The sequence below is a fragment of the Mycobacterium kansasii ATCC 12478 genome (genome assembly GCF_000157895.3).
Taxonomy (GTDB): domain Bacteria; phylum Actinomycetota; class Actinomycetes; order Mycobacteriales; family Mycobacteriaceae; genus Mycobacterium; species Mycobacterium kansasii.
In genome coordinates this window covers 3,223,297-3,280,967 of sequence record NC_022663.1, presented here as the reverse complement: position 1 = coordinate 3,280,967, position 57,671 = coordinate 3,223,297, and the positions used below count along the sequence as shown (strand labels likewise).

The 57,671-nt window shown below is 65.2% G+C and carries 53 protein-coding genes, 3 tRNA genes and 1 pseudogene (2 of these 57 only partly in view); 27 read left to right on the top strand and 30 right to left on the bottom strand.

Annotated elements, in window-relative coordinates; genetic code table 11:
• The 3 genes in view from MKAN_RS14325 to MKAN_RS14315 are tightly spaced (at most 45 nt apart) and all read right to left on the bottom strand, a layout consistent with a single transcriptional unit that may run on beyond the window.
• On the bottom strand, positions 1–256 hold the 5' portion of the coding sequence (locus MKAN_RS14325; RefSeq protein ID WP_023369093.1) for a DUF4226 domain-containing protein. The gene continues 107 nt to the left of window position 1, outside the view; only the first 256 of its 363 coding nucleotides appear in the window; it begins with the start codon at positions 254–256; its stop codon lies beyond the left edge, outside the window.
• A gap of 45 nt (positions 257–301) precedes the next feature.
• On the bottom strand, positions 302–1,123 hold the full coding sequence (locus MKAN_RS14320) for a C40 family peptidase (RefSeq protein ID WP_023369091.1): 822 nt from the start codon (positions 1,121–1,123) through the stop codon (positions 302–304).
• Positions 1,120–1,926 (bottom strand): helix-turn-helix domain-containing protein, encoded by an 807-nt coding sequence (locus MKAN_RS14315; protein ID WP_023369089.1) that lies wholly within the window; start codon positions 1,924–1,926, stop codon positions 1,120–1,122. Before MKAN_RS14315 ends, MKAN_RS14320 begins: the two co-directional genes overlap by 4 nt.
• Positions 1,927–2,070: 144 nt before the next feature.
• Between MKAN_RS14315 and MKAN_RS14310 the strand changes: the two genes are divergently transcribed.
• The 4 genes from MKAN_RS14310 to MKAN_RS14295 all read left to right on the top strand — a co-directional run bounded on the left by MKAN_RS14310 (position 2,071) and on the right by MKAN_RS14295 (position 5,288).
• Positions 2,071–2,487 (top strand): WhiB family transcriptional regulator, encoded by a 417-nt coding sequence (locus MKAN_RS14310; RefSeq protein WP_023369087.1) that lies wholly within the window; start codon positions 2,071–2,073, stop codon positions 2,485–2,487.
• A gap of 83 nt (positions 2,488–2,570) precedes the next feature.
• Positions 2,571–3,953 carry an acyl-CoA dehydrogenase family protein gene (locus MKAN_RS14305; RefSeq protein WP_023369085.1) on the top strand — a complete coding sequence of 461 codons (1,383 nt, stop codon included), beginning with the start codon at positions 2,571–2,573 and terminating at the stop codon, positions 3,951–3,953.
• 52 nt (positions 3,954–4,005) lie between these two features.
• On the top strand, positions 4,006–4,992 hold the full coding sequence (locus tag MKAN_RS14300) for a pirin family protein (RefSeq protein WP_023369083.1): 987 nt from the start codon (positions 4,006–4,008) through the stop codon (positions 4,990–4,992).
• Positions 4,989–5,288: a GNAT family N-acetyltransferase gene (locus MKAN_RS14295; RefSeq protein WP_023369080.1), complete on the top strand. Its 300-nt coding sequence runs from the start codon at positions 4,989–4,991 to the stop codon at positions 5,286–5,288. Before MKAN_RS14300 ends, MKAN_RS14295 begins: the two co-directional genes overlap by 4 nt.
• Here MKAN_RS14295 and MKAN_RS14290 read toward each other — a convergent pair.
• The 4 genes from MKAN_RS14290 to MKAN_RS14275 form a co-directional block, all read right to left on the bottom strand.
• On the bottom strand, positions 5,285–6,826 hold the full coding sequence (locus MKAN_RS14290; RefSeq protein ID WP_023369078.1) for a PPE family protein: 1,542 nt from the start codon (positions 6,824–6,826) through the stop codon (positions 5,285–5,287). The genes MKAN_RS14295 and MKAN_RS14290 overlap by 4 nt on opposite strands.
• Positions 6,827–7,066: 240 nt before the next feature.
• Positions 7,067–8,308, bottom strand: a complete 1,242-nt coding sequence (locus MKAN_RS14285) for an ammonium transporter (protein ID WP_371685994.1) — start codon at positions 8,306–8,308, stop codon at positions 7,067–7,069.
• A 336-nt stretch (positions 8,309–8,644) separates the two neighbouring features.
• On the bottom strand, positions 8,645–8,911 hold the full coding sequence (locus MKAN_RS14280) for a YdeI/OmpD-associated family protein (protein WP_036394950.1): 267 nt from the start codon (positions 8,909–8,911) through the stop codon (positions 8,645–8,647).
• Positions 8,912–9,014: 103 nt separating this feature from the next.
• Positions 9,015–9,097: transfer RNA gene (locus tag MKAN_RS14275), tRNA-Leu, on the bottom strand.
• 270 nt (positions 9,098–9,367) lie between these two features.
• Here MKAN_RS14275 and MKAN_RS14270 point away from each other — a divergent pair.
• From MKAN_RS14270 to pknB, 7 genes are all read left to right on the top strand, one after another.
• Positions 9,368–11,011, top strand: coding sequence for a DUF3662 and FHA domain-containing protein (locus MKAN_RS14270; protein ID WP_023369072.1), 1,644 nt, complete (start codon positions 9,368–9,370; stop codon positions 11,009–11,011).
• A gap of 136 nt (positions 11,012–11,147) precedes the next feature.
• Complete coding sequence (locus tag MKAN_RS14265; protein ID WP_023369070.1) at positions 11,148–11,615, top strand: FHA domain-containing protein FhaB/FipA; 468 nt, start codon at positions 11,148–11,150, stop codon at positions 11,613–11,615.
• A 121-nt stretch (positions 11,616–11,736) separates the two neighbouring features.
• Positions 11,737–13,278 carry a PP2C family protein-serine/threonine phosphatase gene (locus MKAN_RS14260; RefSeq protein WP_023369067.1) on the top strand — a complete coding sequence of 514 codons (1,542 nt, stop codon included), beginning with the start codon at positions 11,737–11,739 and terminating at the stop codon, positions 13,276–13,278.
• Entirely contained in the window at positions 13,275–14,684 is a 1,410-nt protein-coding gene (locus tag MKAN_RS14255) for an FtsW/RodA/SpoVE family cell cycle protein (protein WP_023369065.1), read from the top strand. The genes MKAN_RS14260 and MKAN_RS14255 overlap by 4 nt, the downstream gene beginning before the upstream one ends.
• A complete protein-coding gene (pbpA, locus tag MKAN_RS14250) occupies positions 14,681–16,156 on the top strand; it encodes a D,D-transpeptidase PbpA (RefSeq protein ID WP_023369063.1) in 1,476 nt (491 codons plus the stop codon). Before MKAN_RS14255 ends, pbpA begins: the two co-directional genes overlap by 4 nt.
• Entirely contained in the window at positions 16,153–17,499 is a 1,347-nt protein-coding gene (locus MKAN_RS14245) for a serine/threonine-protein kinase (RefSeq protein WP_080674083.1), read from the top strand. Before pbpA ends, MKAN_RS14245 begins: the two co-directional genes overlap by 4 nt.
• Positions 17,496–19,376 (top strand): Stk1 family PASTA domain-containing Ser/Thr kinase, encoded by a 1,881-nt coding sequence (gene pknB / locus MKAN_RS14240; RefSeq protein ID WP_023369061.1) that lies wholly within the window; start codon positions 17,496–17,498, stop codon positions 19,374–19,376. The genes MKAN_RS14245 and pknB overlap by 4 nt, the downstream gene beginning before the upstream one ends.
• Here the strand turns inward: pknB and MKAN_RS14235 are convergent.
• The gene (locus tag MKAN_RS14235) at positions 19,354–20,052 is read right to left on the bottom strand and encodes an aminodeoxychorismate/anthranilate synthase component II (RefSeq protein WP_023369059.1); all 699 of its coding nucleotides are present in this window, start codon (positions 20,050–20,052) and stop codon (positions 19,354–19,356) included. The genes pknB and MKAN_RS14235 overlap by 23 nt on opposite strands.
• Before the next feature lie 22 nt (positions 20,053–20,074).
• Positions 20,075–20,818 carry a DUF881 domain-containing protein gene (locus tag MKAN_RS14230; RefSeq protein ID WP_023369057.1) on the bottom strand — a complete coding sequence of 248 codons (744 nt, stop codon included), beginning with the start codon at positions 20,816–20,818 and terminating at the stop codon, positions 20,075–20,077.
• Between the two features lie 132 nt (positions 20,819–20,950).
• Between MKAN_RS14230 and crgA the strand changes: the two genes are divergently transcribed.
• Positions 20,951–21,232, top strand: a complete 282-nt coding sequence (gene crgA / locus MKAN_RS14225) for a cell division protein CrgA (RefSeq protein WP_023369055.1) — start codon at positions 20,951–20,953, stop codon at positions 21,230–21,232.
• 155 nt (positions 21,233–21,387) lie between these two features.
• Complete coding sequence (locus MKAN_RS14220) at positions 21,388–21,813, top strand: PH domain-containing protein (RefSeq protein WP_023369054.1); 426 nt, start codon at positions 21,388–21,390, stop codon at positions 21,811–21,813.
• Positions 21,814–21,822: 9 nt separating this feature from the next.
• Here the strand turns inward: MKAN_RS14220 and MKAN_RS14215 are convergent, their stop codons facing one another.
• Entirely contained in the window at positions 21,823–22,371 is a 549-nt protein-coding gene (locus MKAN_RS14215; RefSeq protein ID WP_023369051.1) for a peptidylprolyl isomerase, read from the bottom strand.
• 155 nt (positions 22,372–22,526) lie between these two features.
• On the opposite strand from MKAN_RS14215, the gene cwsA reads away from it, so the two are divergent.
• The 3 genes and pseudogenes from cwsA (at position 22,527) to MKAN_RS29710 (ending at position 25,284) form a co-directional block, all read left to right on the top strand.
• Positions 22,527–22,961, top strand: coding sequence for a cell wall synthesis protein CwsA (cwsA, locus tag MKAN_RS14210; protein WP_023369049.1), 435 nt, complete (start codon positions 22,527–22,529; stop codon positions 22,959–22,961).
• A 28-nt stretch (positions 22,962–22,989) separates the two neighbouring features.
• Positions 22,990–23,973 (top strand): amidohydrolase family protein, encoded by a 984-nt coding sequence (locus MKAN_RS14205; RefSeq protein WP_023369047.1) that lies wholly within the window; start codon positions 22,990–22,992, stop codon positions 23,971–23,973.
• Between the two features lie 146 nt (positions 23,974–24,119).
• Positions 24,120–25,284: pseudogene (locus MKAN_RS29710) on the top strand (IS481 family transposase).
• A gap of 47 nt (positions 25,285–25,331) precedes the next feature.
• Here MKAN_RS29710 and MKAN_RS14185 read toward each other — a convergent pair.
• The 3 genes from MKAN_RS14185 to MKAN_RS14175 all read right to left on the bottom strand — a co-directional run bounded on the left by MKAN_RS14185 (position 25,332) and on the right by MKAN_RS14175 (position 26,588).
• Positions 25,332–25,404: transfer RNA gene (locus tag MKAN_RS14185), tRNA-Ala, on the bottom strand.
• Between the two features lie 163 nt (positions 25,405–25,567).
• Positions 25,568–25,641: transfer RNA gene (locus MKAN_RS14180), tRNA-Ile, on the bottom strand.
• A 59-nt stretch (positions 25,642–25,700) separates the two neighbouring features.
• Positions 25,701–26,588, bottom strand: a complete 888-nt coding sequence (locus MKAN_RS14175; RefSeq protein ID WP_023369036.1) for a DUF3566 domain-containing protein — start codon at positions 26,586–26,588, stop codon at positions 25,701–25,703.
• A gap of 320 nt (positions 26,589–26,908) precedes the next feature.
• On the opposite strand from MKAN_RS14175, the gene MKAN_RS14170 reads away from it, so the two are divergent.
• Both MKAN_RS14170 and MKAN_RS14165 read left to right on the top strand, forming a co-directional pair.
• A complete protein-coding gene (locus MKAN_RS14170) occupies positions 26,909–28,780 on the top strand; it encodes a potassium transporter Kup (protein WP_023369032.1) in 1,872 nt (623 codons plus the stop codon).
• A 193-nt stretch (positions 28,781–28,973) separates the two neighbouring features.
• Positions 28,974–29,216 carry a DUF1918 domain-containing protein gene (locus tag MKAN_RS14165; RefSeq protein WP_023369030.1) on the top strand — a complete coding sequence of 81 codons (243 nt, stop codon included), beginning with the start codon at positions 28,974–28,976 and terminating at the stop codon, positions 29,214–29,216.
• Positions 29,217–29,251: 35 nt separating this feature from the next.
• Here the strand turns inward: MKAN_RS14165 and gyrA are convergent, their stop codons facing one another.
• The 7 genes from gyrA to dnaA form a co-directional block, all read right to left on the bottom strand.
• Positions 29,252–33,025, bottom strand: coding sequence for an intein-containing DNA gyrase subunit A (gene gyrA / locus MKAN_RS14160; protein ID WP_023369027.1), 3,774 nt, complete (start codon positions 33,023–33,025; stop codon positions 29,252–29,254).
• Positions 33,026–33,043: 18 nt separating this feature from the next.
• On the bottom strand, positions 33,044–33,958 hold the full coding sequence (locus tag MKAN_RS14155; protein WP_160937681.1) for a TolB family protein: 915 nt from the start codon (positions 33,956–33,958) through the stop codon (positions 33,044–33,046).
• Positions 33,959–34,064: 106 nt separating this feature from the next.
• Positions 34,065–36,092 (bottom strand): DNA topoisomerase (ATP-hydrolyzing) subunit B, encoded by a 2,028-nt coding sequence (gene gyrB / locus MKAN_RS14150; protein ID WP_023369023.1) that lies wholly within the window; start codon positions 36,090–36,092, stop codon positions 34,065–34,067.
• A 256-nt stretch (positions 36,093–36,348) separates the two neighbouring features.
• On the bottom strand, positions 36,349–36,903 hold the full coding sequence (locus MKAN_RS14145) for a DUF721 family protein (RefSeq protein ID WP_023369021.1): 555 nt from the start codon (positions 36,901–36,903) through the stop codon (positions 36,349–36,351).
• The gene (gene recF, locus MKAN_RS14140; protein WP_023369019.1) at positions 36,900–38,066 is read right to left on the bottom strand and encodes a DNA replication/repair protein RecF; all 1,167 of its coding nucleotides are present in this window, start codon (positions 38,064–38,066) and stop codon (positions 36,900–36,902) included. Before recF ends, MKAN_RS14145 begins: the two co-directional genes overlap by 4 nt.
• A gap of 20 nt (positions 38,067–38,086) precedes the next feature.
• On the bottom strand, positions 38,087–39,286 hold the full coding sequence (gene dnaN, locus MKAN_RS14135; protein ID WP_023369018.1) for a DNA polymerase III subunit beta: 1,200 nt from the start codon (positions 39,284–39,286) through the stop codon (positions 38,087–38,089).
• A 510-nt stretch (positions 39,287–39,796) separates the two neighbouring features.
• Positions 39,797–41,341: a chromosomal replication initiator protein DnaA gene (gene dnaA, locus MKAN_RS14130; RefSeq protein WP_036395213.1), complete on the bottom strand. Its 1,545-nt coding sequence runs from the start codon at positions 41,339–41,341 to the stop codon at positions 39,797–39,799.
• A gap of 550 nt (positions 41,342–41,891) precedes the next feature.
• Between dnaA and rpmH the strand changes: the two genes are divergently transcribed.
• The 9 genes from rpmH (at position 41,892) to MKAN_RS14095 (ending at position 48,711) form a co-directional block, all read left to right on the top strand.
• Positions 41,892–42,035, top strand: coding sequence for a 50S ribosomal protein L34 (gene rpmH / locus MKAN_RS29700; RefSeq protein WP_068111553.1), 144 nt, complete (start codon positions 41,892–41,894; stop codon positions 42,033–42,035).
• A 23-nt stretch (positions 42,036–42,058) separates the two neighbouring features.
• Positions 42,059–42,421, top strand: a complete 363-nt coding sequence (rnpA, locus tag MKAN_RS14125) for a ribonuclease P protein component (protein ID WP_023369014.1) — start codon at positions 42,059–42,061, stop codon at positions 42,419–42,421.
• Entirely contained in the window at positions 42,418–42,759 is a 342-nt protein-coding gene (yidD, locus tag MKAN_RS29695) for a membrane protein insertion efficiency factor YidD (RefSeq protein ID WP_080674081.1), read from the top strand. Before rnpA ends, yidD begins: the two co-directional genes overlap by 4 nt.
• Positions 42,743–43,888 (top strand): membrane protein insertase YidC, encoded by a 1,146-nt coding sequence (gene yidC, locus MKAN_RS14120; RefSeq protein ID WP_023369012.1) that lies wholly within the window; start codon positions 42,743–42,745, stop codon positions 43,886–43,888. The genes yidD and yidC overlap by 17 nt, the downstream gene beginning before the upstream one ends.
• Positions 43,889–44,076: 188 nt before the next feature.
• On the top strand, positions 44,077–44,574 hold the full coding sequence (locus MKAN_RS14115; RefSeq protein WP_082276409.1) for a Jag family protein: 498 nt from the start codon (positions 44,077–44,079) through the stop codon (positions 44,572–44,574).
• Positions 44,575–44,676: 102 nt separating this feature from the next.
• Positions 44,677–45,423, top strand: a complete 747-nt coding sequence (gene rsmG / locus MKAN_RS14110; RefSeq protein WP_371685992.1) for a 16S rRNA (guanine(527)-N(7))-methyltransferase RsmG — start codon at positions 44,677–44,679, stop codon at positions 45,421–45,423.
• A gap of 233 nt (positions 45,424–45,656) precedes the next feature.
• Positions 45,657–46,616, top strand: a complete 960-nt coding sequence (locus MKAN_RS14105; RefSeq protein ID WP_042313663.1) for a ParA family protein — start codon at positions 45,657–45,659, stop codon at positions 46,614–46,616.
• The gene (locus MKAN_RS14100) at positions 46,613–47,593 is read left to right on the top strand and encodes a ParB/RepB/Spo0J family partition protein (RefSeq protein ID WP_023369004.1); all 981 of its coding nucleotides are present in this window, start codon (positions 46,613–46,615) and stop codon (positions 47,591–47,593) included. The genes MKAN_RS14105 and MKAN_RS14100 overlap by 4 nt, the downstream gene beginning before the upstream one ends.
• Before the next feature lie 356 nt (positions 47,594–47,949).
• Positions 47,950–48,711 carry a hypothetical protein gene (locus tag MKAN_RS14095; protein WP_023369002.1) on the top strand — a complete coding sequence of 254 codons (762 nt, stop codon included), beginning with the start codon at positions 47,950–47,952 and terminating at the stop codon, positions 48,709–48,711.
• 394 nt (positions 48,712–49,105) lie between these two features.
• On the opposite strand, the gene MKAN_RS14090 is transcribed toward MKAN_RS14095, so the two are convergent.
• The 10 genes from MKAN_RS14090 to murJ form a co-directional block, all read right to left on the bottom strand.
• Complete coding sequence (locus MKAN_RS14090) at positions 49,106–50,326, bottom strand: N-acetylmuramoyl-L-alanine amidase (RefSeq protein ID WP_023369000.1); 1,221 nt, start codon at positions 50,324–50,326, stop codon at positions 49,106–49,108.
• Positions 50,327–50,847: 521 nt separating this feature from the next.
• A complete protein-coding gene (locus MKAN_RS14085; RefSeq protein WP_023368998.1) occupies positions 50,848–51,138 on the bottom strand; it encodes a WXG100 family type VII secretion target in 291 nt (96 codons plus the stop codon).
• Positions 51,139–51,178: 40 nt separating this feature from the next.
• Positions 51,179–51,472 carry a type VII secretion system protein EsxG gene (gene esxG, locus MKAN_RS14080; RefSeq protein ID WP_023368996.1) on the bottom strand — a complete coding sequence of 98 codons (294 nt, stop codon included), beginning with the start codon at positions 51,470–51,472 and terminating at the stop codon, positions 51,179–51,181.
• Between the two features lie 50 nt (positions 51,473–51,522).
• Entirely contained in the window at positions 51,523–52,812 is a 1,290-nt protein-coding gene (locus MKAN_RS14075; protein ID WP_023368994.1) for a PPE family protein, read from the bottom strand.
• On the bottom strand, positions 52,809–53,123 hold the full coding sequence (locus tag MKAN_RS14070) for a PE family protein (RefSeq protein WP_023368992.1): 315 nt from the start codon (positions 53,121–53,123) through the stop codon (positions 52,809–52,811). The genes MKAN_RS14075 and MKAN_RS14070 overlap by 4 nt, the downstream gene beginning before the upstream one ends.
• A gap of 725 nt (positions 53,124–53,848) precedes the next feature.
• Positions 53,849–54,202 carry a thioredoxin gene (gene trxA, locus MKAN_RS14065; RefSeq protein WP_023368990.1) on the bottom strand — a complete coding sequence of 118 codons (354 nt, stop codon included), beginning with the start codon at positions 54,200–54,202 and terminating at the stop codon, positions 53,849–53,851.
• Positions 54,199–55,191: a thioredoxin-disulfide reductase gene (gene trxB, locus MKAN_RS14060; RefSeq protein WP_023368988.1), complete on the bottom strand. Its 993-nt coding sequence runs from the start codon at positions 55,189–55,191 to the stop codon at positions 54,199–54,201. The genes trxA and trxB overlap by 4 nt, the downstream gene beginning before the upstream one ends.
• A 99-nt stretch (positions 55,192–55,290) precedes the next feature.
• Complete coding sequence (locus tag MKAN_RS14055; RefSeq protein ID WP_023368986.1) at positions 55,291–56,052, bottom strand: hypothetical protein; 762 nt, start codon at positions 56,050–56,052, stop codon at positions 55,291–55,293.
• A 75-nt stretch (positions 56,053–56,127) separates the two neighbouring features.
• A complete protein-coding gene (sigM, locus tag MKAN_RS14050; protein WP_023368985.1) occupies positions 56,128–56,694 on the bottom strand; it encodes an RNA polymerase sigma factor SigM in 567 nt (188 codons plus the stop codon).
• 60 nt (positions 56,695–56,754) lie between these two features.
• Positions 56,755–57,671, bottom strand: the end of a protein-coding gene (gene murJ / locus MKAN_RS14045) for a murein biosynthesis integral membrane protein MurJ (RefSeq protein WP_023368983.1). Its footprint extends 2,647 nt past the window's final position; the window shows 917 of its 3,564 coding nt (coding positions 2,648–3,564); its start codon lies off the right edge, out of view; it ends in the stop codon at positions 56,755–56,757.

Here is a 57,671-nt window from a genome sequence, read left to right as displayed (position 1 = left end):
TGTCGAGCAGGAATCGCTGAAACTCGCGGGCTCCCAGGGGGGTGTCGACGGCGAGCTCAGCCTGGTCCGAAACGGCACGCTCGATGTCGGCCGCAATCGCGTCCAGCCGACGGATGCTCTCCCGCATCGTGGCATGTGCGCTGGCGAGAGCCTCGGCCAGCACACGGTCGGCTTCGGTTATCGCCTGGTATTGCGAACCCAGCACCGCCTGCCGTGCCGCGATGGCATCCGGCGACGATCCCGCTTGCTCCGACATGGGTTCAACCTTCCCATTCTGCCCGCCCGACCGGGCGCTAATCACTCACAGCGGTCTGCGGATCTGCACGTCGCTGCCCAACCGGCTCACCCGCACCGAAGCACCCGAGTACGGCGCCTCGACGACCAGGTTGTTGCCAATCGCCAGCTGGACGTGTCCCGGATGCGGAAAGACGAGATCACCGGGTCGCACCTGGGAACGCGGCACCGCTATCCCGTCGCGTATCTGTTGATAGGTCGTGCGCTCCAGCTGAATGCCCGCCTGTGCGTAGGCCCATTGGACCAACCCGGAACAGTCGAATTGGCCGGGTCCCGTCGCGCCCCACACATACGGGCAGCCCAGCCGTGACAACGCGGCCCGCACGGCGATCCCGGCTCGGGCACCCGTTGCCCGGTTGCCGTATCGCGACATCCGGTACCACAGCGCGCGCAGCGCGGCCCGATGCCGTCGCGCCCGAAGGCGGGCCGACAAGACATGCGCTTGTTGCGCGCGCAACCGTGCGACGCGCCGACGGATGGCCTCGCGCTGGGCCATTGGCGTCGCCGGGGTCACGGCCGCATCCGCGCGGGCCTGCTCGACGATGCTTCCGGTCACCCGGCGAGCCCGGTCCCGGTCCCGGTGCGCATCGGCAATGACCGCGGCAACGGACGCATCCGTTCGAGCCGCAGACAACAGGGCGTCCCTGCCGTCGGTTGCCCGGCGTTCATACCGACCGCGGGAAGCATCGATATTGAGACCGGCGGCGCGGTGCAGGAGTTGCTCGTGGTGTGCGGTCTCAACGTTCAGCGTGGGTGGGAGACCGCTTAGACCACTGCCGTCGAAAAGCCGGTGGGCGCGACTCAATACTTCGATTTCGGTGTGGCTCACCGGTCTTGTTCTCCGCCGTTGTGGTGTGTCTGGTCAGGGGCCGCCGTCTCCATGGCCTCGGCGGCCGCCATTGCGTCCACAAAGGCCCGGACACGGGGCAGCGCGCCCGGGGGGATGACTCCTCTATTGCGGATATCCCACATTTCGTCGGTGCTCACTCCGATCAGCGCAGCGATGACGGCTTCCGGTAGCGGTGACTGCGCGCATGCCCGATCGAATCGCGCGCTCAAGCTGGTCGACATCCGCTCCAGCAGCGTGCTGCGCATGGCCTCGAGCGACTGCAGATGTTGCATCAGTCGGTCGCTGGACTCTGAACCGGCGTTGACCGCCACCCGCCAGGAGCTTGCTGCTAGCATCTCCGCCTTCACGCACTGTGAGACCACGGAGAGAATATACGTCTCATATTCATTTGATGTGGTCGCCGGCAGTCTATCGATGACGGACCTGAGGGTATCGAGCTGGGCTTCGGCGTAAGCCTCGAGCACCTCGGTGTCACTGTGACGGTCGACCACCACGGTGCCGGGGCGTCGCGGCGACGCTGCCGCAGGCGGCTGGGCTGCCATGAGCCGCGCCAGCTCGGCATCGGGATCTGCGGCGACCAACAACCGAGAATAGGTGCCGGGAGGCAGGCCAAGTCCGTTTTCGACCTTCTGAACTGTACCTTTATGCGGCTTGCGAGCGCCGCGCTCCAAATAGCTGAGCCCCATGATGCTGACGCCCGTTGCGGCGGCCAGGTCGGCAAGCGACCAGTCGCGCGACTCGCGCAGTGCGCGGATGGCCGCGCCAGCCGATTCACGGCTCACCGCAGGCTCCGGCCATAGCCGGATATTACACACGTGCGGCCCGTCGTCGCTTATATATACGTTTTTGTCACGTTTCGCTTGCCAGACGCGCGCCGCTGTGTATACGCTTTTGCCTACGTTTCGGCGGAGAAGGAGACAAGAGACATGGCTACCCCGTGCACAGGCAACCCGGAACTGTGGTTCGGCTACCCCGACGACGACAGCGGCGACGGCGCGGCGAAGGCTCGCGCCTATGAGCGGTCCGCCACCGAGGCTCGAATTCAGTGCTTGCGCCGCTGCCCACTGGCGCAGCAACGGTTGTGCGCCGAACGGGCCGTCAAGTATCGCGAGGAGTACGGCGTGTGGGCCGGTGTCAAACTTCCCGGGGGCCAGTACCGCAAGCGGACGCAACTGGCTCAGGCTCACGAGGTACTGCGGCGGATCGCCGCCGGCGAGATCAATGCCAGACAACTGCCGGAGAACGCTGCTCTGCTGGCACGCACTGAACGCGACGCCCGGCCGGTGACCGCGGTGGTGTTGCACCTGCCGGCGACACAGGTAGGCCCCCGCTCCGCGGCGTAGCGGGATGACGAGGCCAAGCAGTTTGCTGAGTTGGCTTTCGGGGTAGATCGGGGTAACCGAGAGTTCGACCCCGAAGGCGCTCCATGACGTTCGACCTGACACCGACCGCAGCACAACACGATCTGGCCCGGCGCACGCACGAGTTCGCCGAAGAGGTGATTCGGCCGGTGGCGCTCGATTACGACCAGCGCCAGGAGTTTCCCTGGCCGGTGCTCGAGGAGGCGGCCCGGCGCGGGTTCTACAGCCCGCTGTTCTACCGGGATCTGATCGGCGATCCGACGGGCCTGTCGCTACCTATGTTCATGGAGGAGCTGTTCTGGGGATGCGCCGGAATCGGCCTGGCGATCGTTATGCCCGCGCTGGCGCTGTCGGCCATCGGCCAGGCCGCCTCCCCGGAACAGATGCTGCAGTGGGCGCCGGAATGTTTCGGCACCCCAGGTGATCTGAAACTCGCGGCGTTGGCGATCTCAGAACCCGAGGGCGGCAGCGACGTCCGCAATCTGCGTACCCGTGCCCGTCGCGACGGTGACGACTGGATCATCGACGGACACAAGATGTGGATCGGCAACGGGGGAATCGCCAACGTGCACGTGGTCAATGCCGTGGTCGACGAGGATCTCGGCCACCGGGGTCAGGCGCTGTTCGTGGTCCCCGGCGGCACGCCGGGACTGGAACTGGTGCGAAAGCTCGACAAGCTGGGTTGTCGCGCTTCGCACACCGCCGAGTTGCGATTCAACGGCGCCCGCGTCCCGGGCGCCAACCTGCTCGGCGGGCAGGAAAAGCTCGAACACAAACTTGCCAAAGCCCGCGAACTCGTTGCCGGTGGAAAGCGTTCCAGCTCGGCGACTTTGGGCACTTTCGAGCAGACCCGCCCCATGGTGGCCGCCCAGGCTATCGGGATTGCCCGCGCCGCGTTGGAGTACGCGACATCGTATGCCACCGAGCGCGAGGCGTTCGGCGGGCCCATCATCGACAACCAAGGCATCGCATTTCCATTGGCGGACTTGGCAACTCAGATCGACGCCGCCCGACTGCTGACGTGGCGGGCCTCCTGGATGGCGGCCAACGGAGTATCCTTCGAGCGGGGCGAGGGCTCGATGTCGAAGCTGGCCGCTAGCGAGATCGCCGTCAAGGCCACCGAACGCGCCATCCAAACCATGGGCGGCTGGGGCTACATCACCGATCACCCGGTGGAAAAGTGGTATCGAGATGCCAAGCTGTACACCATCTTCGAGGGCACCAGCGAAATCCAGCGGATGGTCATCTCGAACGCGCTCGGCGCTGCCGTCGGCACCCCGCCACTACATGTTGTGCTCGAACCGTCCGGTGGACCGCTGAACCGGATCTTCGGTCGGGGCACGCCGCTGAGATCGCGCGCCGCCGACGCGGCGCTGTCGATGCAGGACCGGCTCCCCGAACCGGTGATGCGGGCGGCCATGAAGGTACTGCGGCCGCCGGGCCGGTGAGCCGGCGTAGGGTCGCGGCATCGGGCCGGACAGCGCACGACGAAGGGCGACGATGAGCAACCTCGAAGCCGCACCGACTGAAGTTGCCTGTCGCGCTTCCCAGACCACGGGTATCGAAGTGCTGCACCCGCGCGAAGTTCCATTGGGCGGACCACGGGCGATCCCCGTACAACGCACCCTGCCGCAGCGGCAGCGATCACTGATCGGCGCCTGGTGTTTTCTCGACCACTACGGCCCCGTGACCGGACGCGCCGCGCGTATGGACGTCGCACCTCATCCGCACACCGGGCTGCAAACGGTGAGCTGGTTGTTCAGCGGCGAGGTGGAACACCGTGACAGCGCGGGTGTGCACGCGATAATCCGGCCCGGCGAGCTGAACCTGATGACCGCGGGCGCGGGGATCTGTCATTCCGAAGTGTCAATTCCCTCCGGCCCGGATTCGGTCCTGCACGGCGCCCAGCTGTGGGTGGCCCTGCCTGACGCAGCGCGCCACACCGGGCGAGACTTCGCGCACTACGCGCCCGAACCGATTGCACTGCCGGGCGCCCAAGCGCGGGTCTTTCTGGGCGAGCTTGCCGGAAGCCGTTCGCCGGCACACACGTTCACGCCGCTGCTGGGCGCCCAGGTCGATCTGGACTCCAACGCTGCGCTGGACGTCGACGTCGACCCGGCATTCGAGCACGGAGTGCTCTGCGATGCCGGCGAGATCGAGATCGGCCAGACTGCGCTCGCGGTCGGCGACCTGGGCTACCAAGGCCCGGGTCGCAACACCCTGCACATGGCCAACGCCGGGGGCCAGCCCGGGCGGGTGCTGCTGCTGGGCGGCACGCCCTTCACCGAGGAATTGGTGATGTGGTGGAACTTCGTCGGGCGCAACCACGATGAGATCGTCACCTATCGGCAGCTGTGGCAGGCCCGCGACGAACGCTTCGGCGCCGTCACGGGATACCAGGGCACGCTGGCTCGGCTGCCTGCCCCGCCACTGCCCGCTACCCGGCTGCTTCCCAGGCAAGTACCGAACCGAAAGGATGCCGGATGACCACCGACAAGACCGGTGCGGAGACCACGGTCACCGCCGAGCCGGGCAGGTACACGATCGCGGTTGGGGGTAGAACCGTTGGCTTCGCCAGCTACCTCGACCGTGGCAGTCAGCGGGTCTTCGACCACACCGAAGTCGACCCGAAGTTCGGCGGTCGCGGGCTGGCGACCATTCTCGTCGAGAGGGCGCTGGAGGAGGCGCGAGCGGACGGCAAGCGCATCGTCCCGGTCTGCTCCATGGTCGTCACCGTGCTCAACAAACATCCCGAATACGCCGACATCACCGACACCGTCTAAGTCCGCGCCTGCGAGCCGTCGGCGTCCCACGTGGCCGGCAGCATCGGGCTGGCCGGACCGTCGTCGAAGCTGTGGGCGGGCAGCGTGACCAATCCGGCCGCATCGGCGTTGCCCTTGGCGGCGGTGCCGCCGAAGCCGATCGCGCCCGCACCGCGGCTGGATGCGGCGGCGCGCAGGTCTTCAACGTCTTCAGGGAGATCTTCGCGGAGGTCGTTCCCGGCGTCGCCGTCCATATCCATGAATTCGTCGGCGTACTGACGCTGCGGCTCCGTCGTCTTACGTCGGCGACGAGCACGCCGTTGTTCGCGCGCCGAGACCGCCGCGGCCGGGGCGGGCACACCGACCGACGGCACCTTGGCGCCGCTGTTATGGGTCAACGCGGGAGGAAAACCTTCGTCAGGGTCGAAGCCGCCCACGGCATAAGTCACCGCCGCCGGAGCCGCCGGTGCAGCGGGCGCAGTGCCGGCACTCGCCGCTGCCGAGGCAGCCGGCGCGGCGACCGGAGCGGTCACGCTCGAAGCCACACCCACCGCCGGCCAGGCCACCGGGTACGCGGCTGGCGCCACGGACCCCCCGGCCCCGCCGGCGAGGTCACCCGCTGCGGCTGCCGCCGGAACCTGAACCAGGAGCTGTTCACCCACGCCGATCACTACCCGCAGAATCGTCCCCAGCAGCGGGTCGAGTATCAGTTGGGGATAGGTGAGTGACGCCCCGACCCAAGAGAAGGCCTGGTAGGCAACGGCGAACAGGAACGGCCCCCACGCGACCAACGCCTGCGACGGATTGGTCAAGAAATCGGTGATCAACTGCATGCCGTTGCCCACCGGGTCCTGCAAGAAATCGATGATCGGCGCATAGAGTTGCTCGACGTAGTTGATGTATGCCTGCAGTAGTTGCGAAACCAGGTCCGCGAGGTTCAATTGGTTGCCGGCGTCGGTGGCCGATGCCAGGGCCGTCAACTGCGCGGGGTCGGCGGCGTCGCTGGTATCCGCCTTGAGTAGCGGCGGGGCGGGCGATGTGGCCGGGACGGAGTCCGCGGCAACGTTCGACACCGCTTGATAGATGCTCATGGTGGTGGCGGCCTGAACCCACATGCGGAAGTAATCCGCCTCGTTGAGCGCGATCGGGATCGTGTTGATCCCGAAAAAATTGGTCGCGACCAGCACACCATGAACAACGTGGTTGGCGGCCAGCTCCGCCAGGGTCGGCATGCTCGCCAGCGCTGCCGTGTAGGCCTGGGCGGCGAGCTGGTGCTGTAGCCCTGCGGCAATGCTCTTGCCGCGGGCCTGCTCGAGCCAAACCAGGTAGGGGGCGTGCGCAGCGACGTACTCTTCGGCGGTCGGACCCTGCCACGAACCGCCCTGGACCGCGTTCAGTACGGCCGCGAGTTCGCCGACAGCCGAACCGTACTCGGCGCTGAGCACCTGGTAGGCCCCCGCGGCGGCCAGGAACGCACCCGGGCCGGGTCCACTGGACAACTGCGCGGAATGCACCTCGGGTGGCAATGCCATCCAGGCCATCCAGTCCGGCGCCGTCATGACCTGGCCTGCCTCAGGACCCCGGCCCTGGCCACAGCGAACCCGGTCATCGGCTATCCCCCCGGCGCGTCGGCCCCTTCGGCCATCCGGGGTGCTGGACCATGCGCACGGCCGCGGGCGAGTTTTTCGCTACCTCACGCCAATTAACCCGCCAGCGGATCGGCTAAACCGATACCGACCGATCGGTCCGCGAGTCGCAGTCAGCGAAAAGCACGCCGACCCCGATAGCGCAGGCGCGGCTCAGGTGTCGTCGTCCTCGTTCGACCGCGGGCGAGACCCGCTGCCCAACGACGGGCGCCGGGGGGCCTGGTGCCCGTAGACGCCCTCCGGATAGGCCGTCTCGGCGTGTTGGGTGAGGTCGACACCGCTCACCTCGTCCTCTCGGCTGAGTCGGAACCCCATGGAACGCTCGATCAGCAGGGCCAGCACGTAGCTGACCGCGAACGCGTAGAGTGCTACCACCACCATCGCCAGCGCCTGCTTGCCGAGTTGACCCAGCCCGCCCCCGTAGAAGAGTCCCTTCGGGCCTTGGGTCATCACCGCGGTGGCGAGCAGCCCGATCAGCAGCACACCGACCACTCCGCCGACGAAGTGCACCCCCACGACGTCAAGAGAGTCGTCGTAGTTGAGTTTGAACTTCACCGCGATGGCGAAGGAGCACACGACGCCGGCCATCAGACCGACGACGGCGGCGCCCAGGGTGTTCACCGTGCCGCACGACGGCGTGATCGCCACCAAGCCGGCGACCACACCGGAGGCGGCGCCGAAGGTGGTCGGCTTGCCGTCCCGGAACTGTTCCACCGCAAGCCATCCCAGCATGCCCAGGCAGCCGGCGACCAAGGTGTTGAGGAAGATCGCGGCGGCCAGTCCGTTGGCGGCCAGCGCCGAACCGGCGTTGAACCCGAACCAGCCGAACCACAGCAGTCCCACGCCGAGGAGCACGAACGGTAGGTTGTGCGGGCGCATGGCTTCTACCTTGAAACCGATGCGCGGACCCAATACCAACGCCAATGCGAGCGCCGAGGAACCCGAGACGATCTCGACGACCAGCCCGCCCGCATAGTCGAGCACCCCCATCTTCAACAGCCACCCGCTCGGTGCCCACACCCAGTGCGCGATAACGCAATACACCGCCACCGCCCAGATGGGCACGAACACCATCCAGGCCGCGAACTTGGCCCGGTCGGCGATGGCGCCGCTGACCAGGGCGGCGGTGATGATCGCGAAGCTCAGCTGGAAGGTGGCATACAGCAGTTCCGGCACCGACCCGTGCAGAGTCTGCGGGCTTATGCCGAGCATCCCGGCGTGCGCCAGTCCGCCCAGAAATCCGCCCGCGCCGCCATCGGAGAACGCCAGGCTGTAACCGACCAGCAACCATGCCACCGTCACCAGTGGTATGGAGATGAAGCTCATCATGATCATGTTGAGCACGCCGGTGGTGCGGACCATGCCCCCGTAGAAAATCGCCAGCCCGGGCGTCATCAGCAGCACGAGTGCGGTGCTGGCCAGCAGCCACGCGGTGGCGGCGGGATCGATGTCCAACTCTGCGGCTCCTTCGATAGTCGTCGCTAAAACGGCCGACGCGCATTTTCGCCATAGACGGATAGACGGTAGACGCTGTTGACGAAGGTGGCCATCGATGTCGCCATTGCGTCTACTCGGGCCAAGGCGACGGTCGCCGTGACCGCCGGCCGTGTCCTGACGCACCGCTAGCGGCGGTGCCAGACAGCGGCGGCGTCGAGCCGCAATTGAGGCGGCGATGCCGCGATCGGGCGCGGGGAGCGGCTCGCAACCAGGAATGCGTTCCGAAAAAGGCGGTTACCTGCCAGTACGTTCGCGATGCCGGCACCCGGGCCAGCAGCAGGGACGCCGCTTGCCTTCTTCCAGCTCCTCCTGGGTCCGGCGGATGCGCCGCTCTCGGGTCGTCGGTTGCTTGGCGTCCTCGACCCAACAGATGAACTCGTTGCGCGCCAACGGCGTGATGTCATTCCACGCAGCCAGAGCCGTGGCGTTGGCGATCAACGCGTTACGCAGGTCGGCGGGCAGCCCATGCACCACCCCGCCGGGCACTTGGCCATGACTCACCGGCACCTCTTCTCGGCGAGGATCTCCAGCTCATGGAGACGGTGGATAAACCGCGGCGGGGTGCACTATTCGACACCCCCGGCGCGGTTCACTCGCAACAGTGTGGGCGAAGGGGGACTTGAACCCCCACGTCCCGAAGGACACTGGCACCTGAAGCCAGCGCGTCTGCCATTCCGCCACTCGCCCGAAACAACCGGAGGACCATACCACTGTAGTAGCCGCACGCCCCAACCGCCGCCGGCAGGTCACAACCCGTGGAGGGGCAGTGGGCTCGGGCGGAGCGGGACTCGCTCGGTCCTTGGCACCGGGCTCTTACCTGCCCGATGTTTTCTCAGGATTCTCACGGTGCCACTGCGTCACGGTGTCCCGATAGCATGTTTTGTGACCACGAGATGCGGGCGAGTCGTTTGCCTCGCGCCGACGATGACCAGAATCTAGTGAGGCGAGCGCTGAAAAATGGGTAGCCAGAAGGGCCTGGTTCAGCGCATCGAGCGCAAACTCGAGTCAACCGTCGGGGATGCATTTGCCCGGATGTTCGGGGGATCGATCGTCCCGCAAGAGGTAGAAGCCCTGTTGCGACGGGAAGCCGCGGACGGTGTGCGCTCACTCGAGGGAAATCGCCTTTTGGCGCCCAACGAGTACATCATTACCCTCAGTGTGCACGACTCGGAGAAATTGGGTGCAGACCCGGATCTCACGTCGAAGGCATTTGCTCGGTACTTGGCGGACTATATCCAAGAACAGGGGTGGCAAACGTATGGTGATGTGGTGGTCCGGTTCGAGCAATCGCCGAACCTGCATACCGGCCAGTTCCGCGCCCGCGGGACTGTTAACCCCGACGTCGAGCCCCGCCGGACGGTCACCGCTTACGCCCGGCCACAATCGAACCACGCGTTTGGCGCAGAACCAGGAGTACCACCGATGACTGACAATTCGAGCTACCGCGGCGGTCCGGGGCAGGGGCCCGACGAGTACTACGACGACCGCTACGCCCGTCCGCAAGAGGAGCCGCGCAGCGGCTCGCCTGGCGGGCCGGACCCGCGCGGCGGATATCCGCCGGAAGGCGGCGGCTACCCGCCCCAGCCCGGATACCCGCCGCCACCTCGTCAGCCGGACCAGGGCGGCGGCTACCCCGAACAACGCGGCTACCAAGACCAAGGCGGCTACCCCGAACAGGGCTACCCAGATCAGGGCGGCTACCCCGAACAACGCGGCTACCAGGATCAGGGCGGCTACCCCTCGTCGTACGAGCAGCGTCCGCCCGGCTACTCCGGCCCCGGCTACGACCAGGGTTACCGCCAGGGCGGCGGCTACGGCCAGCCACCCGGCGGCGGCTACGGCCAACCACCCGGCGGGTACGGACAACCGCCGAGCGGCTATGGCCAACCACCCGGCGGCGGCTACGGCCAACCACCCGGCGGCCAGCCCGGTTACGGGGGCTACGGCGACTACGGCCGCGAACCCGCGCGCCAGGAGGACGGTGGTTACGGCGCTCCCGGTGGTCCTGGCGCTCCGCCACAGGCCCCGCCGGAACCACAGCGGCCGGCATATCCCGACCAGGGCGCCGGCTACGAGCAGGGCGGCTACGACCAGGGCTATCAACAGGGTGGCGGCGGATACGGCCGTCAGGAGTACGGATCAGGCGACTACACCCAGTACGCCGAAACTCCGGCCCCCGGCGGCTACCCCGCCCAGGCTGGCGGGTACGCCGAGCCGGCTCGCGACTACGACTACGGCCAGTCGGCTGCTCCCGACTATGGCCAGCCGGCGGGCGGCTACGGCGGCTATGGGCAAGGCGGCTACGGATCACCCGGAAATACGGTGACCCTGCAGCTCGACGATGGCAGTGGCCGTACTTATCAGCTGCGCGACGGCTCCAACATCATCGGGCGCGGACAGGACGCCCAGTTCCGGTTGCCCGACACCGGCGTCTCACGCCGGCACCTGGAGATCCGTTGGGACGGGCAGGTCGCGCTGCTGACGGACCTGAACTCCACCAACGGCACGACCGTCAACAACGCACCGGTACAGGAGTGGCAATTGGCCGACGGCGACGTGATCCGCTTGGGCCATTCCGAGATCATCGTCCGCATTCACTGAGCCCTCTGGGCACAATGCTGCCTCGCTTACCTCGCACCGACCGCCCGACCAGTATCGTGACTTTGCTGAACTTCTCGGCATCACCGGCACGGGGCTGGCAGCGCCAGGACGGACGCCAGGACGGAAAGGACGCCAGATGCAGGGGTTAGTACTGCAACTGACGCGTGCCGGCTTCTTAATGCTGCTATGGCTGTTCATCTGGTCGGTGCTGCGGGTGCTGCGCACCGACATCTACGCACCCACCGGCGCCGTGATGGTGCGCCGCGGGCTGGCGTTGCGCGGCACGCTACTACCGTCGCGCCAGCGCAGGCAGACGGCCCGCTACCTCGTCGTGACCGAGGGCGCGCTGGCGGGCGCGCGTATCACGTTGAGCGGACAGCCGGTGTTGATCGGGCGCGCCGACGACTCCACCCTGGTGTTGACCGACGACTACGCCTCGACACGGCACGCACGGCTCTCTCAGCGGGGATCGGAATGGTACGTCGAGGACTTAGGATCGACCAACGGCACTTACCTTGACAGGGCAAAGGTGACGACTGCGGTACGAGTTCCGATTGGGGTGCCGGTTCGGATCGGCAAGACGGCAATCGAGTTGCGCCCGTGACCCGCGCCGGCGACGATGCACTGGGGGCACCACCCGCTTGCGGGGGACGCAGCGATGAGGTGGGGGCGCCCCCCCATCCGGCTGAGGCACCCCCACCTGCTGGCGGGGGAGAGCGGCGCTCGTGACCCTGGTCCTGCGATATGCGGCCCGCAGCGATCGCGGCCTGGTACGCGCCAACAACGAAGACTCCGTCTACGCCGGCGCGCGGCTGCTGGCGCTGGCCGACGGCATGGGGGGTCACGCCGCCGGCGAAGTGGCATCCCAACTGGTCATCGCCGCGCTGGCCCATCTCGACGACGACGAGCCCGGTGGTGACCTGCTCGGCAAGCTCGAGGCCGCGGTTCGCGCCGGCAACTCGGCCATCGCCGCCCAGGTCGAGATGGAGCCCGACCTCGAGGGCATGGGGACCACCCTCACCGCGATCCTCTTCGACGGCAACCGGCTCGGTCTGGTGCACATCGGTGACTCCCGCGGCTATCTGTTGCGCGACGGTGAGCTGACCCAGATCACCAAGGACGACACGTTCGTCCAAACCCTGGTCGACGAGGGCCGGATCACCGCGGAAGAGGCACACAGCCACCCCCAGCGATCCCTGATCATGCGGGCGTTGACCGGTCACGAGGTCGAACCCACCCTGACCATGCGCGAAGTCCGGGCCGGTGACCGCTACCTACTGTGCTCGGACGGGCTGTCCGACCCGGTGAGCGACGAGACCATCCACGAGGCCCTGAAGATCCCCGACGTCGCCGAAAGCGCCTACCGCCTTATCGAACTCGCGCTGCGCGGTGGCGGCCCGGACAACGTGACCGTCGTGGTGGCCGACGTCGTCGACTACGAGTACGGGCAGACCCAGCCGATTCTGGCCGGAGCGGTATCCGGTGACGACGACCAACTGACGCTGCCGAACACGGCCGCGGGACGAGCCTCTGCGATAACCCCCCGCAAAGAAGCCGTCAAGCGGGTTCCGCCGTCGGCCGAGACTTTCCATCGGCATCGGTGGTCGCGTAGGCGGATCATGCTTGTCGCCGTCCTGGCGGCGGTCCTGGTTGTCGCGGCGCTGTTCATCGGTCGCGCGATCATCCGCAACAACTATTACGTCGCCGAATACCACGGCACGGTGTCGATCATGCGCGGGATCCAAGGGTCCCTGTTGGGCATGCCCCTGCACGAGCCGTACCTGCTGGGTTGTTTGAACGCACGCAATGACCTGTCCCAGATCAGCTACGGCCAATCCCTGGACCACCTCGACTGCCACCTGATGAAATTGGAGGATCTGCGCCCGTCCGAACGCGCGCAAGTGCAGGCCGGACTTCCGACCGGCTCCCTGGACGGCGCCATCACTCAGCTGCGTGAACTGGCCGCCAATTCCCTGCTGCCACCGTGTCCGCCGCCGCGCGCGACGTCGCCGCCCGAGTCGCCGCCCGGGCCACTTACCCCGACCACCGCCAGCGGCACCCCCGAACCGAGCGTCACATCCTCGCCAGCATCCCCAACCACCACTTCCTCCGCCGGGGCCCCACCCACCACTTCCGGAAGCGCCGGCCCCAACCACGCGAGCACTTCGCCGACAGCGCCCACGTCACCGTCAACGACATCGCCGCCCGTGACCGCACTTCCGCCACCTCCTCCGCAGCCAGGCATTGACTGCCGGGCGGCGGCATGACGGCACCGCTGCAGGCGCCGGTGACGGTGACGCCCCCGTTGCCGACCCGGCGCAACGCCGAACTGGTGCTGTTGTGCTTCGCCGCGGTGATCACCGTCGCCGCGCTGCTGATCGTGGAAGCCAACCAAGATCGCAGCCTCCATTGGGATTTGGCCAGCTACGGGCTGGCCTTCCTGACGCTGTTCGGCTTCGCGCACCTGGCTATCAGGCGCTCCGCCCCGTTCACCGACCCCCTGCTGCTGCCGGTGGTGGCGCTGCTCAACGGGCTGGGCCTGGTGATGATCCACCGCCTCGACCTCGTCGACGACGAAGTCGGCCACCACAATCATCCCAGCGCGAACCAGCAGATGCTGTGGACCCTTGTCGGCGTGACTTCGTTCGCGCTGGTGGTGACCTTTCTCAAGGATCACCGCCAGCTCGCCCGCTACGGCTACACCTGCGGGTTCGCCGGTCTGGTCATGCTCGCAATACCCGCACTGCTCCCCGCACGTTTGTCCGAGCAGGGCGGCGCGAAAATCTGGATTCGCCTGCCCGGCTTCTCGATTCAGCCGGCCGAATTCTCCAAGATTTTGCTGCTGATCTTTTTTTCCGCGGTGCTGGTCGCCAAGCGCCGGCTGTTCACCAGTGCCGGTAAGCACCTGATGGGCATGAACCTGCCGCGTCCGCGGGACCTTGCGCCACTGTTGGCGGCCTGGGCGATCTCGGTGGGTGTCATGGTCTTCGAGAAGGACCTCGGCACGTCGCTGCTGCTGTATGCGTCGTTTCTGGTGGTCGTCTACCTGGCCACCCAGAAGTTCAGCTGGGTCGTCATCGGTCTGGCCCTGTTCGCGGCGGGCAGCGTCGTGGCGTACTTCGTCTTCAGCCACGTCCGGGTCCGGGTGCAGACCTGGTGGGATCCGTTCGCCGACCCCGAGGGCAGCGGCTTCCAGATGGTGCAATCGCTGTTCAGCTTCGCCACCGGCGGCATCTTCGGCACCGGACTGGGCAACGGTCAACCCGATACCGTGCCCGCGGCATCGACGGACTTCATCATCGCCGCCTTCGGCGAGGAACTCGGGTTGGTCGGTCTGGCCGCCATTTTGATGCTGTACACAATCGTCATCATCCGTGGCCTGCGCACCGCGATCGCCACCCGCGACAGCTTCGGCAAACTGCTGGCCGCGGGTCTGGCATCGACGCTGGCCATCCAGCTGTTCATCGTGGTCGGCGGCGTCACCAAGCTCATTCCGCTGACCGGGCTGACCACACCGTGGATGTCCTACGGTGGGTCGTCGCTGCTGGCCAACTATGTGCTGCTGGCCATACTGGCGCGCATCTCACACGGGGCCCGACGTCCGCTGCGCACCCGCGCCCGAAATACGACGCCGATCGCGGCGGCCGGTACCGAGGTGATCGAGCGGGTATGAACGCCTCTCTGCGCCGGATCTCGGTGACCGTGATGGCGTTGATCGTGCTACTGCTGCTCAACGCCACGATGACGCAGGTCTTCACCGCCGACGGGTTGCGCGCCGATCCGCGTAATCAGCGGGTCCTGCTCGACGAGTACTCGCGCCAGCGCGGCCAGATCACCGCGGGCGGGCAACTACTGGCCTACTCGGTGGCCACCGACAGCCGCTTCCGTTTCCTGCGGGTCTATCCCAACCCCGAGGTGTACGCGCCGGTCACCGGCTTCTACTCGCTGCGTTATTCCAGTACCGGTCTGGAACGCGCCGAGGACCCGCTGCTGAATGGGTCGGACGAGCGGTTGTTCGGCCGCCGACTGGCCGACTTCTTCACCGGGCGCGACCCGCGCGGCGGCAATGTCGACACCACTATCAACCCCCGCGTCCAACAGGCCGGCTGGGACGCGATGCAACAGGGCTGCGGCGGTCCCTGCAAAGGCGCGGTGGTGGCGCTGGAGCCGTCGACCGGCAAGATCCTGGCGCTGGTGTCGTCGCCGTCCTATGACCCCAACCTGCTCGCGTCGCACGATCCCGAGGTCCAGGCCCAAGCCTGGCAGCGGCTTCGCGACAACCCCGACTCGCCGCTGACCAACCGCGCCATCGCCGAAACGTACCCGCCGGGTTCCACCTTCAAAGTGATCACCACCGCGGCCGCGCTACAGGCCGGAGCCACCGACACCGAGCAGCTGACCGCCGCCGCCGAGATCCCGCTGCCCGGAAGCACGGCGACATTGGAGAACTACGGCGGCACGACGTGCGGCGCCGAGCCGACCGTGTCGCTGAGCGTGGCATTCGCCAAGTCGTGCAACACCGCATTCGTCCAGTTGGGCATGCTTACCGGCGCAGCCGCGCTGCGCAGCACGGCGCAGGCGTTCGGCCTGGACACTTCACCGGACCCGATACCGCTGCAGGTGGCCGAGTCGACCATCGGCCCGATCGCCGATACCGCCGCATTGGGTATGACCAGTATCGGGCAGAAGGACGTCGCCCTGACCCCACTGCAGAACGCCGAGGTCGCGGCGACCATCGCCAACGGCGGGATCACCATGCGGCCCTACCTGGTGGACAACCTCCGCGGGCCCGACCTGGCCAACATCAGCACCACTGCGCCATATCAGCAGCGGCGCGCGGTGTCGCCGCAGGTCGCCGCTAAGCTAACAGAGCTGATGGTCGGCGCCGAGAAAGTCACACAGCAGAAAGGGGCCATCCCCGGCGTGCAGATCGCATCCAAGACGGGTACCGCAGAGCACGGCACAGACCCCCGTCATACTCCGCCCCATGCGTGGTACATCGCCTTCGCGCCGGCACAGGCGCCGAGGGTTGCCATCGCGGTGTTTGTGGAGAACGGGGGCGATCGTCTGTCCGCGACCGGTGGCGCGCTGGCCGCACCGATCGGACGGGCCGTGATCGAGGCTGCGCTGCAGGGGGGCCCATGAGTCCCCGAGTTGGTATGACGCTGTCCGGCCGCTACCGCCTGCAGCGGCTCATCGCCACCGGCGGCATGGGGCAGGTCTGGGAAGCGGTCGACAGCCGGCTGGGTCGGCGGGTGGCCGTCAAGGTGCTCAAGAACGAGTTCTCATCCGATCCGGAGTTCATCGAACGGTTCCGGGCCGAGGCCCGTACCACGGCCATGCTGAACCACCCGGGGATCGCGGCCGTGCACGACTACGGCGAGAGCCAGATGGACGGCGAGGGTCGCACCGCTTACCTGGTGATGGAGCTGGTCAACGGGGAGCCGCTGAATTCGGTGCTCAAGCGCACCGGCCGGCTGTCACTGCGGCATGCGCTCGACATGCTCGAGCAGACCGGCCGCGCTCTTCAGGTTGCGCACGCGGCCGGGCTGGTGCACCGCGACGTCAAGCCGGGCAACATCTTGATCACGCCCACCGGCCAGGTGAAGATCACGGACTTCGGGATCGCCAAGGCCGTCGACGCGGCGCCGGTGACGCAGACCGGAATGGTGATGGGCACCGCCCAATACATCGCACCCGAACAAGCTCTGGGTCACGACGCGACCCCGGCCAGTGACGTATATTCGTTGGGAGTTGTTGGCTACGAAGCGGTTTCGGGTAAACGGCCGTTCACCGGTGACGGCGCCCTGACGGTGGCAATGAAGCACATCAAGGAACCGCCGCCGCCACTGCCCGCCGAACTGCCGCCCAATGTGCGAGAACTTATCGAGATCACGCTGGTGAAAAACCCCCAGATGCGCTATCGCAGTGGGGGACCGTTCGCCGACGCCGTCGCTGCGGTGCGGGCCGGCCGGCGACCGCCGCGGCCCAGCCAGTCACCGCCGCCCGGGCGGGCCGCGCCGGCAGCGATTCCGTCTAGCGCGCCGGCCCGGATCGCGGGCAACCCCACCAGCCGGGCCACGGCCCCGCGTCGCTCCCGGCCGGCGACCGGAGGAAACCGGCCACCCGCGCGGCGTACGTTCTCGTCGGGCCAGCGGGCGCTGTTGTGGGCTGCCGGCGTCCTCGGGGCGCTGGCCATCATCATCGCGGTGCTCATCGTCATCAATTCGCGTGGCGACAACCAGCCGCAGCTACCGCCCCCGACCGTGACCGACACCGGAAGCCCGCCGGCCAGCCAGACGCCCACCGGTCGGGGTTTGCGACTCGGTGGGACGGGTTTCGGCCCGTTCGACGATGCCGGCCATGACGGCTCCCAGTGGGGGCGCTTCCAGCCGCCGGGGGCGAGCCGGGCAGACCAACTCGGCCGGACTGTCGCGCTGCGGCCGACTCACCATGCGTCGCTGGACCGATACGAGACATCGCGATGACCACCCCTCGGCACCTGTCCGATCGCTATGAACTGGGCGACATCCTCGGCTTCGGGGGAATGTCCGAAGTTCACCTGGCCCGCGATCTGCGTCTGCACCGGGACGTGGCGGTGAAGGTGCTGCGCGCCGATCTAGCCCGCGACCCCAGCTTTTACCTGCGCTTCCGGCGGGAGGCACAAAACGCGGCGGCGCTGAACCACCCGGCGATCGTGGCGGTGTACGACACCGGCGAAGCCGAAACATCCGCCGGTCCGTTGCCCTACATCGTCATGGAGTATGTCGACGGCGTCACCCTACGTGACATCGTGCACACCGAAGGCCCGATGCCGCCGAAGCGGGCCATCGAGGTGATCGCCGATGCTTGCCAGGCGCTGAACTTCAGCCACCAAAACGGCATCATCCATCGTGACGTAAAGCCGGCCAACATCATGATCAGCTCGACCAATGCGGTTAAGGTGATGGACTTCGGCATTGCCAGGGCGATCGCCGACAGCGGCAACAGCGTCACCCAGACGGCCGCGGTAATCGGGACGGCGCAATATCTGTCCCCCGAACAGGCTCGCGGTGATGCGGTCGATGCGCGATCCGATGTCTATTCGTTGGGATGTGTGCTGTACGAAATCCTCACCGGCGAACCGCCGTTCACCGGTGACTCGCCGGTGGCGGTGGCCTACCAGCACGTCCGCGAAGACCCCATCCCGCCCTCGGAACGCCATGAGGGCATCTCCGCCGACCTGGACGCCGTCGTCCTCAAGGCGCTGGCCAAGAACCCGGAAAACCGTTACCAGACCGCCGCGGAAATGCGGGCCGACCTGGTCCGGGTGCACAACGGTGAGCCACCGGAGGCACCCAAGGTGCTCAGCGGCGCCGAGCGACGCTCGTTGCTGGCGGCCACACCCGGACATCCCGCCGGTCCGCGCACCGATCCGCTGCCTCGCCAGGTCCTCGACCACACCGATCGTGACCGCACCACCCCCTCGGTGGGCCGCTGGGTCGCCGTGGTCGCGGTGCTGGCGGTGCTGACGATCGCCGTCACGATCGCCATCAACACCTTCGGCGGCAACACCCGCAAGGTCCAGGTGCCCGACGTGCGTGGCCAAGCCTCCGCCGACGCCATAGCCGCGCTGCAAAACCGCGGCTTCAAAACCCGCACGCTGCAGAAACCCGACTCGACGATCCCGCCCGACCACGTCATCGGGACCGACCCGGGCGCCAACACCTCGGTGGGTGCGGGGGCCGACATCACCATCAACGTCTCCACCGGACCCGAGCAGCGTGAGCTGCCCGATGTCTCGTCGCTGACCTATGCCGAAGCGGTCAAGAAGCTGACCGCCGCCGGGTTCAGCAAATTCAAGCAGGCCGCTTCGCCCTCCTCGCCGGAGATGGCGGGCAAGGTCATCGGGACCAACCCGCCGGCCAACCAGACCTCGGCGATCACCAACGTGATCACGATCATCGTCGGCTCCGGGCCCGAGGCCAAACAGATTCCCGACGTCGCGGGTCAGACGGTCGACCTGGCGCAGAAGAACCTCAACGTGTACGGCTTCACCAAGTTCAGTCAAGCGCAGGTGGACAGCCCGAAGCCGGCGGGTGACGTGGTCGGCACCAACCCACCCGCGGGCACCACCGTTCCGGTCGATTCGGTGATCGAACTACAAGTGTCCAGGGGCAACCAATTCGTCATGCCCGACCTGTCCGGGATGTTTTGGACCGACGCCGAACCGCGGCTGCGCGCGCTGGGCTGGACCGGGGTGCTGGACAAGGGGCCCGACGTCGACGCCGGCGGATCCCAGCACAACCGGGTCGTCTACCAGAGTCCGCCCGCCGGTTCCGGCGTCAACCGGGACGGCATCATCACGCTGAAGTTCGGTCAGTAGTCCCGGCTGTGCCGGCCGCTGCGGGCGGCAGGTGCGGCCGGACGGCGGTGAGCACTTCGTTTTCCAGCCGGCGCACCAACGTGTCGTTGCGCGCCCAGCCGCAATAGGTCAGCCAGTTGGCCAGCATCCGGTGTCCGCCCTCGGTCAGGATCGACTCCGGATGGAACTGGACACCGTGAATCGGCAACTCGCGGTGCCGCACGCCCATGATCACCCCGTTGCGGGTATGGGCGGTGACCTCCAGCTCGGCCGGTAGCGACTCCGGCAGGATGGTCAGCGAGTGATACCGGGTTGCCGTGAATGGGTCCGGAAGTCCTTGCAGTACACCGACATTCGTGTGGTAGACGCTGCTGGTCTTGCCATGCAGCAACTCGGGCGCGCGGTCGACGGTGGCCCCGAACGCCACGCCGATGGCCTGGTGTCCCAGGCACACGCCCAGCAGCGGGGTTCGCGCCGCGGCGCACGCCTCGACCATGCTCACCGATGCCCCCGCGCGTTCGGGCGTGCCGGGGCCGGGACTGAGCAGCACACCGTCGAATTGCCCGGCGACGGCGGTCTCGTCGGCGAGCCGGACATCGTCGTTGCGCCACACTTCGGCCTCGACGCCCAATTGGCCCAGGTACTGGACCAGGTTGAACACGAAGCTGTCGTAGTTGTCGACGACCAGAATCCGCATCGTGACAGGTTACCGTCCGGCCTCAGTAACCCACTGGCCCCAGCGGCTGCGCGAAATGCATCCGGACCGGTTCGGAATGTCCGACGACCTGCACGTCGGACTTGACTTCTTCGTGGTACCCCAATCCGAACCGGACCACGTACTGCTTGTAGAGGGTCACCAGCGGAGCCGCGGCCAAGGCTGCCTGCATGGCGGCGGGATTGCCGATCGCGGTGATCGTGTACGGCGGGCTGTAAGTGCGTCCGTTGAGCAGCAACGTGTTGCCGACGCAACGCACCACCGAGCTCGCGATGATGCGCTGGTCTTGCATCTGGATCGCCTCGGCGCCCGCGCTCCACACCGCGTTGAAGACGGCATCGATGTCCTGCTGGTGCACCACCAGGTCGTCAGGGGAGGCGTCGCGGGGAAAGCGGCCATGGGCGTCGCGCTGCGCGTCGTTGAGCGTCACCACCACGCCGGGGCCGTGGACCGGGTTCATACCCGCCTCACCGGCCAGCTCGGCGGCCCGCCTGAGCATCGCCGCCAATGCGGTATCCGACGACGGAATGTGTGCCGTCTCGATCTGTTTGGTCAGCGCGTCCCGCTGGGCATCCAGCCGGTTCACCGACGACTGGGCGTGGCGGACGAGATCGACGAGCCGCGGCGCGTCGCTGCGGCGAATCTCCGCACCGCCGGAAACCCCGTGCGTCGCGGCCAGCAACAAGCCGGCGAGCAGGCACACCAGCGGAACGCCGAAACGCCACGGCGAGCGGCGCTCATCGGTCATCACGTCTCCGTTTCCTGGTCGCGAGGCCAGTTGGGTTAGTCTCGTAGCCAAGCTTTGGCTGCAGCTGCAACTGCAACCGCAATCGTCGCACTTTGTCCGCTCACCGTGTTGTTGAGGTATCCGAGGTACTACATGCCCAAGTCGAAGGTCCGCAAGAAGAACGACTTCACCGTCAAGCCGGTCAGCCGCACACCGGTGAAAGTGAAGGTCGGACCATCCAGTGTGTGGTTCGTCTCCTTGTTCATCGGGCTGATGCTGATCGGCCTCGTCTGGTTGATGGTGTTTCAGTTGGCCGCCCTCGGCAGTCAGGCCCCCAAGGCGCTGCAGTGGATGGCGGATCTGGGCCCGTGGAACTACGCCATCGCGTTCGCTTTCATGATCACCGGTTTGTTGCTCACCATGCGGTGGCACTGAGCCACAGCGCGGCCGAAATGAATTTATTTCAGGCGGGGTTCTTTACTGATCCAGCAACCTTGTGGTTCGTCAATCACATGGATGTGATTTATCCCCACTGTTGATAGCGTCTGTGGATAACCGAGTCTTCGGTGGTCGGAGGGTCCGGATAGCGCATGCAGCAAACACAATGGTCGCCTCCGGCGGCAGGAATCGCTGGCTGCGGCGTTGCGGGCGTATTGATGGCTATCGGGTCTGTGACCTTGGTCACAGATCCGCCCGGGCGCGTGATGGCCATGGTTGCCGCACTGGGTTTGATCTTGTTTGCCGGTGTTTCCTGGCGGGCACGGCCGAAGCTGGCAATCACCGGCGACGGGCTGGCGATCCGGGGGTGGTTGCGGACGCAGTTATTGCGGCGGCTCGACATCAAGATCATCCGGATCTCTCAGTTCCGGCGTTACGCGCGCAACGTTCGACTCCTCGAGATTGAGACGGTCAACGACCGACTGTTCATCTTGTCCCGTTGGGACCTTGGGACCGATCCGCTGAACGTGCTCGATGCCCTCACCGCAGCCGGCTACGCCGGCCCCGGGCGCGGGTAGAGCGGTGGTTCAGGAGATGGTGATCGACTCGATCACCACCGGGTCGGTGGGCCGATCGTTCCCGTCGGTGGGTGTGGTCGCGATGGCGTCGACGACACGCTGCGACTCCGGATCGGTCACCTCACCGAAGATCGTGTGACGCCGGTTCAGGTGCGGCGTCTTGCCGACGGTGATGAAAAACTGTGAGCCGTTGGTGCCGGGTCCTGCGTTGGCCATCGCCAGCAGGTAGGGCTTGTCGAATTGCAGTTCGGGGTGGAATTCGTCGGCGAACTTGTAGCCCGGCCCACCGCGGCCGGTGCCGGTCGGGTCACCGCCCTGGATCATGAAGCCGTTGATCACCCGGTGAAAGACCGCGCCGTCGTAGAACGGGCCGGAGGTGCCTCCCGATGCATTTTGGGTCGAGTAATCCTTGGTGCCCTGCGCCAGGCCGACGAAATTGGCGACGGTCTTGGGCGCGTGGTTTCCGAAGAGGGCGACCTTGATGTCTCCGCGGTTGGTGTGCAGCGTGGCGGTGGCAGTCTGAAACGGGCTGTTAGTCACGGGATCACAGTGTGCCATTACCCCGTGGCGCGGCCGCAGCCGGTGCCACCCGACGCGAACCGCGCGGTATTGAGGCAATGGGCCCGCGGACGTCCTTGTGGTGGCAGTCTGTGGGGGTATCGGAGTGGCTCTGGGCTAGTGAATCGACCAGCCAGACACCAGAAAGGCGGCAGATGAGCGAGAAGGTGGAAACCCGGTTGACCCCGAGGGAGCGACTGACCCGCGGCCTGACCTATTCGGCGGTTGGGCCCGTGGACGTGACCCGTGGTGTCGTCGGACTCGGAGTGCAGTCCGCGCAGTCGACCGCCTCGGAGGTTCGTCGCCGCTATCGAGAAGGCCGTTTGGCCCGCGAGATCGCCGCCGCTCAAGAAACGCTCGCCCAGGAACTGGCCGCTGCCCAGGAAGTGGTGGCAAACCTGCCCCAGGTGCTTCAGGAAGCACGGCGGTCCCAGCGCCGCGGCAGCAAGAAGCGGGTGTGGGTGATCGCCGGGGCGGCCACCGTCGTCGTCGTGGCCGGCGGTGCGGTGGCATTCACCATCGTGCGGCGCTCGTCGCGCCCGGAGCCCTCGCCGCGCCCGCCGAGTGTGGACGTCCAGCCGCGCCCGTAGGCCACTGCATCACGGGGCGAGGCTTGCAATGTCGTTGATTGCGCTGGAAGAGCATTACGCGTGGGATCCGGTCAGCGCCGACAATGTCGTCGGCAGCTGGCTTCGGCTGCACAATCGCACCGCATACGAGCGGCTCTACGACCGGGGACCATTGCGGCTGGGGCAGATGGACGCCGCGGGAATCGACTTCCAGATCCTCTCGCTGTTCGATCCCGGTGTGCAGGCCGACGGCGACGTCCACCGTGCGGTCGACGGTGCGCGTCGCGCCAATGACGACTTGGCCGAGACAATTGCCGCGATGCCGGACCGATTCGGCGCGTTCGCGACCCTGGCGCCCCAGGATCCGCAGGCCGCGGCGGCCGAATTGACCCGCGCCGTCAGCGAATTGGGGTTCGTCGGAGGGCTGATCAATGGGCACACTCAGGGCCGTTATCTCGACGACCCGGCCTACTACGGGTTGTTCGAAGCCGCCGAAGCACTGCAGGCACCGATCTATCTGCATCCGACCACTCCGCACCCCGCGGTCATGGACGCCTGGTTCAAGCCTTACCTAGGGGCCGGCCTGCACCTGGCATCGTGGGGTTTCGGCGTGGAGACCGGCACGCATGCGCTGCGACTGATCTACTCGGGCCTGTTCGACCGCTTTCCGCGGCTGCAGATGATCTTGGGCCACCTGGGCGAGATGCTGCCGTTCGCCGCCCACCGGATCGACCGCTACTACGGCCTTGCCGGCGATCCGGATGCCGGCCGCAAGCTGCGCCGGTTGCCGTCGGAGTACCTGCGCTCGAACTTCTATGTGACCACCAGCGGCAACTTCTCGGCGCCGGCGTTTGCTTGCACGCTGGAAGTCATGTCTGCCGATCGGGTGATGTTCTCGGTCGATTATCCGATGGACGACAACATGGCCGGCGCGAAGTTCCTCGCCGACTTCCCGTTCGACGACGAGCTGCGGCAAAAAGTCGCCGCCGGCAACGCGCAGCGGCTGTTCAAGGACAAGATCCCGGCACTGTAGATGCGCTGCGAGCGGTGCCGGCTGCGCTTTCGTCCTGTGGAGCCTAGGGTGTCTGAGTTCATGACATAGGTGACACATGAGTCGCGTCATAGGTGACACCTGGAACAGCGCCCGATGAGTCGCGTCATAGGTGACAGTCATGGCTCATGTCCAAAGCCCGTGTGGTTGTCCTTGAAGTCGTGTCGGGCCGCTTATCGGTCACCGCAGCAGCGCGTGCCTACGGGATCTCTCGCCAACAACATCTACCGGCGTTTGGCGCGCTATCACAGCGGCGGTTTGGAAGCGATCAATCCGCGCTCACGGCGACCAGCCAGCAACCCACGCGCGGTGGCTGATGAGGTGATCGCGGCGATCGTGACAACCCGTGAAAGATTAGTCGCCGACGGCCTGGACGCCGGGCCGCTGACCCTGCAAGAGCACCTGACCCAAGCCGGCCTGGCGGTGCCGTCCACCTCCACCATCCGACGCATCCTGCATCACCACGGCCTGATCACCCCCCAGCCCCGCAAGCGGCCCCGCAGCTCCTACCGCCGCTTCGCCGCCGAACAACCTAACGAGTGCTGGCAATCCGATTTCACCCACTGGTCATTGGCCGACGGCACCGACGCCGAGATCCTCAACTGGCTCGACGACCATTCCCGATACCTGCTGCACTGCACCGCCTACCGCCGTGTCAGCGGCGCAGACGTGGTAGCCAGCTTTATCGACACCGTCACCGGCAGCCACCCTGACCGACAACGGCGCGGTATACACCTCACGATTCACCCACGGCCACAACGACTTCGAACGCCTCCTGGCAACCCTGGGCATCACCCAGAAAAACGGCCACCCCGGCCACCCACAAACCCAAGGGAAAATCGAACGCTTCCACCAAACCCTCAAACGCTGGCTGGCTGCCCGCCCGCACCCAGCCACCATCACCGAACTGCAGACCCTGCTCGACACCTTCACCGCCATCTACAACCACCACCGCACCCACCGCGCCCACCCAGGACGAACCACCCCCCGACAGGCCTACACCGCCAGACCCAAAGCCCACCCGACCGACAACCCAGCGCCCAGTTCCGCATCCGCCACGACCACGTCGACCAATTCGGCAAACTCACCGTGCGCCACGCCAGCCGACTGCACCACCTCGGCATCGGACGCACCCACGCCCACACCCCAGTACTCATCCTGGCCACCAGCAAAACCGTCACCGTCATCAGCAAAACCGGCCACCACATCCTCAGCAGCCACATCATCGACCCCGACAAAAACTACTGGCGCAACCAAAACAAAAACCCCGGCCGATGGCCGGGGAATCCGTAACCCATGACGCGACTCATCTGTCACCTATGACTCGACTCATCACACTGTGGAGCCTAGGGGAATCGAACCCCTGACACCCGCCTTGCAAAGGCGGTGCTCTACCAACTGAGCTAAGGCCCCTCGTCATTGCGAACCGCGTCCCGAGACGGGTAACCAGACTCCGGATCCGGCGCCACGTGCCACACTTCGGCGCCGCGCCGTGCCCGCACCGCCGACACCACCGCAGCGATTGCTGCCAGTGATAACGCGAGCCTCACGCAACACCTTGACGGGCACATGGTCGTGGGCCTAGGAGGACTCGAACCTCCGACCTCTTCGTTATCAGCGAAGCGCTCTAACCGCCTGAGCTATAGGCCCGGATTCCGGATACGGCCGAGCGACGAGATTACCGCAATCGCCGCCCCACCCCCAAAATGCTAATCCCGGTCGGCCAGCGTCACCTCGATGCCGCCGATCAGATCCGTGGTGAGGTTGTAGACGAACGCCCCGATGGTGGCCATCGCGGTCATCAAAACGATGTTGACCAAGCCGATCAGTACGGCGCCGCCGAAGATCGTGCCGCTGGAGACCAGTTCTGCGCTGCTGCCGCTGGTGTTGTTGAGCAGGTCGCCGACGTTGCTGTTGAGCTTGGCCCACACGCCCATGCCGCCGAGCACCAGGTACAGGAACGCCACCGAGATCATCCAGACGAAGAACAGGGCCACCGACAGCAACAGCGACACCTTCAGCGTGCTCCACGGATCGATCCGCCGGATCTGCATGCTGGCCCGCACCGGTCCGCGGCCTCGCCGGGGCGAAACTTGCACACGGGATTCGCGGGATTCGGTGGTCACCGCACGGCTGGCGGTGGTCGTGGTTGCCGGCGCGTCGACCGGACGGTCGGGTGCGGACCTGCGCTGCGCCCGAGGGATAGGTCCCGATAGATCAGGCAACTCGCTGGCGTAGGCCTCGACCGGTGGACCGTCGCTACGGGCCGGAACGTCGTCGGGCTCCGGTGCGCTCGTCTTCACCGGCCCGGATGGGGCGCCCGACGGCGCCGAGGTACCGGTGATGAAGCGGTTCAACCGGGCGTCGACGGCCGAGCTCGGTCCGGGTGGCCGCACGTCGGTCGGCGGATCGTTCGGTTGCCACTGCCCCGGCTGAGACGGCCAGGCGCCACCTCGGTGCCGCGACGCAGCGTCTACGGGCTCTGACGCGCGGCCCGGTCCGGTCGTCGCCCGGTGTGCACCGGCACGCTCGGCCACAGCATCCCCATTCGGTAAGTCGCCCGTATTGGGGGCGCCCGGCTCGTTCGGTGAGGTCACCCCGACTCCTAACATGTGTACCCAGGTCGCTGAGTCTAGTTGCCCTGGTGTTCGGCGGCGGATCCGCCATCCGGATCGTCACCGGGCGGTGACGACATCGCCGCCACGTCACCGACGCGGCCGCCAAGCCCGGTGCCGCTGCCGAGCTCGTGTCCGGCGCGTCTAGCCAGACGGCGGCCGGCCGGGCATCCGCGGATTACGATCGATCCGCCGCTCCGCAACCGCCACAACCGAAAGTACGAGGACTCGCCGTGACAGCGGACTCGCACACCGCGTCCCCTCCTCAGTCGGCCACCGGCGGGCCCACGGCCAGTGTCGCCATGGTCGTCGGTGGGCTCGGTGTGGTCTTCGGCGACATTGGCACCAGCCCCATCTACACGATTCAGACGCTCTTCAGCCCCAGTGACCCACACCCCGTGCCCATCGCCCAGGCCAACGTCTTTGGCATCGTGTCGTTGATCTTCTGGTCGGTGATGATCATCGTCACGCTGACCTACATCACACTTGTGATGCGTGCCGACAACAACGGCGAAGGCGGCATCATGGCGCTGATCACCTTGATACGGCGCGGCGGCGGCGTGCGCGGTCGTCGCACCGCGAAGACCTTGGCCGCGTTGGGAATCTTCGGCGCGGCACTGTTTTTCGGCGACAGCATGATCACCCCGGCGATATCCGTGCTGTCGTCGGTAGAGGGTCTCAAAGTGATCGAGCCAGGCCTTAAGGATTGGGTCGTCCCCCTTACAGCGGTAATCATCGTGGGGTTGTTCGCCGTGCAACGTCACGGCACCGAAGCGGTCGGGCGGCTATTCGGACCGGTCATGATCGCTTGGTTCGTCGCGATCGGCGCTTCCGGGTTATCCGGGGTTGCCGACAACCCGGAGATTTTGAAGGCGCTGTCGCCGACGTATGCGCTGGCGTTCATGGCCGGTCACTTCCACATCGCCTTCTTTTCTCTCGCGGCAGTTGTCCTGTCGGTCACCGGAGCTGAGGCGCTCTACGCCGACATGGGTCACTTCGGTCGCCGGTCCATCTCGCTCGGTTGGCTGCTTCTCGTCCTGCCTGCCTGCACGCTGAGTTATTTCGGTCAGGGCGCACTGGTGCTTCGCGACCAGACCGCGGTGCGCGCTCCCTTTTTTCTGCTGACCCCGGAATGGGCACGGATCCCGATGGTGCTGCTCGCCACGGCCGCAACGGTGATCGCATCGCAGGCAGTGATCACCGGTGCGTATTCGGTGGCATCCCAGGCGGCTCAGCTGGGCTACCTGCCGCGGCTGCGCATCGAACACACCTCGGCGTCGACGATCGGTCAGATCTATGTGCCGTGGATCAACGGCGTGCTCATGGTCGCCGTGCTGACACTGGTATTCGCGTTCCGCAGCTCGGCGGCGCTGGCTTTTGCGTTCGGGATGGCCGTGACCGGCACGATCACGATCGTTACTCTGCTGTTCCTCTACATCGCGCGAACCCGGTGGGGCACCCCGCTCTGGCTGGTGCTGATCGGCGGCGGCGCGTTGCTGCTGGTCGATCTGATGTTCCTGGCCGCCAACCTGACCAAACTCGTGCATGGCGCCTGGCTACCGCTACTGATCGGCCTGGCCGTGTTCACGGTGATGACCACCTGGCAGCAGGGCCGGGTGATCGTCACCCGGGTGCGCGAGCGGGAGGAAGGGCCGTTGCGTGGGTTCGTCGAGGAGCTACGGCAATACGATCCGCCGCTGGTGCGCACGCCGGGAACGGCGGTATTCCTCAACCGCGGCACCAAGACGGCGCCACTGGCGATGCGAGCCAACGTCGAGCACAACCGCGTCCTGCACGAAAACGTCGTCATCATGTCGATCGACACGATGCCGGTGCCGCGGGTGCCGGATGCAGAGCGCACAACTATCGACAGCCTCGGCTACTCGCAAGACGGAATCATTCACGTCAGCGCCCGCTTCGGATACATGGAAAGGCCCCACGTCCCGCACGCTCTGAGCCTGCTCGACTCCAAGGAGACGGAGGGCTTTCTCGACGTCGATACGGCTTCCTACTTCTTGTCGAAGATCGAATTGACGGCCGGGGCGGAAGCCACCATGTCGTCTTGGCGCAAGCGCCTGTTCATCGCCACGTCGTACATCACCGCCGACGCCGCCGCGTATTTCAGCCTGCCGCTCGATCGAACGGTGATCATCGGTTCACGTATCGAGATCTGATACCGGATCACTTCCGCCACGGAGTCTCTTGCAACAGGGCGTGGCAGTTCTGCCCGCCTCACCGCGACACGCGGGACCGCGCACCCGCCGTCAGCGGCGGATGTCGTGCGTACTTCCGTTTGGTGACCGCCGCGCGCACCATGGAGAGATCGGAGGTTCTCACAAGACGGGCAAGACGGGAAGGAAGCGCGCGATGAAGGCGAAAGTCGGCGACTACCTCGTGGTCAAGGGCACCACCACCGAACGACATGACCAACATGCGGAGATCACCGAGGTACGTTCCCAAGACGGCTCGCCGCCATACGTGGTGCGTTGGCTGGTGACCGGGCACGAGGCGACGGTGTACCCCGGGTCCGATGCGGTCGTCGTCAGCGCGGCCGAACACGAGGAGGCCGCACGACGCGCTGCCGTCCGGGCCGGACGTACCGCCACATAGGCCGGCACGTCGCTGAGGTTCACCGCGGCTACGGGCTACTTGCCCGAGCCGTTGCCGTCGTCGGTTTCCCCGATCGCCTCCTCGCTTTCCTCGGCGTTGCGTGCGATGGCCAACAGAGTGTCGCCCTCACCCAGGTTCATCAAGCGGACACCCTTGGTCTGGCGTCCCGCCTTGCGAACCTGTCGTGCCGCCGTCCGGATGACGCCGCCGCCGGAGGTGATTGCGTACAGCTCGCTGTCGTCGTCGGCGATCAACGCTCCCACCAGCCTGCCGCGCCGGCGGTCATACATCACGGTCAGTACACCCTTGCCGCCGCGGCCCTGCACCGGGTACTCCTCGATCGCGGTGCGTTTGGCGTAACCGCCGGACGTAGCGACCAGCAGATAGGTGCCTTCACGGACCACGTTCAGCGACAGCAGCCGGTCGTCGGCGTTGAATCGCATGCCCTGTACCCCGGAGGTGGCCCGGCCCATCGGGCGTAGCGCCTCGTCGGTCGCCGAGAACCGGATCGACTGCCCGTTGGCCGAAACCAGCAACAGGTCGTCCTCGGCCGAGCACAGCACCGCCCCGACCAGCTCGTCGTTGTCGCGCAGATTGATCGCCACGATGCCGCCGGAGCGGTTGGAGTCGAAATCGGTCAGCTTGGACTTCTTGACCAGCCCGTTCTTGGTGGCCAACACCAGATACGGAGCATCCTCGTAACCCCGGATCTGGATGACCTGGGCGATGCGCTCCTCGGGCTGGAAGGCCAACAGGTTGGCGACGTGCTGGCCGCGCGCGGTGCGCGAGGCCTCGGGCAACTCGTAGGCCTTGGCCCGATACACCCGGCCCTGAGTGGTGAAGAACAAGATCCAATCGTGGGTCGAGCAGACGAAGAAGTGCGCGACGATGTCGTCCTGCTTGAGACCGGCGCCCTGTACGCCCTTCCCGCCGCGCTTCTGGCTGCGGTACAGGTCGGTCTTGGTGCGCTTGGCATAGCCGGTTTCGGTGATGGTGACCACGACGTCCTCGCGGGCGATCAGGTCTTCGTCGCTGACATCGCCGTCGGCGGCGACAATCCGGGTGCGACGGTCGTCGCCGTGCTTGTCGACGATCTCACCGAGTTCGTCGCGCACGATGCCGCGCTGTCGCTCGGGTTTGGCCAGGATGTCTTCCAAGTCGGCGATCTCGGCCTCGATTTTGGCGAGGTCGTCGACGATGCGCTGACGTTCCAGTGCCGCCAGACGCCGCAGCTGCATGTCGAGGATCGCCTGGGCCTGGATCTCGTCGATGTCGAGCAACTCGATCAACCCGGCCCGGGCGATGTCGACGGTCTCCGATGCCCGGATCAGGGCGATCACTTCGTCCAGCGCGTCGAGCGCTTTGACCAGGCCGCGCAGGATGTGGGCCCGCTCGTTGGCTTTTCGCAGCCGGTAGCGGGTGCGCCGGATGATGACGTCGAGTTGGTGCTCGACGTAGTAGCGGATCATCTGGTCGAGCCGCAGCGTGCGCGGCACCCCGTCGACGATGGACAGCATGTTGGCGCCGAAGCTCGTTTGCAGCTGGGTGTGCTTGTAGAGGTTGTTGAGTACCACCTTGGCCACGGCGTCGCGTTTGAGCTCGACGACGATGCGCACACCGACCCGCTCGCTACCCTGGTCCTCGATGTTGGCGATACCGGCAAGCTTGCCGTCGCGCACCTGCTCGGCGATCGAGGTGATGAAGTTGTCGTGGTTGACCTGATACGGCAGCTCGGTGATGACCAGAGAGGTGCGGCCGCGCGAATCTTCTTCCACCTCAACGACTCCGCGCATCCGGATGGAACCGCGACCGGTCTTGTATGCGTCGGCGATGCCCTGGGATCCGACGATGAGCCCGGCGGTGGGGAAGTCGGGGCCCTTGACCCGTTCCATCACCGCGGCCAGCGTCGTTTCTTCGTCGGCGTCGTAATTGTCCAGCGCCCAGAACACCGCGTCGGCGAGTTCGCGCAGGTTGTGCGGCGGGATATTGGTGGCCATGCCCACCGCGATGCCACCGGAACCGTTGGCCAGCAGGTTGGGGAACCGGCTGGGCAGCACCGTCGGTTCCTGCACCCGGCCGTCATAATTAGGGATGAAATCGACTGTCTCCTCGTCGATTTCGCGCAGCATCTCCATGGCCAACGGGGTTAGCCGGGCCTCGGTGTTGTGGCTGACGAAACCGTTGGTGAGGAAGGCGTGGTCGTCGGTGTCGACCCGCAGGCTGTACACCGGCTGCACGCCGGCGTCCGTGACGGAGGCGACCCGCGCGTAGTAGAAGCGGCCGTCGGTGAGGTCCGTCGCAATGGTACGGACATCGGGGTCGGCGATGTGCGAGAGGATTTCGGCACCGTCGCCGCGCCACCGCGAAAGGCGGTCAATGTTGTGCTTGTGCAACCATTCCTTGTCGACCCACCGGCTGCCGCAGTGCCTCCGAATAAACCGAGCTAGTCCGGGCACGTGATCGCTGTCTCTGCCGGCGCACGGGGGCATGGCGGCCAGGATCTTGCTCAGCTCGGTTTGCTTTGCGCCACCGAAACCGATTTGCTTTGCAAATAATTCGGCTTGCGCCCGATCGGTGATGACGACCTTGTACTCGCCGGCCGCATGTAAGTATCGCCGGGATATCACACCGAACTCGAGCAACATCTGCTGCACGTCCATGGCCAGCTGCTTGCTTACGGTGTTGTATGAGATCTGAATCGTATTGTGTGGCCGCCTCGAACACGAACCGTCGCCCTCGAAGAGTGCTTGCAGGAAGACGCGTTTGACGGCCGCGGGAGAGTGCCACATCCACTCCGGCACATACGTGTCTGCCGACCGCATGCCCAGTATCTGCCACAACCGGCTCTGCTTCAGAGCAGTCACGTTCTGGGTGTAGAGCGTGTGCTGCAGCGATCCCGAGGCGATTGTCTGCTGGTAGACATCGCGTTTGCCGCCGACAACGGCGTCGTAAGCCCGGGCCACCATGGTGAAGTAGTCGCGGTCCAGATTGGCAAAGCCGGCGCGGGTTTCCGAAACACAGCCCTCACTAATGAATGCCCCCAACAGGAGCGCTTCCATCGTGTCGTGCCAGTCAGCGGGGCCCAATTCCATTGGAGGGGTGCGCTGTAGCGCCACATAATCGTCTGGGTGGATTTCTTCGATCAGCTTCCACAACAACGTGGGCACGCCACCAACGTCGACAAGGCACAGCAACGGGTGGTTCGCGGTGCCGGTGACCTCATAACCCTCCGCGGTGCGCACCATGTAGGTCTGATGGTCACCGGAATGAAAGAGGCGATCGGCCGCTACCGGGTTGCCGTGCCGATCCAGCACCTTCAGCTCGACCGCGTTATCCGAATTGGGCCGGGCGCCCGGCACGACATCGGCGATGCGCATCGACTGTCCAAATGGCAACCGCACCAACGCATCTCCGGTCACGCAATAGCGCATCGCCGCCGGTGGATCGTTGCCTGGCGACCCGAAGTTGCCCTGGCCGTCGACCAGCGGATAACGCAGCGACCAGGGCTGCGCCATCCGCACCAGGGTGTCGTAGATCGACGCGTCGCCGTGCGGGTGGTAGTTACCCATCGTCTCGGCGACCGACCGTGCCGACTTGGCGTGGCTGCGGTCCGGACGAAAACCCGAGTCGTACATCGCATACAGCACTCGCCGGTGCACCGGTTTCAGACCATCACGCACTTCCGGCAACGCACGGCCGACGATGACGCTCATCGCGTAATCGATGTAGCTGCGCTGCATCTCCTGCTGGATGTCGACCGGCTCGATCCGTTCGGCAGAATTGTCGGGCGGCAGCGTCGTGTCTGTCATCTAATCCTCGTTCTGGTGTTAGTTGTGACGCGCGGCATATCCCCAGCTGGGGGAAGTGTGGTAGTCACCGCGCTGCGGCTTGGAGACTTGGCGCACACCGGAGCCGTCGGCATTGACCACAAAGATTGCCTGCGCTCCGACGTCGAATAATGTGTCGGTATAGGCAATCTGGGTGCCGTCTGGCGAGAACGTCGGCAGAGTCCATTCGGCGCGCGGATCCTTGAGATCGGCGAGTTTGCGGGGATTTGTGAAGTTGGCATCGGCGACAAAGAGTGCATTCCTGCCCCGGCTCACGCTGAGCTGATAAACGATCTTCTTGCCATCCCGCGAATACCCCAGTTGGGCAGGGACACCCCGGAAATCCTCGCGCGTCGCAATGACTCCTTCTGGAACCGGAAGCGTTAGCTCGTCGGTCTTGTCGCCCTGGACAACGTCGGCGATGGTGGCGAAGACCAACCGTTGGCCAAAGTCTGCTTTGGCCAACCTGTCATATACCACCGCCCGACTGTCGGGCGTGAACACCACACGCAACGGCGGAACGGACACGGGAGCCTCGGAAGCCCCGAAGGGCGCCATGAGCTGCCTTGGCTCACCGCCGGTGGCGTCAACGACATAGATCGAACTGCCCCCGGTGGCACTTTCGACATAGGCCACCGTTTTGCCGTCGGGGGAGAAGGCTAAGGCCACGGATTCGTTGATGTGTGATTCAGCCGCAACGGCTTTGGTCAACGGCCGTGCGCTCTTCAGGTCGGAATCCGTGACGAATACCTGCGCAGGCTTACCCGCGATGTAGGCGATCTTGTGCCCGTCGGGGGAGAATACCGCCGATTCCGCCGGTGGGTCGGGTGGTCGCAGCACACGCTCACCGCTGCCATCCGCGTTCATGATGTGAAGCGAATTGACTTGTGCAACTTGCGAGGTGTAGACGATCACGAGGTCACCGGGACCGGACTCGGCTTCCCTCGGGGTCGCCTCGCGGGCGCAGCCTGCGAGCAACAGCACGCCGGCACCCAGCACCGCACCGGCCCGCGCCGACAACTTAGACGTCAAGGAAGCGAACGTCCTTGGCGTTGCGCGTGATAAAGCTTCGGCGTGCATCCACGTCCTCGCCCATCAGGATGGAGAACAGCTCGTCGGCGGCTGCGGCGTCGTCCAACGTGACTTGGCGCAACACCCGCACCGACGGGTCCATGGTGGTTTCCCACAATTCCTTGGCATCCATTTCGCCTAGACCCTTGTAGCGCTGGATGCCGTCTTCCTTGTTGATCTTCTTGCCTGCCTTGAGCCCTGCCTCGAGCAACCCGTCACGTTCACGATCGGAGTAGGCGAATTCGGGGTCGGAACGTTGCCATTTCAATTTGTACAGCGGCGGCTGGGCCAGGAACACATGCCCGTTCTCGATGAGCGGACGCATGAAGCGAAACAACAACGTCAGCAACAACGTCGAGATGTGCTGGCCGTCGACGTCGGCGTCGGCCATGAGCACGATCTTGTGGTAACGCAGTCTCGCGATGTCGAATTCGTCGTGGATGCCGGTACCCAACGCGGTGATGATCGCCTGGACTTCGGTGTTCTTCAGCACCCGGTCGATGCGGGCCTTCTCGACGTTGATGATCTTGCCGCGCAACGGCAAGATGGCCTGGAACATCGAGTCGCGACCGCTCTTCGCCGAGCCGCCGGCTGAATCACCCTCCACCACATACAGTTCGGACTTGCGCGGGTCGGTCGAGCGGCAGTCGGCGAGCTTGCCGGGTAGTCCGCCCAGATCGGTTGCGCTCTTGCGGCGCACCAACTCGCGCGCCTTGCGGGCCGCAATGCGTGCTTGCGCCGATGAAACCGCCTTGTTGACAACGGTTTTAGCGTCAGCGGGGTTGGCCTCGAACCAATGGGTGAGCTGTTCGTTGCACACCTTCTGCACGAACGACTTCACCTCGGTGTTGCCCAGTTTCGTCTTGGTCTGGCCCTCGAACTGCGGCTCGCTGACCTTGACCGAAATCACCGCGGCCAACCCTTCCCGGATGTCGTCGCCGGTGAGGTTGGGGTCCTTTTCCTTGAGCAGTTTGCGGTCCTTGGCGTACTTGTTCACCACCGAGGTCAGCGCGCTGCGGAACCCCTCTTCGTGGGTCCCACCCTCGTGGGTGTTGATGGTGTTGGCGAAGGTATGCACCGACTCCGAATAGCCGGCATTCCACTGCATCGCGATCTCCACTTCGTGGCCGGGTCCCTTACCGGAGAAGTCGACGATGCTGCTGTGGATGGCGTTCTTGGTCCGGTTGATGTGCTTGACGAAGTCAACCAGACCCCCGGGATAGTGGAAGGTACGCTTCTTGACCTTGTGCGGGGCGGCGGATTCGGCCGCCTTCTCGCTGGCCGACTTTGGGGCCTCGGCGACGTCGCTGACCACCTCGTCGACGACCTCGTCCTGGGTCACCCGCTGATCGGTCAGATTGATGGTGAGCCCCTTGTTGAGAAACGCCATCTCCTGCAACCGTCGTGCGACGGTTTCGAAGTCGTACTCGGTGGTCTCAAAAACATTGGGATCGGCCCAGAACCGCACCGTCGTGCCGGTCTTCTTAGTCGGCGCGCCTTGCTTGAGTCCCATCGGCTCGGATTTCTCGTAAACCTGCGACCACTCATGGCCGTCGCGCTTGATCTCCACCTCCAGCCGGGTGGACAGTGCGTTGACCACCGAGACACCCACACCGTGCAGCCCGCCCGATATCGCGTAGGCGTCGGAATCGAACTTCCCGCCGGCGTGCAGCTGGGTCATCACCACGTCCACGGTCGGTATGCCGGAGGCGTGCATTGCGACCGGGATTCCACGGCCGTCGTCGGCCACCTCGACACCGCCGTCCTCGAGCAGCACCACGCTTACGGTGGCCGCGTAACCGGCCATCGCCTCGTCGACCGCGTTGTCGACCACCTCCCAGATGAGATGGTGCAGACCACGCTCACCGGTCGAGCCGATGTACATGCCGGGACGTTTGCGGACGGCCTCTAGTCCCTCGAGAATCGTGATGGATGCAGCGCCGTATTCGTCTTGGGCCTTCTTCTTCTGGGCAGCCACGGTCCGAATGTTCTCCTCGGGGTTGCAATGCGAGCGGTCCAGTCACCGCAGCGGGTCGTGTACCTACTCTACCGTGAGCACCTGTCCGCACCGATTCTCTAGGCGCGTTTCCACCTATCTAACTGCGCCGTGCGCTCGATATCTTCTAGGAGGACGCGTCCGGACGTCGGGGATACAGGTCCGCTCCGTCCTGGTGGATTTCAGACGTCGGACGAAATGGAGCTCGGGCCGACTCTTGATGGACCCTGGTTATGGGCTAGCCATAGGTGTCGCGAGGCCCTCTACCGGCGATGTGTCGCGGCCCTTTGCGCCACGACGGTGCGGCCGGGCCGGTGATTTTCAGCGTGGTCACCACGCCGTTGCCCACCGCGGCGGCGATCTTGGCCAGTAGTTGGGCTTGCATGATCCGCAACTGCGTGGCCCATGCGGTCGATTCGGCAGTCACGCTGAGCACACCGTCGTCTAGCGAGGTGGGAGTCGCATGATCGGCGATCTGGTGGCCGACGACTGAAGCCCACTGGCCCAGCACGGTGCCCTCGGCAACACGTCCGGACCAACCGCGCTTCTTCGCCAGTTCGCGGGCTAACTTGCCCAACGGTTGCGGATCGCGAGCGTCGGGTCCCGGACCCGACCAACTTCGGCGCTGTCCGGCGACGCGTCGCGATGAAACAGGCTGCGCCACCGGCCCGCGCCCGAGACCCCGTCCCCGGGCACGAGCGGCAGCCTGAGCCTCTGCCAGGGTGCGTCGAACCAAGTCGATAGCGTTGTCGGGTTGCGGGGTGTGCTCCGGGATTGATTGCTCGCCGTTCACGCGGACACCACCGATAACCGTCCGTCGGCACCGTCACGCAAATCGATCTGCACCCGTTTCGCGTCCCAACCCGCCGGAATGTCTTCCGGCACCGCCGCAGTCACCACAACCTGTTCGGCCGACTCCGCCACGCTCGCCAGGGCTCTACGGCGCCTGGTATCCAGCTCCGCAAAAACGTCGTCCAACAACAACACCGGGTCACTACCCTCGACCCGCAACAGTTCATAGGCGGCCAGCCGCAATGCCACCGCCATCGACCACGACTCCCCATGGCTGGCAAAACCTTTGGCGGGTTGGTCACCCAACCGCAATTCCAGGTCGTCGCGGTGCGGACCGACCAGACATACCCCACGTTCCACCTCGGCATCACGACGGGCGGCCAGCGCCGCCAACAGCCGGGCCTCCAGGTATCCGCGATCGGCAGTCCCGTCAGGTTCGTCAGATCCGGGGACCACCGACGTCATGCTGGCCCGGTACTCGATGGACGCCGTGCGTGACTCCGGCGCCAGCAGTTGATACGCCTTCGCCACCTCCGGGGCTAATTGACTCACCAAATCCATACGGGCGGCCATCAATTCGGCGCCGTGCTCGGCCAGTCGGCTATCCCAGACATCCAGCGTGTCCAGCACACCGCGGTCCCCTCGATACCTTGCGCCCGCCACAGATTTCAGCAGCGCGGTACGCTGCCGCAGCACCTTGTCGTAATCGGCCCGCACGGCGGCCACGGCCGGGCGGCGCACTGTGGCCAAATCGTCGAGGTAGCGACGTCGATCCGCCGGATCCCCGCGCACCAATGCCAAATCCTCGGGAGCGAACAGCACTGCTCGCAACACCCCGACCACTTCGCGGGTACTGCGCACCGGTGACCGGTTGAGCCGGGCCTTGTTCGCCCGTCCCGCGGCGATCTCCAGGTCCACCGCGCATTCCCGACCGTCGCTGACCACGATCGTCGAGATCACCGCACGGTCAGCGCCGGCCCGGATCAACGGCGCGTCGGTGCCGACCCGATGCGAACCCAAGGTGCTCGAATACCACAGTGCCTCAATGAGATTCGTCTTGCCGAAGCCGTTCGGACCAACGAACACGGTCCGCCCCGGGTGTAACTCCAGGTCCGCGTGCGCCCACGAGCGGAAATCACGCAATCCCAAATGCCGGACGTACACCTACTTCGGCACCACAACGATCAGCCCGGCAACCGAACCGGCATCAGCAGGTAGACGTAGTCCGTCGGCACCGCCGCGAAGGGACCACTACCGGTCGGCGTGGCATCCTCGGCTGATGCGGGACGCAGCAGAGCGGGCTTTCCCGGGGTGGTGAAACCAAACGACACCCGCTCGGAATGCAACGAGCCCAGACCGTCGGTCAGATATGTCGGGTTGAACGCGATCGTCAACGGTTCACCGGCGAAGTCGACGGCAAGGTCTTCCTCGGCTCGTCCGACATCGTCGGCGCCGGCGGAAAGCCGCAGTGTCCCTTCGGCGAATTCCATGCGGACCTGCGCGCCGCGATCGGCAACCAGCGCGACCAGCTTGATCGCTTCGGTCAACTCCGCCACATCCGCGGTGGCCACCGCGGTGTGCTCGACCGGCAGCAGCTGGCGAAATTTCGGAAACTCCGCGTCCAGCAACCGGGTCGTGCTGCGCTTGCCGTTACCGCTGATCCCCAGCAGCCCGTCCTTGCCGACGCCGGTGCCGGCACCCAATGACAGCCGAACATCAGATCCGTCGCTGTTGGCCTTGGCGGCCTCGGCCAATGTCTTGGCCGGAACCAGCACCGAGGCTTCGATGTCAGGCGACAATGCGGTCCACGTCAATTCGCGAACTGCCAGGCGGAACCTGTCGGTCGCCGCTAAAACCACCGTGTGACCGGCGATCTCAACGCGGATACCGGTCAACATCGGCAGTGTGTCGTCACGGCCGGCCGCGATGGCGACCTGGCTGATGGCCTCGGCGAACAGATCCGACGGCAGCGTCCCGGTGTCATCGGGCAGCGTCGGCAGCGTCGGGTAGTCCTCCACCGCCATGGTCGGCAGCGAGAACCTGGCGTTTCCGCAGGTCAAGGCGACCCGGTTGCCGTCGACGTAGAAATCGACCGGCTTATTGGGCAAGGCGCGAGTGATGTCGGACAACAGCCGGCCTGAAACCAAAACACTTCCCGGAGAAGCTATTTCGGCAGCAACCTGTACTTCGGCGGAAACCTCGTAATCGAACCCGGAAATTGTCAGCCCGTCGTCTGAGCCCGTCAACAACACACCTGAGAGCACCGGCACGGCCGGCCTGGTCGGCAGGTTCTTCGCCACCCACGACACCGCCTCGGCGAACGACTCCTTCACCAAGCGAAACTTCAAGTCGGTGAGACCAGTCTGGGTCGTAGCCGCGTCCATTGCGTCCCTTCACCTAACAGTGAGTTCGATCCCTAGATCCGTGAGCCAGCTCCCGCTGCCGGCATCGCGACTGCCCGTGACGTAACACCGCAACGGCAGTCGAACAACAACCGTAGAACGTCTGGCCCCAAGTTGAAAGCTAATCGTCAACGCTGACATGTCGGGCTACGCACCCTCGCGAGAGACCCTGTGTGCCGGGTGTCCCCAGACCCGTTCTTCTAAGGACAACCCTCGAATAGATCTCAATAACAGTAATAAGGGGTGTGAGTTCTGGGGATGGCCCGGTGTCGGTGCTGCTAGGCGGCGAACCGGGATGTGGATGACGACGTGGTGGACTGTGTGGGCCGTGTGGGCTGCTGGGGATGAATCGGCAGTTGTGCAAGGGAAGGCCGAAGTGTGCAATGCAGTTTCGAGTGGCTGTGCACATAACTACCCACACCGGATGGGTGTGGCTGCTGTGACTGGCGGGAGAGAAGTTTTTTGCAGAAGGCGACCGGAAATGCACCGGGTTCATCGCTTGGAGCGCTGACGGATCCTTGTCGTGAGCTCTTTGACGTGATCGAAGACTTCGCGGCGTTCGGCCATTTCGGACAAGATCTTGCGTTGGGCGTACATGACCGTGGTGTGGTCGCGGCCGAACGCCTGACCGATCTTGGGCAGAGACAGATCGGTGAGCTCCCGGCAGAGGTACATCGCGATCTGGCGTGACTGGGCCAGCGATCGCGTCTTGCCCGGTCCGCGCAGCTCTTCGACCGTGGTGTCGAAGTATTCGGCGGTGGCGGCCATGATGGTCGCCGCGCTGATTTGCATGGCGGTGGCGTCGGCGATGAGATCACGCAGGACGATCTCGGCCAGGGCTTTGTCGATCGGGGTCTTGTTCAGCGAAGCGAATGCGGTGACCCGGATCAGTGCACCCTCGAGTTCGCGGATGTTGCGTTCGATGCTGCTGGCAATGAGTTCCAGGACATCGTCGGGTACCGCGAGCCGTTCCATCTGTGCCTTCTTGCGCAAGATGGCGATGCGGGTCTCCAACTCCGGGGGCTGCACATCGGTGATCAGGCCCCATTCGAACCGGGTCCGCAGCCGGTCTTCGAGTGTGGCGAGCTGTTTGGGCGGCCGGTCGGAGGAGATGACGATCTGCTTGTTCGCGTTGTGCAGCGTGTTGAAGGTGTGGAAGAACTCCTCCTGAATGCCTTCCTTGCCTTCGATGAACTGGATGTCATCCACGAGCAACACGTCGACGTCGCGGTAGCTGCGCTTGAAGGCGACCTTACGGTCGTCACGCAAGGAGTTGATGAAGTCGTTGGTGAATTCCTCGGTGGAGACGTACTTGACCCGCATACCCGGGAACAGTCGCTGCGTGTAATTGCCGGCCGCGTGCAAGAGGTGAGTTTTGCCCAGTCCCGACTCGCCCCAGATGAAGAGGGGGTTGTAGGCGCGCGCAGGTGCTTCGGCGATGGCCAGGGTGGCGGCGTGCGCGAACCGATTGGAGGCGCCGATCACGAAGGTGTCGAACGTGTAGCGGCGGTTGAGGCTGGTTCCGCCGGTGGCAGCGACCGTATCGGCGGTGCCCGACGGGCGCTTGGTGAAGTAGGTGGGCCAACCGGGTCGAGGGCCGCCGGCGGTCTCGTCGGCGTCGTCGGTGTCTCCGGGGGCTTCGGGGGTTTCGGGTGACGTTTCCCGTGACATTTCCAGGCCGGAATCATCGGCCGGCTGCGCACCCTCGTCGGCGTCAGTCGTGGGCGGAGGTGGCGCGATGCGAACCCCGAGTTGGATCTGGTGACCAAGTCGTCGACTCAGCGCGTCGGTGATCGGGGTGCGCAGGTGACGCTCGATCTCGTTTTGGACGAAGCTGCTCGGGACCGACAACAGCGCAAACCCCTCGACGATGGTGAGCGGTTGGACAAGGTTCAACCAGGCTCGTTGCTGAGGAGTGAGGGGAGTGGTGAGGGTGGTGCCAGTGTGCGCGATGCCGTCAGCGTTGAGTTCCCCGTTGAGTTCGGAGACGACCGCATTCCACACCGAGGCAAAGCCGGATCCGGGATCATCGGTCAACGACGCATCCCCCTGGTCCGACATCGAGGTGCAATTGTCGGCGAATAGCAAACTGTCCACATGGTTATCCACAGTTGTGGAAAGGACGGTCGACTACGTTCCGTAACCTTTCGGCCACGGCCCGCGATCTCCGCGCTGCATCCAACCACCCGGCTGTCGGGGCAGCTAGTCGATCCGCCATCCTCGCTTCATCGTCGGCTGCCGTTTCAGTCCGAAACAGCACTGCCCGAAGCTAACAGTTTTCGGTGCGGCTGCCAACAGTTCTTTCGTTTTCGGTTAGCGGTCTTTGGATGTGCGTGGAATATGGAGTGTGTTAGAGGCAGCCATCTTTCGGGGCGGGCCGGTTCAGCCTGAGTCTGTTGGGACTGGCGAGGTTTGACCAGGCGAAGGCTCGTCAGTACCCTCAAACAGTCGCCCGAAAGTCGGCGATACGGCTGCGACCTGGATGAGAGTCCGGGGACCGCGCCGGCCAGCTGCCAGACCACCTCCGGCCGCCGAGTGTGCACGATGAGCGGGCGGATGGTATGCGAGACACATCGAGGAGAACGCCGTGGCCAAGGGCAAGCGGACCTTCCAGCCGAACAACCGGCGTCGAGCCCGCGTTCATGGTTTTCGACTGCGGATGCGTACCCGGGCCGGGCGAGCCATCGTGTCCGGCCGGCGCCGTAAGGGCCGCCGCGCACTGACTGCCTGATCGTCGCGGCAGGTTTCTTAGCGGTGCTGTCCGCACGCAACCGCATGAGGCGGTCAACCGAGTTTGACGCAACCGTCAAGTACGGGGTCCGTACCGTACAGCCCGACGTGGTCGTCCATGTCCGGCGGGGTACGCAATCGCAGGACTGCAGCGGTCCGCGGGTGGGGTTGATTATCGCCAAATCGGTGGGTACCGCGGTCGAACGGCATCGCGTTGCACGCCGGTTGCGACACGTCGCCCGGCCGCTACTCGGCAACCTGCATCCGTGCGACCAAGTGGTGATTCGGGCACTGCCGAGCAGTCGGCAGGTGTCGTCGGTGCGTCTGGAACAACAGGTGCGACGCGGCTTGCGACGAGCCTTCGAATCGGCGGGTGCCGACCGGTGACCCAGTCGGCGTGGAGTCCCGCGAGCGTGGTGAAAGCCACTGGGCGGTGGACGGCCCGCGCACTGATTTTCGTGATCAATCTCTATCGGCACATGGTCTCTCCGCTACGGCCGGCCTCGTGTCGTTTTGTCCCAACCTGCAGCCAGTACGCCGTGGCTGCGCTGACCGAATACGGCCTGATCCGGGGGAGCTGGCTGACGGTGGCCAGGCTCGCTAAGTGCGGACCCTGGCATCGGGGAGGATGGGATCCGATACCAGAGCGCCAGCGATATTCGGACTGCTGCGCTGTCGGCGGGGACCTGCCGGCGAAGCAAGGGGAGCGTGAGTCTTTTGTTTGATTTCTTCAGCCTCGACTTCGTCTACTACCCGGTGTCGTGGATCATGTGGGTCTGGTACAAGCTGTTCGCGCTGATTTTCGGTCCGTCGAACTTCTTCGCGTGGGCGCTGTCGGTGATGTTCCTGGTGTTCACGCTGCGTGCCCTGCTCTACAAACCGTTCGTCCGGCAGATCCGCACCACCCGCCAGATGCAAGAACTGCAGCCGCAGATCAAGGCGCTGCAGAAGAAGTACGGCAAGGATCGCCAACGCATGGCGATGGAGATGCAGAAGCTGCAACGCGAACACGGGTTCAATCCGATCTTGGGTTGCTTGCCGATGTTGGCGCAGATCCCGGTGTTCTTGGGCCTGTATCACGTGTTGCGTTCGTTCAACCGCACGACGGGCGGTTTCGGCCAGCCGCAGATGTCGGTGGTGGAGAACCGGCTCACCGGCAATTACGTCTTTACCCCGACCGACGTGGGCCACTTCCTGGACGCCAACCTGTTCGGCGCCCCGATCGGGGCGTCGATGACTCAGCGCGGTGGGTTGGACGCGTTCGTCGATTTCAGCCGGCCCGCTGTGATTGCGGTCGGTGTGCCGGTCATGATCTTGGCCGGGATCGCGACCTACTTCAACAGCCGGGCATCCATTGCCCGGCAGAGCCCGGAGGCGGCGGCGAACCCGCAGACCGCGATGATGAACAAGTTGGCGCTCTATGTTTTCCCGCTGGGCGTCGTCGTCGGTGGCCCCTTCCTTCCGCTGGCGATCATCCTGTACTGGTTTTCGAACAACATCTGGACGTTTGCTCAGCAGCATTACGTGTTCGGGATGATCGAAAAAGAGGACGAGGCCAAGAGGCAGGAAGTGCTGCAGCGCAGGGCGGCCAACGCGCCTGCCCCGGGAGCCAAGCCGAAGCGCCTGCCCAAGGCGGCGTCTGGCGGAGGTGATGGGTCGGTAGCGGAGCCGGTGTCCGATGCGGATGCCGAGGGCGGCGTGAAGAAGACCGACTCGGCTGATCAGAGCCCGGAAGGGAAGTCCGAGAAGGAACCACGGACTCCGGCCGGCAAGCCGCCTCAGACCGGCCGGAACAACGCCCCCGCCGGCCGCACACCGCGCCCGGGTGCGCGGCCCAAGAAGCGCAAACGGTAAGAGCGCGACACAGCCTTTGCGGGACGAGCGGCACGACCGCCCAGAAAGCCTCAGCAGAATGCCGCGAAACATCGCCAACACTGACCCGTGAGTGAGGGAGAAAAGCCATGACTGATGCCGAAACCACCGAGCTCGACATAGAGAGCAAGTCAGCGGTGGGGGATGTGCCCGATGTCGCAGAGGACGTGATGCCGGCTAGCGTCGATGCCGACGAGACCGATCTGGAAGAGCGGTTGGTCGCCGAAGGGGAAATCGCCGGCGACTACTTGGAAGAGTTGTTGGACCTCTTGGACTTCGACGGCGATATCGATCTGGACGTCGAGGGTAACCGCGCGGTGGTCAGCATCGACGGCAGCGACGACCTGAATAAGTTGGTGGGTCGCGGGGGAGAGGTGCTGGATGCTCTGCAGGAGCTCACCCGATTGGCGGTGCACCAGAAGACCGGGGTGCGGAGTCGATTGATGCTCGATATTGCAAGCTGGCGCCGGCGCCGCCGAGAAGAATTGGCGGCCTTGGGGGAAAGGGTGGCGCGGCGCGTCGCCGAGAGCGGTGAACGTCAGGAACTCGCGCCGATGACGCCGTTCGAACGCAAGATCGTCCACGATGCGGTCGCCGCAGTGCCCGGTGTGCACAGCGAAAGCGAGGGCGCCGAGCCGTCGCGGCGTGTTGTGGTGCTGCGCGACTAACCCGTTATCCGACCGCGATCTCGCCGCGATATTGGGGTCAGTGAGTTACAGCTATGTAGTTCGGGCGGACTGGGTCATCGGCAGAGCTCGGAAGATCGGAGATTGTTTCACGTGAAACATGGACGCTCTGCCGAGCCGCCCCGGCCGTTGCGACCCGTATTGGAACCCATGCACCCCGACAGGTCCGGCATCCCGATGGCGATTTTTGGCGACCGGCTTGGACTCGCCCGGCGATACGCCGACTGGTTGGCGGGACCCGGCGTCGAGCGCGGGTTACTGGGCCCGCGTGAAGCCGAGCGGGTCTGGGAGCGCCACCTATTGAACTGTGCCGTGATCGGCGAGCTCGTCGGTGCGGGTGAACGGGTCGTCGACATCGGCAGCGGCGCCGGACTGCCCGGTGTGCCGCTGGCCCTGGCGCGGCCCGACCTCCGGATCATTCTTCTGGAGCCGTTGCTGCGCCGCAGTGAATTTCTATGTGCGGTCGTCGCGGACCTGGAGTTGGCAGTGGATGTGGTGCGGGGCCGGGCCGAGGATCCGGCGGTACGGAAGCGGCTTGGCGCCAGCGATGTCGCGGTGTCACGGGCGGTGGCCCCATTGGACAAACTGACGAAGTGGAGTATGGCGTTGCTGAAGCGTGACGGGCGAATGCTTGCGATCAAGGGAGAGCGGGCCGCCGATGAAGTGGAGAAGTATCGGCGTGTAATGGCCGCATCGGGTGTGCGTGATGTCAGGGTAGTGGAATGTGGCGCGAACTATTTACGGCCAACCGCAACCGTGGCGGTGGTGGCACGGCGCGAAGGTCAGGACCGACCGGATCGGGGGCGATCAGCGAACGGGGTAGCGATATGAACACACTCCGGCTTTCCGCCGCACCGGCAGCAGCCGGTTCTTCAGCGCAGACGGGGATCATTTCGGCCCCGGCGCCAGGGCCTGCGGCACCATTTTCGGTAGACCTACCTGATGCGGAAGCGCGGACCGCATCTGCCAGGCCGCCGGTGTCCGGGTCGCTGTCGACGGTGACCGCCAGCGTGGCGAAGACCTTCGCGGGTGCCAACACGGTCGATGGCGGAACCTCCACCGCCGTGGTGCCCCCCGAGTTGGCGTCGGCGGCCGAAACAACGCACAATCCCACGGTGAATGTTTCACGTGAAACATCAACCGAAATCGACACCCCGATTGGCGCCGCAGCCGAACGCGCCATGCGCGTCCTGCACACCACCCACGAACCGTTACCGCGGCCCCACCAGCGGCGTCTTTTCACCGTCGCTAACCAGAAGGGCGGCGTGGGGAAGACGACCACCGCGGTCAACCTCGCCGCCGCGCTCGCCGTTCAGGGACTCAAGACGCTCGTCATCGATCTCGATCCACAGGGCAACGCAAGCACGGCGCTAGGTATCACCGAACGGCAATCCGGGACACCGTCGTCCTACGAAGTGCTCATCGGCGAAGTGTCACTGCGGCGGGCAATACGGCGTAGCCCGCACAGCGAGCGCCTGTTCTGCGTCCCGGCGACAATCGATCTCGCCGGCGCCGAGATCGAACTGGTGAGCATGGTGGCGCGTGAAAACCGGTTGCGTACCGCGCTGGCCGAACTCGACCACCTCGACTTCGACTACGTCTTTGTCGACTGCCCCCCGTCGTTGGGCCTGCTCACCATCAATGCACTGGTCGCCGCCCCGGAGGTGTTGATCCCGATTCAGTGCGAGTATTACGCGCTGGAGGGCGTGTCACAGTTGATGCGCAACATCGAGATGGTGAAGGCACACCTCAACCCCGAACTCGAAGTCACCACGGTAATCCTGACGATGTATGACGGGCGGACCAAGCTAGCCGATCAGGTGGCGGAAGAGGTCCGCCGGTATTTCGGAAGTAAGGTATTGCGGACGGTGATTCCACGCAGCGTCAAGGTATCGGAGGCGCCGGGCTACAGCATGACGATCATCGATTACGATCCCGGTTCTCGGGGAGCAATGAGCTACCTCGATGCCAGTCGTGAACTGGCCGATCGTGATCGACCATCAGCCGGGAGGGGACGACAATGACGCAGCCGTCACGCCGGAAAGGCGGCCTTGGGCGGGGACTGGCTTCGCTGATACCCACCGGTCCCGCCGACGGTGAGTCCGGGCCGTCGTTCGGCCCACGGATGGGGTCGGCGACCGCCGACGTCGTGATCGGCGGGCCCGCGCTCGATGCCAGCCCGATGGGTGCGGTGTACCGCGAGATCGCTCCGTCGGACATCGAGGCCAATCCCCGGCAACCACGCCAGGTTTTCGACCAGGAGGCACTGCAGGAATTGGTGCACTCGATCCGCGAGTTCGGGCTCCTGCAGCCAATCGTGGTGCGGGCGATCGAGGCAACGCCAAGCGGTGCGCACTACCAAATCGTGATGGGGGAGCGACGTTGGCGCGCTGCCCAAGAGGCCGGCCTGGCCACGATTCCCGCTATCGTGCGCGAAACCGGTGACGATAGTCTGCTGCGCGATGCCCTATTGGAAAACATCCATCGGGTCCAGTTGAACCCGCTGGAGGAGGCAGCCGCCTACCAACAGCTACTCGATGAATTCGGCGTCACCCACGATGAACTGGCCGCACGCATCGGCCGGTCGCGCCCGTTGATCACCAACATGATCCGGTTGCTCAAGCTGCCAATCCCCGTTCAGCGGCGGGTCGCCGCAGGGGTGTTGTCGGCTGGTCATGCGCGTGCGCTGCTGTCGCTAGAGGCTGGGCCGGAGGCACAGGAGGAACTGGCGAGCCGAATCGTCGCCGAGGGTCTGTCGGTGCGAGCCACTGAGGAGGCCGTCACGCTGGCCAACCGGGCCGGTACCAGCACACCAACTCCGCCGCGGCGCAAACCGATCCACATGCCCGGGCTTCAAGACGTTGCCGAGCGTCTATCGACCGCCTTCGACACCCGGGTCACGGTCAGCCTTGGCAAACGCAAGGGCAAGATCGTGGTCGAGTTCGGTTCGGTGGACGATTTGCAGCGGATCATCGGCTTGATGACCGATGCAAACGCGTGAGCCGCAACACCGGGTAATTACGTCACTGTGACACTGACGCGGTTCCGGAATAGGGAGGCAGTGCTTGTTGCGGTGTACTTCAGCGCGGACCCCATGTGCGCCAAGGGTTTTCGTGACACGACCGGTTGGTTGTGAGCAGCGGAGCCGGTCGTGACGCGGCAGCGGCCGGCAGCGGCCCGGGTGGCCAACCGATACTGGCCCAATTGCGACCAACTCTCCTATCCTGGAGAGGTTGCTGGTGCACATCAGCCGGGGGAGATCAGGGCTGTGGGCGTGGCCGTGCGACAACGTCGGCCGAAGGGCCGGCAGAGGAGCGGCGCTGACAGTTGCAGTACCGCACGGAGGCCAGGAGACTAGTGTCTGCTCGTATCACAGCGCTGCGGCTCGAAGCCTTTGAGCAGCTACCCAAGCACGCGCGCCGGTGCGTCTTCTGGGAAGTGGACCCCGCGACCCTGGGCAACGATCACCACCTCGCCGACCCGGAATTCGAAAAAGAAGCCTGGCTGTCAATGGTGATGTTGGAATGGGGTTCGTGCGGTCAGGTGGCGACGGCGATTCCGGATGAACGCAGTGACGCCGAACCGCCCTGTCTGGGGTACGTGTTCTACGCTCCGCCGCGAGCCGTACCGCGGGCCCACCGGTTCCCGACCGCGCCGGTGTCTGCCGATGCGGTGTTGTTGACGTCGATGGGTATCGAACGCGGACAAGCCCCCGATGATTTGCCGCACAGCCTGATCGCCGGGGTGGTCGACGAACTGGTCCGACGCGGGGTACGTGCGCTGGAAGCTTTCGGCCGCACGGTGGAGGTGGCCGACTTACAGGACCCTGGATTGATCGATCCGGAAGTGCGCCCAGTGCTCGAGGTTGTCGGTGACTGCTCCGTCGACCACTGCGTCATCGACGCAGACTTCTTGACCGACATGGGTTTTGTGGTGGTGGCCCCGCACAGGTACTTCCCGCGGTTGCGGCTCGAACTGGACAAAGGCTTTGGGTGGAAGGCCGAGGTAGAGGCGGCTTTGGAGCGATTGCTGGAAAATGCGCAGCTGCAACAACCCGTGGGGGCGGCTACGACGGCCAGTTCTACTGCTAGTTCCAGCGCCAGTTCTAGCTCCGCGTGAGGGCCGAAGTTCACGATCAGGCCAACTTGGTGGTTCAGGCTGCGGTCCAGTTGTCGCCAGGCTTGCGCCAGGTCGCGCGACGGGCGAGATCTGTCGAGATCTGTTGGTAGCCTTGGGTCTAACTCGGCAACATGCCCGTAGACCTCGGTGAGAAAGGCTGCACGTCGGCCACCACCGCCTCCCTGATCTCAACAACCCGAGGCTACGACCGACACCAGGGATCTCCGAACACGGAGATCCCTCATCATGTCAGCACCTCCACCGCACGGCCGAAATCAAACCCAGCAAGCATTTCTATGAGCACGCTCGCTACCGCCAGGCCCGGTACGTCTAGGTCTAGGCCCGGTACCCTGACGGCTCGGAGAACGATGCGCCCCGGGAACTTCAAGACAATTCAGGAACCGCCGAGCCTGCTGGCCCGCTCCACCGACAGCTCGTGGGCTAATAACTCGGCGAAAGTGAAAGTGCCTGTGGGGCGGTCGTTTTTACCCAGCAAGTAGAGGCGCTTGACTGCGGCAAGAATACCTTCGGCAATGGCGTCACGGGTCTGTGTTGAGACCAGCATCTCCCGGTCATGGGGGTTGGTGATATAGCCGATGTCGACTTGAACGGTCGGCATCCGGGTCAGCCGCAACAGATCCCATGTCCGGCCATGGGTACGGCAATCCCGTAAACCAGTGCGTGCCACCACTTCTCGCTGAATGAAGTCAGCCAGATTGCGACCGATGGTGGATACCGACCCGTGCGAGTTACCGAAGTGGAACGAGGCGACGCCGTTAGCCGAAGGACTGGCTTGGGTCTCGCAGCGCAGGCTGATCATCAGGTCTGCGCCAACTGCGTTGGCGGTGGCAGCGCGTTCGGCGTCTGACGGGCTGCGGTTGGCCGGTCGGGACAAGAAGGTCTCCATGCCGATGGCCGACATTCGTCCTTCGAGGCGACTCGCCAAGTCCCACAAGACATCTCCCTCGCTGATCGGCCCGGCCGGGCCTTGGGTGATCAGGCCGTGATCGGCACCCCCGCGGCCGGGATCGATGATGATGCGCTTGCCGGACAACTTGGGACCCGAACGGCGGACCAGCTCCTCTTCCCGAATCGCGTGCGGAGAGCCGCCGCTGACGCGTGAACTGAGAAAGTACAAGGACCGCAACGTTTCCGGGCCGCAGATACCGTCGGGGGCGAGCCCGTACTCACGCTGGTACGACATCAGCGCATTGTGCGTCTGTAACCCGAAATATCCGTCGACCAGCCCCGTGTAGAACCCGAGATCTTGAAGTCGGGCCTGTAGTGTCGCCACATCGTCGCCGTATAGGGGCGCACCGAATTGGTGATAGAGCGTGCGGGCACCGAGCCGGTAGGAAGCCTCCTTCAACGCCCGATAGGTGGCCTCGCCGACGATGCCGTCAACAAGCAGTCCGCGATGCTGCTGGAAGGCACGTACCGCTTGGTCGAGTTCGGCGTCGAACACCTCGAGTGCGATGTGGCGGCCGGTGATCAGGTCTTCGTCGGGATTATCTAGCATCCCCAGCGCGGCCAGCGCAGCGCGGATCTCGGTGACAGCGGCGCTACGGTCACCACAGCGCAGCGCGTCGCCGTCTTCGCGGCGCGGACTCGGCATACCAAAGGCCCTCCAGGACTCACTGACCTCGCTGACAAATGCAACACAGCTAGCCGCTATTGTCGCAGACGCTTCCCAATTTCGGGAAAACCCCAGGCTGATCCGGGCCCCGACGCGTCGTCCAGGCGGCGGTTTGGTCGCGGCACTACAACTACTGCGACATGACGGAATGGCACGGTATGGCGAAGTGGCGTTGCGGCGCGCGGAGGGTTCTTGCCACCGAAACCTGGGCGGCTTGAGTAATTTCCCGATGCTCTTTGCTGCGGGTTGCAACTTCGATGGCCGGGAGGGATCGGGGCGATGTCGGCGAGTTTGTCGACGTCGACGGGGGCGTATGTGCTTGCTGTATTTCGAGCCGTGTCCGAAATGAAGTTGAATCGGTCTGGAACGGCCTTGCGCACGGGACCAAACACGGTGGAGGCCAGGCCCGCGGGGCTGCTCGAGGTCGTGATTAGCCGACTGGCGACTGTCAGGTTCGCTCGAGCAGTCCCGCGGAACTGGCCTCCAACGGATGCTTTAGGCTAGGCGCCCCATTTGGCGGCTTCGGCCATGTCGCGGGCGTTCATCGCCAACGTGTTGGATTCATGCGTGGAGGCCATTGACTGATACGCGCTGACCAGTTCCTGCATGGATTGATTCCACTGCGCTTGCCAACCCTGATAGGTCAGCCCGGTGTCGCCCTGCCACGCATTGGACAATGCGGCCTGCTCGGTGGCTATGTCGGCACCCAGGCTGTGCAGCGTTCCGGCATACCCGGACATATCCCCGGCATGAGCCATCATGGCGGGGTAGTTGTACATAATCTGCGACATCACAAACCCTTTCAGAAAATGACGATGGTTAACTCGGGCCTCAGAAGCCGGTGTAGGCCGAAGCTGCAGCGGCATCGGCGGCCACATAGGTGCCGGCGGCGTCGCCGAGATTGGCCTGCGCGATGTCCAGCAACGCGTTCACCTTGGCGGCCGCCTCGACAAACCGGGCATGCGAGGCCTGAAATGCCGCCGCTGACTCACCCTGATGAAATGCCTGCGCCGACATCGCGGACTGCTCAGCCGAACTGATGGTGTGCCGCATTAATCCCGCCTTGGCGGCAAACGCTGACTGCGACGCCACCAACTGCGGAATATGTGCATCCAATAAACTCACAACAACTCTCCTTCAGACTCGATTTCCGTGACTTCCTGGTTATCTGACGGTCACACCGCTAAGCCGATCAACCCCCCATCGCCAAGCGCTCCGACTACCCCGTGCTCCCAGCTGGCCGGCAGCATCGGAATCTGCGCACCACCACACTCAGCACCGATGGCGGCCAACCCGGTAGCGGGCATTCCGGCCCCATTGGTCAGCGTTCCAGCAAAACCAATACCATTCGCAGCCTGATTACCAGCAGTCACGGATACCGACGCCCCGCTCTGCGCTGAAACCGCCGACGCCAACTGCGCTTGCGACACCACGGCCGGTGCACCTGCAACCGGGAGCACCGCATCGACTGCAACAGCGGACACCGGGGCCACCTCTGCTAGCTGCACCGCGGCGCTGGCGCTTGCGGCGGCGGCCGGAATGGCCAGCCCTGAAGCAAAATAAGTCGATAAAGCTGGACCAGCGAGAGCCAGATTGCCGATAATCCAGTTGATAATCAGCATGACACCTTGAAAGAAAACCAGCACGGGATTTAAGAAAAAGAAGGTACCCATAATGGCCATGATAATTGGAGCGGCTATAGGTAATGCCAGCAGATAAGCCGCAACGGTATAATCTCCCAACAAAACAGCCGCGCCCGCAGCAACCAAGAGTAAAGGCGAGATCAGAAGCACAAATGCACTCGCCCAAAATAATACGAACATCACTGCCTCACCGATGATCGTTTCTACGATGAGATTCAGAATTTCCAAGAAGGGGAAGGGGGTGAGGGCGGTTTGGGCAGCTGCAGCAACGGCCATGCTGCCGGGTTTGAGGATGACTGGTGCCGGGTTGGCATGTGGTGCAGCGGCCAGTGCCGCAGCAGAAACCTCGTCGTAGACGCTCATGGCGGCGGCGGCTTGGATCCACATCCGCACGTAGTCGACTTCGTTGAGCGCAATCGGGATCGTGTTGATCCCAAAGAAATTGGTGGCCAGCAGCACCGCGTGGGTGGTGTGGTTGGCGGCCAACTCCCCCAACGTGGGCATTGTCGCCAGCGCAGTGGTGTAGGCGGTGGCCGCGGCCTCGTGCGCAGCAGCCGCGCCCGCAGTATCGGTGCTTGCTTGCATTAGCCAGGCCAGATACGGGGCATAGGCCGCCGCGCACAGCTCCGCGCTGGGACCCTGCCAAGCCCCGGCCGCCACCGCGGCCAGCACCATACTCAGTTCCTCAGCCGTGTCGGCATACTGAGCACTTAGCGACGACCATTGCGCGGCGGCCGCCACCAACGGAGCCGGCCCCGGGCCAGCACTCAGCAGCGCCGAATGCAGCTCCGGCGGGCAGGCCATCCAGATCGGTGTGATCATGCCAAACCAGCCGCAGGGGCATACGTCAGCGCTGCGGCGGCATCACCAGCGGTATAACTGACCCCGGCTTCACCGATGCCCACACCCGAGCGGGCCAGCTCTTCGACGCCCTCGGTGGCGATTCCCACGTGATGCACACCGCAGGCGCTGAGCCCCGCCGCGGTACGCAACGACACCGGGTCGGCTGCTGGAGCCACCACTCCCGTGATCAACGGCGCCGCGGCAGCATGCGCAGCCGCCAACCGAGCACTCAACGCCTCCACCGCCGCAGCAGCGCCGGTCAAACCCTCGGGAACCACCCACAACGTCAAATCGACACTCCTCTTTCTAATGCTTTATGACTCCGCGGTTTTCCGGTTGCCGAATTCGCGGTATCCAACGACTGACCGATTGCACCATGCCTGCCGACCCGGGGCAACGATATGCCGATACATTCAGCAACTCGGATCATAAGTACAAATGATCAACGCGACACAGCGCAGGCTTTGAGCCTCGGAAGGCTTGCAACACGCGCCTGTCCGAGGCCAATCCCGCAGACACATAACAGGATTCGAGTAAGGCCGGAGCTGACCGAAGAACACAGCCGTGCTCAGCTACGGGGAAAGAAAGACGGCGACATGGGGGAGCGTTGCGGTGCAAGTCGATCGCGGTGTTCGGCGGTGCGGATAAGGATCATATCGGCGGGTGCAAGGTGCGCTGAATACGAAAGCGGCTCAGCAATAGCAGATTTCACCTCAGATAGTGAACCTAAACCGCGGAACACGCCCCGTCGCTCGTGGGCGTTCATGGCCGGGGAGCGCGGGCATCGCAAGTCGAGCGCCGGGCGGATCTGGAAAGCTTTCTGCCTGACTAGATTTCACTACCATTTCAGCCGCACTTGGGAAGCCGGGGCCATCCCTCGGTGACGCCGGACCGCAACTGCGTGAGCACCGATCCGCCGCATCGCGAGTCACCGCCGCTGCAGACGGAGCGCAAGCGGCATCGCCGCGGCGCCCAGGACTGGTCGTGAACCGGGTACCGGCCGAGCTACAAGCTACTAGCTGAGGTTCGGTACCACGTCGGAAATTTCGCGTAGCAACGCCGCTTTCCCTTTGGCCCCGACGATTCGTTTCACCGGCTGGCCGTCCTTGAACAGGATCATCGTGGGAATCGAGATGACCTGAAAGTCGCGCGCGGTTTGCGGGTTGGCGTCGACGTCGAGCTTGGCCACGGTGAGACTGCCCGAACGCTCGGCGGCGATCTCTTCGAGCACCGGCGCCACCATCTTGCACGGGCCGCACCAGGTTGCCCAAAAGTCAACCAGCACAGGCTTATTACTGGACAGCACGGTGGTGGAAAAGGATGCGTCGGAAACTTCGATTGTCGCGCCGGACTTCTCGGAATCGGTCATTGCTGTGCTCCAATCAGCGTGTCGGTACTGTCAGCGTGCCCAGTTGCTTCGCGTTCGGCCAGCCAGCGTTCGGCGTCGATGGCAGCGGCACAACCGCTGCCGGCTGCGGTGACCGCCTGCCGGTAGGTGCGGTCGACCAGGTCTCCGGCGGCGAACACCCCGTCGAGCGAAGTGCTGGTGGTGCCGCCGTTGACGAGCACGTAGCCGTCTGGATCCAGATCGACGGCATCGCGCACCAGGGCGGAACGCGGCTCGTGTCCGATTGCGACAAAGACGCCGGTTACCGGCAGTGTGGATTCTTCACCGGTGGCGGTGTCACGCAGCCGCAGTCCGGTGACGGTGGTGTCCCCGTCCACGGCGAGCACCACCTTGTTGGTCAAGATGTCGATCTTGTCGTTTGCCTGGGCTCGGTTGAGCATGATCTTGGAGGCCCGGAACTCGTCGCGGCGGTGCACCAGCGTGACACTGCGGGCAAAGCGTGTCAGGAAGGTGGCCTCCTCCATGGCCGAGTCACCGCCGCCGATGACGGCGATGTCCTGGTCGCGGAAGAAGAACCCGTCACAGGTGGCACATGAACTCACCCCGCGCCCGAGCAGTTCCTGCTCGCCGGGCACGTGCAGGTAGCGCGCCGCCGCACCCATCGCCAGGATCACGGCCCGAGCGCGGTGGGTTTCCCCGTCGGCGGTGACGACCGACTTGATCGGTCCGTCCAGCGATACCGCCTCCACGTCCTCCATGCGTAGGTCCGCACCGAACCGCAGCGCCTGTTCCCGCATCTGGTCCATCAACTCGGGACCGGTGATGCCGTCGCGGAAACCCGGATAGTTCTCCACCTCGGTGGTGGTCATCAGTGCCCCGCCGAACGAGGTGCCTTCGAATACCAGCGGCGCCAACTGCGCCCGGGCGGTGTAGAGAGCGGCGGTGTATCCGGCAGGACCGCTGCCGATGATGATCACGTCGTGGATGGTGTCTGGTGTGGCGGCGGTCATACGGGCCTTTCGGGTGCGGAAAGCTGATCTCGGACTTTTATGAACGCCAGCGTAGGCACTGGTGTTCCCTTCCGCGCGTTGGACCATGTCGGGAAGCCGTTACGAGCCGGTGGCTCGGGCAACTGTGGTGCTGGCCAACAGGCCGGTATCGGCGGCGCTGCAGTTGAGCGCCACCGCGTAGACCGCCACGGTGTCGGGGCCGTCGCCGGGTACCACCAGCAGCAACCCGGGGCGGGCGTTGATGCCGATCGGTTGGGCGCCCAGGATCTGCGTGGATGCCGGGTAGCCCAGGCCGCTCAGGCAGGACGCGCGCCGTGACGGGTCGGCGAGGGCGGCGTCGACCGGGCCGTAGTCGGGTGTGCGTTGCAGCAGTTCCAGGATCTGTTCGTGCGACAGCGGAATCACCGGCGGCGGCGTCGAGACGGTGATGTGCATTGCGGTGGTGGGCGCACTCGGCGCCGGTGACGGTGCAGTGACCAGTGCGGCGGTACCGACGCCGATCGCCGCGACGGCCGCACAGAACCCGGCTATGCCGGCAAGGATTTTTCCCGGGCGGATGCGCGGCTGGGCTGCGTGAGCGGCGGACGACTCACCGGAAGCCGTGGACCGCAGCGTTCCAGAAATTCTGGCGGTCACATCGGCGGGAGGATCCGGCGCTGACGCCGGATCAGCTCCGGCGTCCGCGAGGTCGCGGCGCACCCGCTGCAGGGCACGCAGGATTGCCGCTGCCTGCGGGTCGGTGCGGACTCGTCGCCGGATGCCGGCGGCGGCTTCGTCGTCCAGCAGACCCGCCTGCAGGTCGGCGAGGAGCTCGACGGTCAGCGGCGGGTTCGCGTCGGCTTCATGTTCGGTTCCATTCATCCGCCCCAGTGTCCGTCATGCACAGGTTGATGACTATGGCACGCCCCGCGCGGCATTGCGGCGCGCCGGTCGGTGCTAACTCGCGTCGAAGGCGTTGGCTTCGGTGTCGAGGTAACCCAGCAGCCGTGCCAGCCGCGCCCGCCCGCGGGCGCAGCGGCTCTTGACGGTGCCCTCGGCCACACCCAGCATGCGTGCGGTGTCGGCGATCGAATAGCCCTGCATGTCGACCGCGACCACGGCGGCCCGTTGCTCGACCGGAAGCTGCAGCAGCGCTCGCCGCACCAAGATCTCCGTCTCGACCCGGGCCGTTGCATCCGGAACCGGATGCACGTCGTCGAGCGGGGCGGTCGGCCGCGCCCTGGCCTGGCGCAACCGGTCCAGGCAGGCATTGACCACGATGCGGTGCAGCCAGCTGCTGACCGCCGCGTCATACCGAAACGACGCCGCGCACCGGTGCGCCGAGATCATCGCCTCTTGCAGTGCGTCCTCGGCATCTTCCGGGGTGCGGCTGGTGAGCCGGGCCAACCGGTACAGGTGGCGCTGATGGCGAAGGAACAACTGCTCGAAGGCGCGGTGCTCGCCGCCGACGAAAGCCGCCAACAGCTCGGCGTCACTGCGTTCCCGTTTGCCCCCAAAACCCACGGCCGGACAGTAACCAATCGGTAGCCGCAGGGCACTTCACTCGTTTGCGGGGCTGTGCGGTCAGGATGCGGCCTGGACGGTGATCTCGGAGATGTCGGCGCGGCTCTTGCCGTCGGTGGTTCCCAACGTTGAAATCCACACCAGCAGGTTGGACGTCGGTGCCGACGATTTGACCGCGATGGTGTTGTGGCCGGGCTTGAGTGCGGTGGCCGAGGTCAGCACGGAGGTGTCGTCGAGCTTCGACGGGTTCGGATTCGGTGACGAGCGGATCTCGACCTTGGTGCCGGTGCTGGAAATGTCGATGGTGACGGCTCCGACCACGGTCGGCTTCGGCAGCTGCAACATCAATCCGACGCCGTTCTTGAAAGCGGGGAACGGGACGGCGTCGGTGTAGGTGTCGGTTTGCCAGGAGGTGCTGGGATTGCCGTCGATGGCCAAATCGGCTTGGCCTGGGTTGTCGGCCTCCCCGTCGGGGGAGAAGACGGTGGCTTTGGTGGGTTTGACGGTGCTGCCGGCGGGGGCCGAACTGGCCTCCGACGCCGACGACGTTTGGGTGTTCAGGCCGAGCTGGTCACGGTTGAGGCCGGCGCCGACGTTGCCGAAGACCTTGTCGATCACCGAGACCAGAACCAGCAGAGCTACCAGCAGAACGGCGGCGCCGGCGCTGATCCCGATGAGCAGGTTGCGGCGACGTCGCGCATACGCTTCCCCGTCCTCCGCGGCCGAGCGGCGCACGGAGGCTGGCGGCGCCGGCTCGACGGGACCGAGCACCTCGGTCCGGTCGGCCACCGCAGTCGCCTGCTGAAGCAGGTTCAAAAGCGTTGAGGCACTGCGTATTCCGCCATTCTCCTGGACTGACCGTACGGCAACGGCGGAGATCTGGAAGGGAATGTCGCGGTCGACAACGGTCGGTTCGACGGGCTCGCCGGACGCATTCCGTTCGGCCGGGGGGAACCCGCTGCGGGTCCCGGATTCCG

Excerpts from the sequence above, each read along its gene's own strand:
- MKAN_RS14310 (WP_023369087.1), top strand. The coding sequence starts at position 2,071 with ATGGCTACCCCGTGCACAGGCAACCCGGAACTGTGGTTCGGCTACCCC.
- MKAN_RS14305 (WP_023369085.1), top strand. The coding sequence starts at position 2,571 with ATGACGTTCGACCTGACACCGACCGCAGCACAACACGATCTGGCCCGG.
- MKAN_RS14300 (WP_023369083.1), top strand. The coding sequence starts at position 4,006 with ATGAGCAACCTCGAAGCCGCACCGACTGAAGTTGCCTGTCGCGCTTCC.
- MKAN_RS14295 (WP_023369080.1), top strand. The coding sequence starts at position 4,989 with ATGACCACCGACAAGACCGGTGCGGAGACCACGGTCACCGCCGAGCCG.
- MKAN_RS14290 (WP_023369078.1), bottom strand. The coding sequence starts at position 6,826 with ATGACGGCGCCGGACTGGATGGCCTGGATGGCATTGCCACCCGAGGTG.
- MKAN_RS14285 (WP_371685994.1), bottom strand. The coding sequence starts at position 8,308 with ATGACGCCCGGGCTGGCGATTTTCTACGGGGGCATGGTCCGCACCACC.
- MKAN_RS14270 (WP_023369072.1), top strand. The coding sequence starts at position 9,368 with ATGGGTAGCCAGAAGGGCCTGGTTCAGCGCATCGAGCGCAAACTCGAG.
- MKAN_RS14265 (WP_023369070.1), top strand. The coding sequence starts at position 11,148 with ATGCAGGGGTTAGTACTGCAACTGACGCGTGCCGGCTTCTTAATGCTG.
- MKAN_RS14255 (WP_023369065.1), top strand. The coding sequence starts at position 13,275 with ATGACGGCACCGCTGCAGGCGCCGGTGACGGTGACGCCCCCGTTGCCG.
- pbpA (WP_023369063.1), top strand. The coding sequence starts at position 14,681 with ATGAACGCCTCTCTGCGCCGGATCTCGGTGACCGTGATGGCGTTGATC.
- MKAN_RS14245 (WP_080674083.1), top strand. The coding sequence starts at position 16,153 with ATGAGTCCCCGAGTTGGTATGACGCTGTCCGGCCGCTACCGCCTGCAG.
- pknB (WP_023369061.1), top strand. The coding sequence starts at position 17,496 with ATGACCACCCCTCGGCACCTGTCCGATCGCTATGAACTGGGCGACATC.
- MKAN_RS14235 (WP_023369059.1), bottom strand. The coding sequence starts at position 20,052 with ATGCGGATTCTGGTCGTCGACAACTACGACAGCTTCGTGTTCAACCTG.
- MKAN_RS14230 (WP_023369057.1), bottom strand. The coding sequence starts at position 20,818 with ATGACCGATGAGCGCCGCTCGCCGTGGCGTTTCGGCGTTCCGCTGGTG.
- crgA (WP_023369055.1), top strand. The coding sequence starts at position 20,951 with ATGCCCAAGTCGAAGGTCCGCAAGAAGAACGACTTCACCGTCAAGCCG.
- MKAN_RS14220 (WP_023369054.1), top strand. The coding sequence starts at position 21,388 with ATGCAGCAAACACAATGGTCGCCTCCGGCGGCAGGAATCGCTGGCTGC.
- MKAN_RS14215 (WP_023369051.1), bottom strand. The coding sequence starts at position 22,371 with ATGGCACACTGTGATCCCGTGACTAACAGCCCGTTTCAGACTGCCACC.
- cwsA (WP_023369049.1), top strand. The coding sequence starts at position 22,527 with ATGAGCGAGAAGGTGGAAACCCGGTTGACCCCGAGGGAGCGACTGACC.
- MKAN_RS14205 (WP_023369047.1), top strand. The coding sequence starts at position 22,990 with ATGTCGTTGATTGCGCTGGAAGAGCATTACGCGTGGGATCCGGTCAGC.
- MKAN_RS14170 (WP_023369032.1), top strand. The coding sequence starts at position 26,909 with ATGGTCGTCGGTGGGCTCGGTGTGGTCTTCGGCGACATTGGCACCAGC.
- MKAN_RS14165 (WP_023369030.1), top strand. The coding sequence starts at position 28,974 with ATGAAGGCGAAAGTCGGCGACTACCTCGTGGTCAAGGGCACCACCACC.
- gyrA (WP_023369027.1), bottom strand. The coding sequence starts at position 33,025 with ATGACAGACACGACGCTGCCGCCCGACAATTCTGCCGAACGGATCGAG.
- dnaN (WP_023369018.1), bottom strand. The coding sequence starts at position 39,286 with ATGGACGCGGCTACGACCCAGACTGGTCTCACCGACTTGAAGTTTCGC.
- MKAN_RS14115 (WP_082276409.1), top strand. The coding sequence starts at position 44,077 with ATGCCGGCTAGCGTCGATGCCGACGAGACCGATCTGGAAGAGCGGTTG.
- MKAN_RS14100 (WP_023369004.1), top strand. The coding sequence starts at position 46,613 with ATGACGCAGCCGTCACGCCGGAAAGGCGGCCTTGGGCGGGGACTGGCT.
- MKAN_RS14090 (WP_023369000.1), bottom strand. The coding sequence starts at position 50,326 with ATGCCGAGTCCGCGCCGCGAAGACGGCGACGCGCTGCGCTGTGGTGAC.
- MKAN_RS14085 (WP_023368998.1), bottom strand. The coding sequence starts at position 51,138 with ATGTCGCAGATTATGTACAACTACCCCGCCATGATGGCTCATGCCGGG.
- MKAN_RS14075 (WP_023368994.1), bottom strand. The coding sequence starts at position 52,812 with ATGATCACACCGATCTGGATGGCCTGCCCGCCGGAGCTGCATTCGGCG.
- trxA (WP_023368990.1), bottom strand. The coding sequence starts at position 54,202 with ATGACCGATTCCGAGAAGTCCGGCGCGACAATCGAAGTTTCCGACGCA.
- trxB (WP_023368988.1), bottom strand. The coding sequence starts at position 55,191 with ATGACCGCCGCCACACCAGACACCATCCACGACGTGATCATCATCGGC.
- MKAN_RS14055 (WP_023368986.1), bottom strand. The coding sequence starts at position 56,052 with ATGAATGGAACCGAACATGAAGCCGACGCGAACCCGCCGCTGACCGTC.